Origin of the sequence: Winogradskyella sp. (assembly GCF_045105575.1) — a bacterium.
Classification (GTDB): Bacteria; Bacteroidota; Bacteroidia; order Flavobacteriales; family Flavobacteriaceae; genus Winogradskyella.
In genome coordinates this window covers 1-57,671 of record NZ_JBGCDQ010000023.1, presented here as the reverse complement: position 1 = coordinate 57,671, position 57,671 = coordinate 1, and the positions used below count along the sequence as shown (strand labels likewise).

Annotated in this window: 36 protein-coding genes, 2 tRNA genes and 1 pseudogene (1 of these 39 running past the window's edge); 30 read left to right on the top strand and 9 right to left on the bottom strand. The window is 35.2% G+C overall.

Annotated elements, in window-relative coordinates; all coding sequences use genetic code 11:
- A protein-coding gene (folK, locus tag AB8B52_RS05760; RefSeq protein WP_406026115.1) for a 2-amino-4-hydroxy-6-hydroxymethyldihydropteridine diphosphokinase crosses the window boundary here: on the top strand, positions 1–592 show its 3' portion. 563 nt of this gene lie to the left of the window's left edge; only the last 592 of its 1,155 coding nucleotides appear in the window; the start codon falls outside the window, past its left edge; its stop codon occupies positions 590–592.
- Here the strand turns inward: folK and AB8B52_RS05755 are convergent.
- Both AB8B52_RS05755 and AB8B52_RS05750 read right to left on the bottom strand, forming a co-directional pair.
- Entirely contained in the window at positions 589–1,302 is a 714-nt protein-coding gene (locus AB8B52_RS05755; RefSeq protein WP_406026113.1) for a class I SAM-dependent methyltransferase, read from the bottom strand. The genes folK and AB8B52_RS05755 overlap by 4 nt on opposite strands.
- 84 nt (positions 1,303–1,386) lie before the next feature.
- On the bottom strand, positions 1,387–1,944 hold the full coding sequence (locus tag AB8B52_RS05750) for an RNA methyltransferase (protein WP_406026111.1): 558 nt from the start codon (positions 1,942–1,944) through the stop codon (positions 1,387–1,389).
- Positions 1,945–2,488: 544 nt separating this feature from the next.
- Between AB8B52_RS05750 and mutS the strand changes: the two genes are divergently transcribed.
- From mutS to AB8B52_RS05645, 21 genes are all read left to right on the top strand, one after another.
- On the top strand, positions 2,489–5,101 hold the full coding sequence (mutS, locus tag AB8B52_RS05745) for a DNA mismatch repair protein MutS (RefSeq protein ID WP_406026109.1): 2,613 nt from the start codon (positions 2,489–2,491) through the stop codon (positions 5,099–5,101).
- A gap of 308 nt (positions 5,102–5,409) precedes the next feature.
- Positions 5,410–5,481 (top strand) — tRNA-Gly (locus AB8B52_RS05740).
- Positions 5,482–5,527: 46 nt separating this feature from the next.
- Positions 5,528–5,611, top strand: a tRNA-Leu gene (locus AB8B52_RS05735).
- Between the two features lie 368 nt (positions 5,612–5,979).
- The gene (locus tag AB8B52_RS05730; RefSeq protein WP_406026108.1) at positions 5,980–8,784 is read left to right on the top strand and encodes a triple tyrosine motif-containing protein; all 2,805 of its coding nucleotides are present in this window, start codon (positions 5,980–5,982) and stop codon (positions 8,782–8,784) included.
- A 248-nt stretch (positions 8,785–9,032) separates the two neighbouring features.
- Positions 9,033–12,071 (top strand): SusC/RagA family TonB-linked outer membrane protein, encoded by a 3,039-nt coding sequence (locus AB8B52_RS05725; protein WP_406026106.1) that lies wholly within the window; start codon positions 9,033–9,035, stop codon positions 12,069–12,071.
- Between the two features lie 7 nt (positions 12,072–12,078).
- The gene (locus AB8B52_RS05720) at positions 12,079–13,626 is read left to right on the top strand and encodes a RagB/SusD family nutrient uptake outer membrane protein (protein WP_406026104.1); all 1,548 of its coding nucleotides are present in this window, start codon (positions 12,079–12,081) and stop codon (positions 13,624–13,626) included.
- A 12-nt stretch (positions 13,627–13,638) separates the two neighbouring features.
- Positions 13,639–15,708: a PKD domain-containing protein gene (locus AB8B52_RS05715; protein WP_406026102.1), complete on the top strand. Its 2,070-nt coding sequence runs from the start codon at positions 13,639–13,641 to the stop codon at positions 15,706–15,708.
- Between the two features lie 11 nt (positions 15,709–15,719).
- Positions 15,720–16,634: a PKD domain-containing protein gene (locus tag AB8B52_RS05710; RefSeq protein WP_406026100.1), complete on the top strand. Its 915-nt coding sequence runs from the start codon at positions 15,720–15,722 to the stop codon at positions 16,632–16,634.
- Positions 16,635–16,888: 254 nt separating this feature from the next.
- Positions 16,889–20,068, top strand: a complete 3,180-nt coding sequence (locus tag AB8B52_RS05705) for a glycosidase (protein ID WP_406026098.1) — start codon at positions 16,889–16,891, stop codon at positions 20,066–20,068.
- 12 nt (positions 20,069–20,080) lie between these two features.
- Positions 20,081–22,012, top strand: coding sequence for a glycosyl hydrolase family 16 (locus tag AB8B52_RS05700; RefSeq protein ID WP_406026096.1), 1,932 nt, complete (start codon positions 20,081–20,083; stop codon positions 22,010–22,012).
- Between the two features lie 49 nt (positions 22,013–22,061).
- Positions 22,062–22,937 (top strand): family 16 glycosylhydrolase, encoded by an 876-nt coding sequence (locus tag AB8B52_RS05695; RefSeq protein ID WP_406026094.1) that lies wholly within the window; start codon positions 22,062–22,064, stop codon positions 22,935–22,937.
- A 117-nt stretch (positions 22,938–23,054) separates the two neighbouring features.
- A complete protein-coding gene (locus AB8B52_RS05690) occupies positions 23,055–26,507 on the top strand; it encodes a hypothetical protein (RefSeq protein ID WP_406026092.1) in 3,453 nt (1,150 codons plus the stop codon).
- 109 nt (positions 26,508–26,616) lie between these two features.
- A complete protein-coding gene (locus AB8B52_RS05685) occupies positions 26,617–27,786 on the top strand; it encodes a glycosyl hydrolase family 17 (protein WP_406026090.1) in 1,170 nt (389 codons plus the stop codon).
- Between the two features lie 59 nt (positions 27,787–27,845).
- Positions 27,846–29,138 (top strand): glycosyl hydrolase family 17, encoded by a 1,293-nt coding sequence (locus tag AB8B52_RS05680; RefSeq protein WP_406026088.1) that lies wholly within the window; start codon positions 27,846–27,848, stop codon positions 29,136–29,138.
- Between the two features lie 11 nt (positions 29,139–29,149).
- Positions 29,150–30,643 (top strand): glycoside hydrolase family 30 protein, encoded by a 1,494-nt coding sequence (locus AB8B52_RS05675; protein ID WP_406026087.1) that lies wholly within the window; start codon positions 29,150–29,152, stop codon positions 30,641–30,643.
- A gap of 28 nt (positions 30,644–30,671) precedes the next feature.
- The gene (locus AB8B52_RS05670) at positions 30,672–33,029 is read left to right on the top strand and encodes an MFS transporter (protein WP_406026085.1); all 2,358 of its coding nucleotides are present in this window, start codon (positions 30,672–30,674) and stop codon (positions 33,027–33,029) included.
- A gap of 22 nt (positions 33,030–33,051) precedes the next feature.
- A complete protein-coding gene (locus tag AB8B52_RS05665) occupies positions 33,052–33,966 on the top strand; it encodes a glycosyl hydrolase family 17 protein (protein ID WP_406026083.1) in 915 nt (304 codons plus the stop codon).
- Between the two features lie 126 nt (positions 33,967–34,092).
- Positions 34,093–37,386, top strand: coding sequence for a VCBS repeat-containing protein (locus tag AB8B52_RS05660; RefSeq protein WP_406026081.1), 3,294 nt, complete (start codon positions 34,093–34,095; stop codon positions 37,384–37,386).
- A gap of 209 nt (positions 37,387–37,595) precedes the next feature.
- Positions 37,596–38,936: a T9SS type A sorting domain-containing protein gene (locus AB8B52_RS05655; protein ID WP_406026079.1), complete on the top strand. Its 1,341-nt coding sequence runs from the start codon at positions 37,596–37,598 to the stop codon at positions 38,934–38,936.
- Positions 38,937–39,059: 123 nt separating this feature from the next.
- Positions 39,060–41,180, top strand: a complete 2,121-nt coding sequence (locus AB8B52_RS05650; RefSeq protein ID WP_406026077.1) for a thioredoxin domain-containing protein — start codon at positions 39,060–39,062, stop codon at positions 41,178–41,180.
- A 70-nt stretch (positions 41,181–41,250) separates the two neighbouring features.
- Entirely contained in the window at positions 41,251–42,258 is a 1,008-nt protein-coding gene (locus tag AB8B52_RS05645; protein ID WP_406026075.1) for a LacI family DNA-binding transcriptional regulator, read from the top strand.
- A 109-nt stretch (positions 42,259–42,367) separates the two neighbouring features.
- On the opposite strand, the gene AB8B52_RS05640 is transcribed toward AB8B52_RS05645, so the two are convergent.
- On the bottom strand, positions 42,368–42,880 hold the full coding sequence (locus tag AB8B52_RS05640) for a hypothetical protein (RefSeq protein ID WP_406026073.1): 513 nt from the start codon (positions 42,878–42,880) through the stop codon (positions 42,368–42,370).
- A gap of 216 nt (positions 42,881–43,096) precedes the next feature.
- On the opposite strand from AB8B52_RS05640, the gene AB8B52_RS05635 reads away from it, so the two are divergent.
- Together AB8B52_RS05635 and AB8B52_RS05630 are read left to right on the top strand one after the other, a co-directional pair.
- Positions 43,097–44,419, top strand: coding sequence for a M20/M25/M40 family metallo-hydrolase (locus AB8B52_RS05635; protein ID WP_406026071.1), 1,323 nt, complete (start codon positions 43,097–43,099; stop codon positions 44,417–44,419).
- A 14-nt stretch (positions 44,420–44,433) separates the two neighbouring features.
- Positions 44,434–45,714, top strand: a complete 1,281-nt coding sequence (locus AB8B52_RS05630; RefSeq protein WP_406026069.1) for a T9SS type A sorting domain-containing protein — start codon at positions 44,434–44,436, stop codon at positions 45,712–45,714.
- A gap of 96 nt (positions 45,715–45,810) precedes the next feature.
- Here AB8B52_RS05630 and AB8B52_RS05625 read toward each other — a convergent pair whose 3' ends face one another.
- Complete coding sequence (locus AB8B52_RS05625; RefSeq protein WP_406026067.1) at positions 45,811–47,049, bottom strand: 3-deoxy-D-manno-octulosonic acid transferase; 1,239 nt, start codon at positions 47,047–47,049, stop codon at positions 45,811–45,813.
- Between the two features lie 124 nt (positions 47,050–47,173).
- On the opposite strand from AB8B52_RS05625, the gene AB8B52_RS05620 reads away from it, so the two are divergent.
- The 4 genes and pseudogenes from AB8B52_RS05620 (at position 47,174) to AB8B52_RS05605 (ending at position 51,026) form a co-directional block, all read left to right on the top strand.
- The gene (locus tag AB8B52_RS05620) at positions 47,174–48,334 is read left to right on the top strand and encodes a DegT/DnrJ/EryC1/StrS family aminotransferase (protein ID WP_406026065.1); all 1,161 of its coding nucleotides are present in this window, start codon (positions 47,174–47,176) and stop codon (positions 48,332–48,334) included.
- 4 nt (positions 48,335–48,338) lie between these two features.
- Complete coding sequence (gene galE, locus AB8B52_RS05615; protein ID WP_406026063.1) at positions 48,339–49,358, top strand: UDP-glucose 4-epimerase GalE; 1,020 nt, start codon at positions 48,339–48,341, stop codon at positions 49,356–49,358.
- Between the two features lie 10 nt (positions 49,359–49,368).
- Entirely contained in the window at positions 49,369–50,646 is a 1,278-nt protein-coding gene (locus AB8B52_RS05610) for an amidohydrolase family protein (protein ID WP_406026061.1), read from the top strand.
- Positions 50,647–50,835: 189 nt separating this feature from the next.
- Positions 50,836–51,026, top strand: a pseudogene (locus tag AB8B52_RS05605) (hypothetical protein).
- A gap of 4 nt (positions 51,027–51,030) precedes the next feature.
- Here the strand turns inward: AB8B52_RS05605 and lspA are convergent.
- The 3 genes from lspA to AB8B52_RS05590 form a co-directional block, all read right to left on the bottom strand.
- Positions 51,031–51,528 carry a signal peptidase II gene (gene lspA, locus AB8B52_RS05600; RefSeq protein WP_406026059.1) on the bottom strand — a complete coding sequence of 166 codons (498 nt, stop codon included), beginning with the start codon at positions 51,526–51,528 and terminating at the stop codon, positions 51,031–51,033.
- Between the two features lie 10 nt (positions 51,529–51,538).
- Complete coding sequence (gene fabD, locus AB8B52_RS05595) at positions 51,539–52,432, bottom strand: ACP S-malonyltransferase (protein WP_406026058.1); 894 nt, start codon at positions 52,430–52,432, stop codon at positions 51,539–51,541.
- Between the two features lie 177 nt (positions 52,433–52,609).
- Positions 52,610–54,166, bottom strand: a complete 1,557-nt coding sequence (locus AB8B52_RS05590; protein ID WP_406026056.1) for an NAD(P)/FAD-dependent oxidoreductase — start codon at positions 54,164–54,166, stop codon at positions 52,610–52,612.
- Between the two features lie 157 nt (positions 54,167–54,323).
- Between AB8B52_RS05590 and AB8B52_RS05585 the strand changes: the two genes are divergently transcribed.
- Positions 54,324–55,328, top strand: coding sequence for an App1 family protein (locus AB8B52_RS05585; protein ID WP_406026054.1), 1,005 nt, complete (start codon positions 54,324–54,326; stop codon positions 55,326–55,328).
- Positions 55,329–55,362: 34 nt separating this feature from the next.
- On the opposite strand, the gene AB8B52_RS05580 is transcribed toward AB8B52_RS05585, so the two are convergent.
- Positions 55,363–56,199, bottom strand: a complete 837-nt coding sequence (locus AB8B52_RS05580; RefSeq protein WP_406026052.1) for a phosphatase PAP2 family protein — start codon at positions 56,197–56,199, stop codon at positions 55,363–55,365.
- Between the two features lie 14 nt (positions 56,200–56,213).
- Positions 56,214–56,828, bottom strand: a complete 615-nt coding sequence (locus AB8B52_RS05575; RefSeq protein WP_406026125.1) for a deoxynucleoside kinase — start codon at positions 56,826–56,828, stop codon at positions 56,214–56,216.
- Positions 56,829–56,989: 161 nt separating this feature from the next.
- Between AB8B52_RS05575 and AB8B52_RS05570 the strand changes: the two genes are divergently transcribed.
- Positions 56,990–57,671: MATE family efflux transporter (locus AB8B52_RS05570; protein WP_406026050.1), on the top strand; the 682-nt coding region annotated here is incomplete at its 3' end.

The window sequence follows — 57,671 nt, the reverse complement described above, 5'->3', positions numbered from 1 at the left end:
TAATTATATGGCTATTGAAGGTAATATTGGTGCTGGAAAAACAAGTTTAGCCAATAAAATTGCCGAAGATTTTAATGCCAAATTAATTTTAGAGCGTTTCGCAGATAATGCGTTTTTACCAAAGTTTTATAAAGAACCTGCGCGATATGCCTTTACCTTAGAAATGTCATTTTTAGCAGACCGTTACCAACAAATTAGTGACGATTTATCGCAACTCGATTTGTTTAAAGATTTTATCGTCAGTGATTATGACGTCAATAAATCGCTCATATTTTCTAAAGTGACCTTGCCAGAAGATGAATTCCGTTTGTACCGAAAACTATTCTATCAAGTCTATAAAGATATAGCGAAGCCAGATTTATACGTGTATCTCTACCAAAACACAGAACGCTTACAAGCCAATATAAAAAAACGCGGACGTAACTACGAAAAGGAAATCAAAGATGATTATTTAGAAAAAATCAATTCTGGTTATCTTGAATTTTTAAAAGGTCAACCCGAAATGAATGTTAAGATTATTGATGTCTCAGATAAAGATTTTGTTAAGAATCGGGAAGATTATTTGTGGTTGTTGGGTGAGATTAATAATTAGTTAGCACTTTTTTTCAATGCATCTAGCTTTGTGTTCCTTTGTGACTGCTTTGTGTCGCTTTGTGGAATAACTTCATATAGTACGGTTTGAATCCGACCTTTGTTTTTACTTAAAATAGCATCATTCAAAACTTTTTCTTTTTCAATTTTCAAATTAAAAGGCGCTTCCAGCAAATCCACACCACTATGGTGTTTTAGCCGAATCCCTTGACCAGAAATAATATCTTTATTAGGAATAAATTTCCCTAATGGAATGTGTTCTGTAAGAATCACATATTTATAACCAGTCAGTTTTTTAACGATATCTCGAATTTCAGCATTAGATAAATGTTGAAGGATTTGTCTTAATATAATACAATCGGCTTTAGGAAGTTCGTCCTTTGCAATATCCAAACAATGAAACTCGAGGTGGTCGTCTTGAAAAAGTGTTTTATTTCTTTCAATTAAACTATCTACAATATCTACAGCAATATAGCGACTCGTATATTCAGTAAGCTTTTTACCAATATTAAAATCACCACAACCCAAATCACAGACCGATAGTGAATTATCGTGTGAGCTTAAAAAATCAATAACAGCATCTAAATAAGGTTTTACAATTTCTGAATCATGAGAACCTTCACCAGAATAAAAATCGAATGCTTTTCCGCCCCAAAGATGCATATCATAAATCTGAGTCATTGCATCTTTTGTTGGCCAAGGTGTTTTCATTAATTTAAAGTTCAGAGTTCAGAGTTCGATGTTTTGGGTTCAAAGTTCAGGTTTCATAAAGAGGAGTCAGAATAGGAAACATTTCTAAGCCTTCCCTCTGGGAAGGTTTGGATGGGCTTTTAGTTTACTAAACACATCCCAAACCACAACACCACAACTCACCGAAATATTCAACGAATGTTTTGTGCCATATTGAGGAATTTCAATCACAACATCACTAGCATCAACCACATCTTGAGCTACACCTTTAACTTCGTTGCCAAAAACAAACGCATAGGTTGTTTTCGGTTGCGGCTTAAAATCGTTGAGCATGGTTGCTTCCTCTGCTTGTTCAATAGCGCAGATTTTTACGTTTTCAGATTTTAGTTTTTCAATAATGTCTAAGGTGTTTTCAGCATATTCCCAATCGACAGTTTCTGTGCTTCCCAAAGCGGTTTTTCTAATATCGTTATGAGGTGGTTGTGCTGTAATGCCGCAGAGGTAAATTTTCTCGATTAAAAAGGCATCACTCGTTCTAAAAACCGAACCAATATTGTTTAAACTTCTAATATTATCAAGAATTATAATGATAGGTGTTTTTTCAGCAGCTTTAAATTCTGAAATTTCTAATCTATCTAATTCTTCGTTTTTTAGTTTACGCATTTTTTATTGTTTGGAGACCTCACAGGTTTTCAAAACCTGTGAGGTCTTGTTTTGCTTATCAACTGCAGTTTACCAAGAATCAAGGGTTCATTTTTTAAAAGTAATGATTTCTTCTTCAAATTCCATTTCCAGATTTGCTTGGCCTTGTATTCGTAACAGATTTCTTAATACTTGTGACTTCGACTTTGTTCAGATACCCAAATTCGTGAATCTTTAACCAGCAAGATTTTAAGTTGGATTCAGATTCTCTAATTTCATGAAAAACACCCCTAAAGTCCCCTCAAGGGGACAATCCTCAAAATAAACTCAGTTACATTACTTCTTTGAATCAAGGGTTTATTTTTTAAAAGTAATAATTTCAACTTCAACTTCCATTTCTAGACCTGCGAGGTTTTTAAAACCTGCGAGGTCGAGTAACTTTATCAACACCTGTAAATAACTTCTAGTTCTTGAGCTTCAATAAACCTCAAAATATAAGTAATTTAGCAAACTTGCAAGTCTGAAAATACACAGCGCAAAAATAGAATTTAAAACCACATTTCCATTGGCTAAAGCGGCAAAAAAAGTAACACCATTAATGAAACAATATAACGCCATCAAGGTAAAATATCCTGATGCCTTATTATTGTTTAGAGTTGGTGATTTCTACGAAACTTTTGGAAGCGATGCCGTAAAAGCCTCTAAAATTCTGGATATTATTTTAACCAAACGAGGTGCTGGTAGCGATAGTGAAACGGAATTGGCAGGTTTTCCGCACCACTCTTTAAATACGTATTTGCCAAAATTAGTGAGAGCAGGTGAGCGTGTTGCCATTTGCGACCAGTTGGAAGACCCAAAAGAAACCAAAACCATTGTAAAACGAGGCGTAACAGAATTAGTAACGCCTGGTGTGGCATTTAATGATGATATTCTGCATTCTAAATCCAATAATTTTTTATGTGCGGTTTATTTTGAAAAGCAACGCATTGGTGTGTCGTTTTTAGATATTTCTACAGGTGAGTTTTTAACCTCTCAAGGCAATGCTGAGTATATTGATAAGTTACTTCAAAATTTTAGTCCAAGTGAAGTCCTAGTGTCTAAAAAAAGCAGAAAGTCATTTACGGAAACCTTCGGAAATGATTTTCATACGTTTTATTTGGAAGATTGGACATTTCAAGCCGATTATGCACACGAAATCTTAACGAAGCATTTCAATACAAAGACCTTAAAAGGTTTCGGAATAGAAGATTTGTACGAAGGCATCATCGCTTCAGGTGTTGTGCTTCATTACTTAAGTGAAACAAGACACAATAAGTTAGAGCATATTGCTACAATTTCGAGAATTGCCACAGATGATTATGTGTGGATGGATAAATTCACCATTAGAAATCTAGAGCTTTATAATTCTACCAATGCCAATGCAGTCACACTGATTAATGTGATTGACAAAACCATTTCAGCAATGGGAGGTCGCATGCTAAAACGTTGGTTAGCTTTACCACTAAAGCATGCGGAAAAAATAAAACAGCGTCATGAAGTGGTAAAGTATTTGTTGGAAAACGAAACCGTACTTCAAAACATACAAAGTCAAATAAAGCATATTGGAGATATAGAGCGTCTCATTTCAAAAATTGCAACGGTTAAAGTCAGTCCGCGAGAAGTCATTCAGCTTAAAAATTCATTAGACGCCATTGTGCCTATTAAATCCATTGCTGAAACCTGCGAAAATGAAGCTTTGAAAATACTAGGCGATAATCTACATCGTTGCGATTTACTGCGAGAAAAAATTAAGGAAACCTTAAACGAAGAAGCGCCTGTTAATGTTTTAAAAGGCAGTACGATTGCAGTTGGTTTTTCAGAAGAATTAGATGAATTGAGAGGTTTGTCGCAATCTGGAAAAACCTATTTAGATAATATGCTGAAGCGCGAGAGCGAGCGTACAGGCATCACTTCGTTAAAGATTGCATCAAATAATGTTTTTGGCTATTATATTGAAGTTAGAAATTTACATAAAGATAAAGTCCCAGAAGAATGGATTCGTAAGCAAACCTTAGTAAATGCAGAGCGTTACATTTCAGAAGAGCTGAAAGAATACGAAGCCAAAATTTTAGGTGCCGAAGAACGCATCTTAGCCATTGAACAACAATTATTTGCAGAATTAATTCAGTGGATGCATCAGTTTATTGTTTCGGTGCAGCAAAATGCACAGTTGATTGGGCAATTAGATTGTTTGTGTGGCTTTGCAAGTTTGGCAAAAGCAAATAAATATACCTATCCGCAAATTGATGATAGTTTCGATTTAGAAATAAAAGATGGTCGTCATCCCGTCATAGAAAAACAACTACCCATAGGTGAACCTTACATTGCCAACGATTTATTTTTAGATAGAGAATCGCAGCAAATCATAATGATTACAGGTCCAAACATGTCTGGTAAGTCTGCTATTTTAAGGCAAACGGCTTTGATTGTGCTATTGGCTCAAATAGGTAGTTTTGTGCCAGCAGGTGAGGCTAGAATTGGTTTGGTAGATAAGATTTTTACAAGAGTAGGTGCAAGTGATAATATTTCAATGGGCGAATCTACGTTTATGGTAGAAATGAATGAAACGGCTTCTATTCTAAATAATATTTCAGACAGAAGTTTGGTCTTGTTAGATGAAATAGGAAGAGGAACAAGTACCTATGATGGTATTTCCATTGCTTGGGCCATCAGTGAGTATTTACATGAACATCCGTCGAAACCAAAAACACTCTTTGCTACGCATTATCATGAGTTGAATGAAATGACAGAAACCTTCCCTCGAATTAAAAACTTTAATGTAGCGGTTAAAGAATTAAAGGACAATGTGCTTTTTGTTCGAAAATTAGTTGAAGGCGGAAGTGAGCATAGTTTTGGGATTCACGTGGCTAAAATGGCAGGAATGCCACAACAAGTGATTCGACGCGCGAATAAAATTTTGTCTAAATTAGAGAAATCACATTCCAGCGACGAACTAACAGATAAGGTAAAAAGCTTGAAAGACGATTTGCAATTAAGCTTTTTCAATTTAGATGATCCATTATTAATAGAGATAAAAGACGAAATACTGCATACAGATATTGACACGTTAACACCAGTTGAAGCCTTAATGAAACTTAATGAGATTAAGCGAATGCTGATAAAGAAAAAGCAAGCTTAAATAGATTTATGCTACTTGATAAAAGACCGCTGCGCTGCTAGAATTAAGAATTTAGACATAACTCTCACTAATTGACTATCGTAATTAAATTCATTAGTCTTTTTTTATGGTGGATCGTTTAAAAAAATAAGAATTCTTAATTTCAAACCTCTGATAATTCAATAAAATCAGCACTTTAAACACGTTCATCATAGTTTTGTCAGACACCAATAAAATAAAATAAATTTATTTTCGAAAAAGGCTTTGGATTTATAAGAAATATCATAAATTTGCAACCGCTTTGAAAGCGAAAAGTTCTTTAAAAAACTGCGAAAGTAGCTCAGGGGTAGAGCATCACCTTGCCAAGGTGGAGGTCGTGGGTTCAAATCCCATCTTTCGCTCTATTTATATTAAAATACCAATTTGATTACAGTCTGTAATCAAGATGCTGAAGTGGTGGAATTGGTAGACACGTTGGACTTAAAATCCAATGTCCATTAGGACGTACGGGTTCAAGTCCCGTCTTCAGTACAGATGAAAAGCCGAAAACGAAAGTTTTCGGCTTTTTTGTTTTAAAAACATACGTAAAGTGAGCTTTCAACATATTTTTAAAAGAAAAATGGAATCAATACTTCTAATTGGTTGTTCTAATTTTATAAGATCATTTTAAATGGTATAAGGTCTATAAATAATTGCATTATTTATCTGTATTTATAATTTGGTTTTTACCACTACAGTTGGTTTTTAAACACAATTCTTACTATACAATTTAAATTAGAACCACTACAAAGAGCTCTAAATCCTTTTATTTATTTATCTTACAGCCTTAATGTAACAAGTCAAGTACGTTCCATGTTTTGGTACTTTAGAAGTTGACTTTAAAAAAAAATTCATACGACATGAATTCTATAAACAAGATGTTTGGTGTATTAACATTGTTGGTGGGACTATTATGTTACGGACAAGAAATTCCTCCAATTCAAATCTTTACACCTCAAGATTATGGTGCTGAAGATCAGAACTGGGCAATATCTCAATCCAATAATAATTTTATATATGTTGCTAATAGTAAAGGTCTATTAGAATATAATGGTGCGTCTTGGCAGCTTTATAATTCGCCCAATGAAGGAATTTTAAGATCTGTAAAGGTGGTAGGAGAAAAAATTTATTCTGGCGGTTACATGGATTTTGGTTATTGGACTAGGACCAGTCAAGGGAGTTTGGCCTACACATCATTAAGTGATACCGCAAATATTTCAATCAAGGAAGATGAAGAATTTTGGGGAATTATAAACATTGAAGGCTACATTCTTTTTCAATCTTTTGAGCATATATATATCTACAATACTACAGACGATAGTTTTGGAATCATCAATTCAGAGTCTCGTATCAATAAGATGTTTCAAGTGGATGAAACGATCTATTTTCAAAAAAAGGATGAAGGTGTCTTTAGAATTGAAAATGGGAAGCAAACATTTATTCTTTCAGCATTAGATCTTGATAATAATGAACTGGTTAATATTTTTAGTGATGATTCGGGTCTTTTGCTACAAACTAAAGAACAAGGTTTCTATAGTTTTGATGGTAGAAAAGTAGAAAGATGGAATTTAAATTCTGAGGGTCAGTTGTCTGATTTAAGTATTTATAGTAGCATTCGATTAAGAGATGGTAGTTTTCTTTTGGGTACAATCGCCAACGGTATTATTCAAATGGACAATGAAGGGAATGAGCTTTTAAAGATAGACCAGGCTTGTGGACTGAGCAACAATACAGTGCTTTCTGTAATGGAAGACAATTATGGTAATATTTGGTTAGGTTTAGATAATGGTATCAATGTTATTAATTTAAACTCACCTTACAGAGTGTATACCGATAAACAAGGTATGTTGGGTACGGTTTACACTGCGGCAAAAACGGAAGAGCATCTTTATTTGGGAACGAATCAAGGTTTGTTTTATAAAGCGCTACAATCAAACGATAAATTTAAGTTTATTGAAGGTACTAAGGGTCAGGTTTGGAGTTTGTCCTTAGTGAAAGGAGTTTTATTTTGTGGACATGATAAAGGGACATTTGTAATTAATAAAGCAAGTGCCGAAAAGATATCAAGCCAAATTGGAACATGGTCAGTTAAGGAAATCGATGGTGATCCAGATATCTTAATTCAAGGAAATTATAAAGGTTTAATCGTTTTAGAAAAGGTAGATGATAGTTGGCGTTATCGCAATAAAATAGAAGGGTTTGATATTTCCGCAAGATATTTTGAGTCTGTTGGATCAAATGAATTTCTTGTCAGTCACGAGCATAAAGGGGTTTATAAAGTTAGAATAGATGAAGAGTTTAAAAAAGTCATTAATTATACGAAACTACCAATAAATGACGGTATAAAATCTGGCATGGTGAAATCTAATAATTCGGTGCTATATACCTTTAAGGAAGGGGTTTATCGATATAATGTTGATAATGAAATGTTTAAAAAAGACACCTTATTAAGTGAATTATTTAGTGGATCTAAATATATTTCAGGGAAACTGTTTAACGATTTAGAAGGGAATAAACTTTGGGGATTTTCAGAAAAGGAGATCATTTACATTGAGCCGGGAAAATTATCCAGTGAGCCAAAGATTAATGTGATAGCGATGTCAAGTGAATTACGTAAAAGTAAATCTGCGTACGAGAATATCCTTTATTTAGAAAATGATAATTATCTAATTGGTACCACTGAAGGTTATTTAATTGTGGATTTGAATAAGCTAGAAAATAAAGCTTTAAACATACACTTAACAAGGATTGACTATGGTAGTCGTTCAAACGATTTAAAACCACTAGATTTAAATGGTGAAAATGAATTTGGTAATAAAGTTAATAATATTAGATTTAAATATAGTGTAACTAATTATAGTAAGCTTTCTACGTCTAAGTTTCAATACAAGCTAAATGGTTTTTATGACAATTGGAGTAATTGGTCATCAAATCCAGAAGTATTCTTTAAAAATTTACCACATGGAGAGTACACTTTTGAGGCGAGAGCATTAACTGACGGAATTCTTTCAACTAATATAGTATCGCATAAGTTTACGATTGACAAGCCTTGGTATTTGAAACCTTTAGCTATAGTGAGTTATGTGCTTCTTGCGCTACTGTTTATTTATGTGTTATATCATTTTAATAAAAGGCACTATAAAAGAGAACAACAAAAATTAATTGAAAACAAGGAAAGGCAGTTAGAACTTGAGCAACTAGAAAACCAACGTCAGGTGATACAGTTCAAAAATCAAAATCTACAATTAGATATTGAAAATAAGAATAGAGAATTGGGCATGGCGACCATGAATTTGGTGAAACGAAATGAATTGTTAAATAGTATAAAAGAAGAATTGTCTAAAAGTAAATCGCTTTCAGATGTTACTAAAGTGGTTAAACTTATAAATTCTAACCTAAATAATACTAACGATTGGGAATTATTTGAGGAAGCATTTAACAATGTGGATAAGGATTTTATGAAGAAAATTAAAACCCTTCATCCTTCGATCACGCCAAATGATTTAAGGTTATGTGCTTATTTAAGATTAAATCTATCCTCTAAAGAGATAGCTCCATTACTTAATATTTCGCATAAAAGTGTCGAGGTGAAGCGATATCGATTGCGTAAAAAAATGGAATTAGACCATGATCAGAGTTTATCCAACTACATCATAGAGATATAGTAGCGTTACAAATTTAATTTTAACCACAACATTACCTATACAAGTGTATTGATTTAGTAAAAATTTTAAGAATATTTTTCTCTGTTAAGTTCTTGTTAAATTTACGAAATCATTAAAATACTGCGATTTTCCCTAAGAAATTAACACATTAACGCCTCAATTTTAATAAATGTATATTTTTTGTTTGGTAGTTTTTTGAAGTAATGAGTCATATCTTTTTTTAACTTGCAGTAACTAAGCAACTAATTATGAAAATAAAATTTTTAATGCTCTTTACCTTTCTAGTATCAATGATCGGTTATGGGCAAAATGTCAACATTACAGGTTTGGTCACAGAAGCTTCTTCAGGTCAGCCGCTCCCTGGTGTTAATGTGCTTCTGAAAAACACAACAAGAGGAACTATTACAGATTTTGATGGTAATTTCACTTTAAATGATGTACCCGTAAATTCTGTTATTGTTGTTTCTTATTTGGGTTTTGTGACACAAGAAGTTACTATCATCAACAATGACGCTTTAACTATTGCCCTGCAAGAAGATGCAGAATCGTTAAACGAAGTTGTCGTTATTGGTTATGGTACACAGACAAAAAAGGAAATTACAGGTGCTGTCTCCATAGTATCTAACGAAACCATAGAAAAGTTAAAGCCAACACGTATAGAACAAGCTTTGCAAGGGCAAGTTGCTGGTGTTAATATTACATCGACTTCTGGTGCTCCTGGTGCTGGGTTAACCATTAATATTAGAGGAGTTTCAACTAACGGAGATTCTAGACCATTAATTTTAGTAGATGGTAATGTCATAGAGGATCTAAGCGTCATCAATCCAAATGACATTGAAACGATTAATGTATTAAAAGATGCTACAGCTGGTATTTACGGTGTAAGGGCTGCAAATGGAGTTATTTTAATCACTACAAAAACGGGTAGAAAAAATATGCCATTAACCATTGAAATTAATTCCTATGGTGGTGTGCAACAAACCACAAGAGAAATTCCTGTTTTAAACAGCACGGAGTATGCATTATTGCTTAATGAGGCCTCAGCTGCTAATGGTGAAACACTCCCATTTCCAAATGTATCTGGTCTAGGTCAGGGTACAGATTGGCAAAATCAGATATTTCAAGATGCGCCAATATTTAGTAATGCCATTAATCTTAAAGGTGGAACAGAAAAAGCGACTTATGCTTTCGGAACATCCTTTTTTACGCAAGACGGTATTGTTGGGGGAAACAGTTCAAATTTTTCACGTTTATCTCAAAGCGCTAACTACAGCAGAGATTTTACGGATAATTTAAAGTTTAACGCAGGTGTTATTTGGAATCATACCAACAGAAGACGTTTAAACGAAGGTGGCATCGGTTCAGTATTATTTAATGCTTTAAACATGGCACCAACTATTGGTGTTACAGATGCAAATGGTGCATTTACTTTAGCTGAAGGTTTAGGTAATGAAGTTATCAATCCACTTGCACAAATTGCTAATACTTACGATAGAGGACAAGTGGATAGAATAAGCGGTAATGCAGGTTTAGGATATACATTTTTAAATAATTTTACGGCACAAGTCAATTATCAATTTAATTATGCACAAGAAAAAATAGATATCTTCAGACCTGAAGCATTTTATGGAAGCGGAAAAGTTTTTAACGTAGATGAAGGTAGAAGTGAAGTTTTTGATGGTATAAATGTATACAAGGATTATACCTTTGATGCCTTTTTAAAGTATGAAAATACGTTTAATGATGATCACAATCTCAGTGTTTTATTAGGAACCTCAGTTTTTCAAACACAAGGAATTTCCAGAGGTTTTCGTGGTTTTAATATTCCTGGAAATTATGTCGGAAATGCTAACATTGATCAAGCAGAGTCTGTTGAAAACATAAATATAGAAAGAGGATACGATGCAAGATTTTTAGATCGTTTACTTTCTTATTTTACAAGGGTTCAATATGATTACAAAGGAAAGTATCTGCTTTCAGCAGTTATAAGACGTGACGGTTCTAGTAAATTCGGTCCTGAAAATAGATTTGGAATTTTTCCTTCTGTCTCAGGTGGTTGGATTGCTAGTGAAGAATCCTTCTTAGAAGATAACAAATTCTTAGATTTTTTAAAAGTTAGAGGATCTTATGGTATATTAGGAAATGATCGAATTCCTAGCAATCAGTTTGTTTCTGTTTTAGATGCAGAAGGTACCTATGTGTTTAATGATACTAGAGTTTTTGGTATTGCGCCTAGTGCACTAGCAAACCCTGGAATAAAATGGGAAACGCAAATCACATATAATTTTGGACTAGATGCGCGTTTTCTAAATAATAAAGTTGATCTTACGGTAGATTATTTTAATCGTAGAACGGAAGACCTTTTGGTGGCGCCACCAACGTCTGGTATTTTAGGACCTAACGCTCCAGGGGCATTACCACCAACCATTAATGCAGGTATTGTTGAAAATAGTGGTCTAGAGTTGGCTATTGGTTATTCTGAAAACCTGTCTGATGATTTTAGCTTTAGTATTCGCTATAATGTCACAACCATTCAAAATGAAGTCATTTCGGTAAGTGCCGAAGAAGGATTTGTAGAAGGAGGTGCTTTTGGAATAGGTCAAGATCCACCATCTCGTATGGAAGCAGGTCAACCAATCGGTTATTTTAGAGGGTTTCAAACAGCTGGAATTTTTCAAAACCAAGCGCAAGTTAACAGTTTGCCAACAATTAACGATAACGTTCAGCCGGGTGATTTAATTTTTGTAGACGTTAACGGTGATGGTATTATTGACGATGAGGATAGAACTAATATTGGTGATGCTTTGCCAGATGCTACAATGGGACTAAATTTATCGTTTGATTATAAAAATTGGGATTTTGCAGCATATGCATTTGCTTCTATAGGAAATGATATTGTAAGAAACTATGAGCGTAATCAGCCGTTAACAAATAGATCGGTGGCATTCTTAGATCGTTGGACGGGAGAAGGTACAAGTAATACAACACCAAGGGTTACAACAGGAGCTAATTCTAATGGTTTATTTTCAGACTTTTTTGTAGAAGATGGCTCTTTTGTAAGGCTTCAAAATGTACAGCTGGGTTATTCATTGTCTGAGGATGCAGTTGAAAATATGGGTATAAGTCAACTTCGTTTATATTTGTCTGCAAGTAATTTATTTACTTTAACAGAGTATACAGGTTACGATCCTACAACAACTTCTGGTGATCCAATTGGTGGTGGTATCGATTATGGATTCTATCCTAACCCAAGAACATTTTTATTAGGAATCAACTTAAAATTTTAACAACGACATGAAAAACTTAAAACTAATATATCTATTTTTTGCATTATGTGTGGTGATTTCATGTAGTGACGATTTTGTAGATGTTGAACCGTTTGATGAAAACTCAGAGAATTTCTTTAATTCCGAAGAAGATTATCAAAGAGCGTTAACAGGAGCTTACGATTTATTACAAGCAACATATCTTAATGTAATGCTGGGCGAAATAGCATCAGATAATACGTTGTCTGGTGGTGAAAGTGCAGTTGATGTTCCTGGAATTCAGGAAATTGATGATATGGTGCATACGCCATTAAATGCGCAACTGCGAGATATTTGGGGCTGGATGTATGCTGGTGTTAATCGTTCTAACTATATTATGGAATTTCAAGATAAAACTGATTTTCCTGGTAAAGAAGGCGTTTTAGCTCAGGCAAGATTTCTACGCGCTTATTATTATTTCGAATTGGTGAAATGGTTTGGTGATGTGCCTTTTGCAGTAGATCGCAGACTTCAGTTTGGTGATCAGTTTTCAATTCCAAGAACACCAAAAGCAGAGATTTATGCACAAATGGAACTAGATTTAATTTACGCAGCAGATAATTTACCATATGTGCAGTCGCAAACGGGTCGTGTTACTAAAGGTGCTGCTGAAGCTTTGCTAGGAAAAGTGTATTTGTACCAAGATAAATTTACAGAAGCTGCTACGGTTTTGGAGAATTTAATAGCGATGGGTCCGCATGACTTAGTTGCGGATTATAGTACACTATTCGAAAACGATAACGAAAATAACATCGAATCCGTGTTTGAAGTACAATATACGGATGAAGAAGGAGCAGGCTTTGGATGTTTACAATGTAGTGAAGGAAATGTAGCCGTGGGTTTTAACGGCATACGCAACTATTCTGCAGATCCAAATTCTCCAGGTGATATATTTGAATCAGGATTTAGCTTTAATGTGCCAACGCAAGAGGTGGTAGATGAATTTGAAGAAGGGGATAATAGATTAGGAACCGCCATCTTAGACATCGTAGCATGGCAAGAGCTAACCGGAATAACGTATGCCATCGGATTTGAACACACAGGGTATTTCAATAGAAAGTATATTTCAAGAAAAGGAGATTTAAATACAGGTGATGCGAATCTTACAAATCCAAATAATTATAGAGCGATTAGATTTGCCGATGTTCTTTTAATGGCTGCTGAAGCTTTAAATAGAGGCGGTATAAGTGATGCAAGAGCACAAATGTATTTAAATAGAGTAAGAGAACGTGCTTTCGGTAATGCTGATAACAATGTTACGGCTACAGGAACAGCGTTAACAGATGCTATTTACCACGAAAGACGAGTGGAGTTGGTTGGTGAAGGGCATCGTTTCTTCGATTTAGTAAGAACAGGTCGTGCAAAAACCGAAATCGAAAATAATAATGGGATGGACTTTATTGTAAATATGGCAGGTGAAACCGTTCGTGTTCATGATTCCCGAACTTTTGAAGTAGGCAAGCACGAAGTATTCCCAATTCCATTAATTGAAATTCAATTAGCAGGTAATCAATGGGAACAAAATCCAGGATATTAAAAAAAAAGAGCAATGAAAAATATTAAATTAATTTTAGCAAGCTTTCTTCTCATAGCATTTATCGGATGTGAAGAGGATGAGCGAGACATTGAGTTTATTAATAATGCACAAGCACCAAGTGAAGTACTGCTTCAGTTGAGAACAACCCAAGATAATTCGGGATTAGTAACAATGACACCAACAGCGGTTGGCGCAACGACGTTCGAAATATTTTTTGATAACACAACAGAAGAATCTGCAGTCTTAGCCGCTGGCGAAAGTATCGACAATATTTATGCTGAAGGGATTTATACAGTGAGGACTGTGGCAACCTCAGTTAATGGACTAACCACAGAGATAGAACAAGAATTGGTAGTGTCTTTTGAAGCACCACAAAATTTGGTGGTTACGATAGAAAATGATCCTGCAATTTCAAAACAAGTCAATGTATCTGCTACTGCAGATTTTGCTATGAGCTATGACGTATTTTTTGGTGAAGCCGGAATAGACACTCCATTAAGTGCTAACATTGGTGAAAGTCTCTCTTATACTTATGCAGAAGCAGGAACTTACACAATCACCGTTGTAGCCATGGGTTCTGCCATCGAAACCACTACATTTATTGAAGAGAACTTTGAGGTTACTGAAATTTTAGCTCCAATAATTTCGGCAGCAACACCACCAGCCAGAGCAGATGGAGATGTTATTTCAATATTTAGTGATGCTTACACAGATGTTGATGGGACTGATTTTTTTCCAAACTGGGGACAGCAAACGCTTTATACCGCATTTGATTTAAACGGTGACGCCATGATTCAATATAGTAACCTTAATTATCAAGGTATAAATATTGGAGAATCTGTAGATGCTTCAACTATGGAAACATTACATATAGATATTTGGACACCAGATGCAACTTCAATAGATGTTTTCCCTTTACCAAATGGTATTCAACCTGCTGATGAAAGATTTGTAACATTAACGTTAGTGCCGAATGAATGGAATAGTTTTGATATTTCTTTAGAAGACTTTACCAGCCAAGGTCTTTCTTTAGATGATATATTACAGTTTAAGTTTGTCGGTTCAGGAACCGTTTTTATAGATAATTTATATTTTCATAGACCACCAACAGGACCATCACCTGTTGCCGGAACTTGGAGAATGGCTTCAGAAGCTGGTTCGTTAGGAGTTGGTCCTGCAATTGGCGATACACAATGGTTTGCCTGCGATGACGCTTGCGTTGCAGCAAGAGCTTGTTATTTTGATGATTTATATGTGTTCGGTGCAGATGGTTCTTTTAACAATATTTTAGGTGCCGAAACATGGATCGAAGGATGGCAAGGTGGATCAGACAACTGTGGTGCTCCGGTTGCTCCTTATGATGGCACTGCTACAGCTACTTATGATTTTGATTTAGACTCTGGTCAACTTATTATAGATGGAGTCGGTGCATACATTGGATTACCTAAAGCGAATAATCAAGGTGAATTACCGAATGTCGCGGTTCCGAGTTCTATAACTTACAGTGCGACATTAAGCGATAGTAATAACGTTTTGAATGTTGTTGTAGAATCTGGTACAGGTGTATTTTGGCAATATAAACTAGTTAGAGAAGCGGCTACGTCACCCTTAGAAGGTACATGGTCCATGGCTCAAGAAGCTGGTTCCTTAGGTGTCGGGCCAGCGATTGGTGACACACAATGGTTTGCATGTGATGATGCTTGTGTCGCTGCAAGAGCATGTTATTTCGATGATACCTATGTGTTTGGTGCAGACGGCTCTTTTACTAATGTGCTTGGATCTGAATCTTGGATAGAAGGATGGCAAGGTGGTTCTGATGCTTGTGGAGCACCAGTTGCTCCTTACGATGGCACGGCCATTGCCAATTTTATATATGATGATGTTGCAGGAACGCTAACGATTAATGGCTCAGGTGCATATTTAGGAATCCCAAAGGCAAATAACCAAGGAGAATTACCTAATGTGGCAGTACCCGATGAAATAATCTATAATATTACACTATCGGAAAATGATACGGTCATGAATGTGGTTGTAGAATCTGGTACAGGTGTATTTTGGCAATATAAACTCGTTAAGAATTAAAATAGAAATAAATGAAAAATTCTAATAAAATATTATTAAAGGTTATGGTATTGTTTTTGGTTGTGTTTAGCTGCCAAGACGATGATATTACCTTTGGTGAAATTACAGCACCTTCAAATATTCAAGTAGAAGTTGATATCGTTGGCGCTGATGCAGATAATCCTAATGGTGATGGTAGTGGTGTGGTAAATTTTACAGCATCTGCAGATAACGCCATTTCTTATCAATTTGTTTTTAATGGAAGTGTGTCTTCTGCACCAGCAGGAATGCGAACGTACAGTTTTTCAAATTTAGGTTTAAATACATATTCCTTAACAGTCGTTGCTTTCGGAACTGGTGGTGCGTCTTCAAGTAAAATTATTGAGGTAGAAGTACTCTCTACTTACGAGCCTCCTGCTGATTTGATTACGATGCTTACCAGTGATAGCTCAAGAACATGGAGAATTAAAAGTGAACAAGGTGGTCACTTTGGTTTAGGAGCAATTGGTGGTGATATTAATGGATTTTTTAGTGCTCCACCAGAAGATAAAGCTGGAGTGGGTATGTATGATGATCGCTACATTTTTAATATAGATGGAACATTTACGCATATCACGGATAACACAAATGATGATCCAGATGTAGATATATCGGGTACAGTTTTTGGTCGCGAAAATTTAATTGATGAATTAAATGGTTCTGGCTCTGGTTCGCCAAATGGCGCAGATATAGAAAATTACCCTTACGATGATTATGCAGCGCAATGGTTCCTTACAGGTCCGGGTGGTGTTGAAACATTGAACCTTACAGGAATAGGTTTTTTAGGGTATTATATAGGTGGAGATCATACTTACAAAATAGATGTACGTTCTGCTAATGAAATGACGGTAAGATCAACAGATGGAAATGGAGAATTTGACTGGGGCTTTATATTAATAGCAGACTAAAATATTAAAATACAAATTATTAGAATGATTAGGCTTAACTGTATTGAAAAATAGTGTTAAGCCTTTCCTTTTTTAGGGCTTATTATTCCTCTAGATATAGCGAAATTACAACGAATAAACTGTAGTGTATGATTTTTGTATAGGTGCTTTTTATGAGTATTTATGATATTTAAGACTAAATTGACCCTCAAACTAAAATTCAACAATTTAGAATCGTAAAGAAAGAATTAATTATTTTTAAAAAAAATAAGATTATGAGAAACAATTTTTTGAGGTTAATATTCCTATTGGCTCTGATTCCAGCGTTTTGTCAAGCTGATAAAGTATCAGTTTTAAATTCTGCTGATGGAATGCGATTAATAGTGAATGGTGAAGCACTCATGATAAATGGTATGAATTGGGGTTATGTTCCAATTGGCACTAATTATTCCTATAGTCTATGGAATCAGTCAGATGATATTATTAAGGCTGCATTAGATGATGAGATGAGCTTATTAAAAAATATGGGTGTAAACGCCATTAGGCAGTATACAGGGATTCAGCCTAAGTGGATAACTTACATCTATGAAAATTATGGTATATACACCATGCTTAATCATTCTTTTGGTCGATATGGATTAACTTTAAATGGTGCATGGACACCTGTTACAGATTATAGAGATAAGCAAACACAAGAGTTACTAATATCTGAGGTAACAGAATTAGCAGAGACTTACAAAGATACACCAGGCTTATTATTATTTTTATTAGGGAATGAGAATAATTATGGTCTTTTTTGGGCAGGTGCAGAAACGGAAGACTTTCCGGATGAAGAAGAACAAAAACAAGAAGTAGGCGAAAAAAGAGGACGACCTATGTATAAACTTATGAACGATGCTGCAATTAAAATAAAGTCAATAGATGCTTCTCACCCTGTTGCCATATGTAATGGTGACGTATTGTTTATAGATATTGTAGCTGAAGAATGTAAAGATATTGATATTTATGGTACAAATATGTATCGTGGTAAATCATTTGGCGATGCATTTAAAGTTGTAAAAGACAAGTTAAATATACCCATTATGTTTACTGAATTTGGTTCAGATGCATTTAATGCACTAACGAATCAAGAAGATCAAAAGATGCAGGCTTTTTTTATGACAGAAAATTGGAAGGATATTTATCAAAATGCTGCTGGTTTGGGTAAAGTAGGAAATTCTATCGGTGGTTTCACTTTTCAATGGAGTGATGGTTGGTGGAAAGTAGGTCAAACAAAAGATTTGGATATTCATAATAATGATGCAACTTGGTCTAATGGAGGTTACTATCTAGATACAGAGAACGGAAGCAATAATATGAACGAAGAGTGGTTCGGCGTTTGTGCAAAAGGACCTAGAAATGAAAGAGGTCTTCATACTTTATATCCTCGTGCAGCATATTATTCTTTAAAAGAAGCACATACTTTAAATCCTTATGAAGAAGGAGTTAATGCCGCGTTTGTTGAAAATCACTTTGCCAACATCAATTTAATGGATGCTGTGCTAAGAGCAAGAGGAGATAAAGCAGCCTTAGGAGGTAGTGATTCTCAAAAACTAAGAATTAGTCAATTAACAGCAAAATTTACTACATTTAACACAGGAGGTAGCCTTATAACAACACCAGATAATCCAGATCCAAACGGTGATGCATTTCCCAATCAATTAGGTTTTGATCACATGCAATCTTATTTTGTTGGTATTGAAGGAAACCCAGCACCTAACATGAGGGCTAATGTTAATTTTAATGTTATCGGTAAAGTTGCTGAAAATCCAATAGATGAAATTTTCTATGAAAATAGAGCAAGACCAGTAGTGTCGTTAGATGCTAATAATCAGCAAGTCATAGTTAACGATATAAATCGGGTCAATGTTTATAATGCAGAATTTGAATGGAATGCGAAAGATTTTGATCTAAGAGGATTTTACCGAACTGGACATTATCATTGGGGCTACGAAGGTGATTTCTTTGGTCTATATCCTGAAGCAAATTATGGACCTAATTTAGACATTTATGGTGGTGAAATTTTAGGAATAGAAGTTGATGGAAAAGGGGTTGCAGAAGGTCTTAAAGCAGCCTTTGGTCCTCAACTGTGGTGGGGAGCTAATCCAACGGCTTTATTAAAGTACAGTCATACATTTGCTAAATTTGACGTAACTGGTATCTACCATAGAGATCTTCAAACTGAAATAATCTTAGATGACACTGGACGTCGTGTCTTAGATATTAATCAAGTACGAAGTGGAATTATTCCTGCATTCCCAACAGAAAGAGCTACAGTTGTTATAGAAAGAGATCTTGGTAAATTTGGATTTACATTTGGTGCTATCTGGGCAGGTAGTCCATTGAATGGAAGCTCCTTTCAAGATGTTACAGGTGGTCCAGGGAACTACTCCGTGTTTGAAGATAAAGTTACATCTGATGATAATTGGGGAGGTAAAGCTAAGATTACATATCAAGGGGGAAGACTTAATTGGTATGCTCAAGGTGGAATATCAGGTTTAGTTGCTGGAGGTGGAGCTGACCAAACTCAAACGTTTACAGGTTGGAAATTAAAAGATAATGGTAGTGGTAATCAATCTAATTTTTTAACAGGTTTTACCTATAGTGTTGGTGACTTTCAATTTGCACCTAACTTTTTATGGCAAAAGCCATTGGTAGATGCAATGCCAGATGGTATCGATGCACCAGGAAGACTGAGAAATGTTATTGATGATCCGTTTGCGGTTAGAGGAAATAGACAGACAACGGCTGGTGAAATGTTAATAACCTTTGACCCAACTCCAGGAACATGGATGTATGAGTGGGATAATGACCGTGCTGAAGATGCTAAGTTTGCTATGAATCTTGGCTTTGTTTATCGTCATCTGCCAACAACAATGGATGCGCATATTGGTTTCTTGGCTAATCGTCAGTTCTTTGCTTTTCCAGATGCAGTACCAGCTGAAGATTTATGGGAGATTCACTCGCGTATGGTTTCAAAGATTTCTCCAGACTTAGGTTTAATTGGTAATTTCTACTATGGAAACGGACAAGCCAATGGTGATTCAGACCGTTTAATTAAAAGATTTGGTGGTGACATTAGAATGATTTATAATAAAATGAAGGTTGAAACACATGTTAAAGTAAATGACTGGGGACCTTTCGATTATCATAGAGATTTTAACCTAACATTTCCATTGCAATTAATGTTAGATGTCTCAACTTCCTTAGGTAAGCCAGATTGGTTTATATTACCTGGTACTACGGTTGGTATAAGAGGAACTTGGAGATCACTAAATGAGTTTTCACCTAGATTTAGTCCTAATGTTATTCCTCCAAATACGTTTCCTGCAATACCTGTTTTAAGCCCTGTAGGATTTCCTGATGGATCCGAATGGGAAATTAGGACTTATATTCATATCAATATTGGAAAATAAAAAAAGCGAAAAATGAAAAATAAAAGACTAATGAATTTAAGAAAGGCATTCGTGTTAGGTTTGGTTTTAACCATGACATTAGGATGTGAAAGAGAGCTTACAGATGCGGCGGTACCTGCTTCATTTTCAAAAGTTGGGGAAGTTTTTACCGATGATTTTATTGGCATGGGTACTGACTTTTACAAACCTTTTGCTGGTTCTAAATTTGAGGCATTTTCAGTAGACGACCAAGAGGGTTATGAAAGTGCAGCATCTTATCGTGTAGATGTACCTAATGCTGATGACCCTAACGGTAATTATGCAGGGGCGATCTTAAGAATTGACGGTGCTGGTAGAGATTTAACCGACTTTGATGCCTTAACCTTTTGGGCTAAAGCTTCTCAAGGAGTCTCTGTTGGGGAAATTGGTTTTGGCCAAGATTTCTTTGAGAATAAATATTTAGTTACTGCGCGTGACTTTAGTATTAGTACAGCTTGGACTAAATACGTAATTCCTATTCCTGATGCATCAAAATTGACAGAAGAGCTAGGTGTTTTTTGGTATTCAATGGGTACTCAAGGGACAGGTGGTGCTGGATATACAGTTTGGTTTGATGAAATTAAATTTGAAAAATTAGACAATATTGCACAACCTCGACCAGCTATTGTTGACGGTGAAGACATTGTTACGGATACATTTACTGGCGTAGCCGCTCAGTTAACAGGGTTAACACAGACGTTCAATTTGGGCTCAGGTTTTGATAGAACAGTAGAAGCAGCACCAAGTTATTTTGAATTTACATCTTCTAATCCAGATGTAGCACCAGTCAGTGAATCTGGTCTTATCAACGTTAATGGTGCCGGTATGTCAGTTATAACTGCATCCTTAGCCGGTGTAGATGCCGCAGGATCATTAACTGTGAATTCTTTAGGTGATTTTCAATTACCAGAGCCTCCTACCAGAAATCCAAGTGATGTTATCGCAATATATAGTGATGCATATCAAGCAGTGCCAGTTGATTTTTTTAATGGATTTTGGCAACCTTTTCAAACTACGCTTTCTGCAGATTTTGTAGTTAACGGAGATAACATCTTAAATTATACTGATTTTAACTTTGTAGGTAATCAATTTGCTAATCCAACAGTCGATGCCACTGATCACGGTAATTTACATGTCAATATGTATATTCCTGGTGAAGTACCTGCGAATTTTGACTTTCTAATTTCAGTTGTGAATTTTGGGGCTGACCAAGTTGATGGTGGTGGTGATGATACTAGACAACAACTTTTCATCAATTCATCTCAGGTTGTAGCTAATCAATGGATGACATTTGAGTTTCCATTAACAGGTTTAGCAGACAGAAGTAGCCTAGGGCTTATTATTTACGAAAATATAAATTTTGCAACGTTGAGGAACTTCTATTTAGATAATATTTATTTTTATCGCGACCCTGTGGTTGTGGTTGGTCCAACGACCGCGCCAGACGCTCCAACGGAGGATGAAGTAACTAATAGTGTAATTTCTGTGTTTAGTGATGCTTATACGGATGTTGCTAATGATGGTCTTAACAATTTTGATAGTGGTTCAATTTTATCCGTAGACACATTTGCTTCAAATGAGGTGTTAAGTTATAGTAATTTAGATTTTACTGGGCTAGAATTTCTTGGGCCTAATATTATTGATGCGTCAGCAACAACAACGCTGCATTTAGATGTGTGGTCTCCAGATGCTAATGAGCTTAAAATTAAGTTAGTTGATTTCGGAGCAGACGGATCTTTTGGCGGAGGAGATGATACCGAACATGAAGTTAATTTAGGTGTAACAGCTACCGATCAATGGATTTCTTACGACCTTAACTTGTCTGACTTTACTGGTCTTTTAAATAGAGATAACTTAGCACAGATAATTTTGGTGAATGCACCAGCAGGAACACTTTTTGTAGATAATATATATTTTTATAATTAATAAGAATCAGAAAAGAGCATAAGCAATGAATGATAAAAATCAAAATAAAATGAAAGCAACTTCTCTTAAAGAAAAGTTGTTTATTCTAAAAAAATCTAACTTGTACTTATCTATTAGTTTTCTTTTAGTGTCCACTTTGTTAGTTGTTTTTAGTTGTAATCCAGACGAAACACAAGAAGTAACAACCTTAAATAATTTAATTCTCGCTCAAGAGTTTAATGTAGATGGCGCACCAGATCCTACGGTTTGGGGTTATGACCTTGGTAATGGATCAGAAGTTGGATTACCTGGATGGGGAAATAATGAATTACAATATTATACGGACAGACCAGAAAACGTCATTGTAGAAGACGGCATGTTAGTATTAACTGCTCGTGAAGAATCATTTCAAGGAGCATCTTATACGTCTGCAAGATTAGTTACAAGAGATTTATTCGAAACCAAATACGGCCGTTTTGAAATGAGAGCAAAGCTACCTTGGGGAAAAGGACTTTGGCCAGCATTTTGGCTTTTAGGTAACGACTGTGATACCAATACATGGCCACAATGTGGTGAAATAGATGTTATGGAATTGGCAGGTTCAAAACCAACCAAAATAAGTGGAGCGATTCATGGTCCTGGTTATTCTGCTGGAAATGCGCTACTCAAGGAATACGATTTAGTAAATGACCGCTTCGATACAGGGTTTCATATCTTCGGAGTAGAATGGGGTCCAGGTTATGTTAACTTTTATGTAGATAACGTATTGTATAATCAAATTACTCCAGAAGATATGCCAGAAGGTGGTACATGGGTTTTAGATGATGACAGAGAATATTATATGCTTATAAATGTTGCTGTAGGTGGTGCTTTTGATGGTCCTCCAAATAGTGCAACCGTATTTCCACAAAAAATGTATGTGGACTATGTGCGTGTATATAACTAACAAATAAAAATTTTATTAAATAAAAGGTCGAGACTATGTGTTCGACCTTTTTTAAGCATATCTAAAGTTTACTTTAGTACAGTTTAAAATATTTACCAATAAGCTTATCGACCAAAGATGACAAAGAATACGAATAACGAAGCACTAAATAGTAATGTAACATTAGAACAAGTTCACATTGAAAACGAATCTTATTTCAAGATCACTAACAATGATGAAATGCGTCCATTTTTTATGAGTATCGTAAGTGATTCAAATCACTGGATGTTTATATCGAGTAATGGCGGATTAACCGCAGGACGAAAAAATTCTGAAAATGCTATATTTCCATATTATACAGATGACAAGATTACAGAATCTGCTGAAATTACTGGGAGCAAATCCATATTTAGAGTTAAACAAAATGATAAAATACACATTTGGGAACCGTTTTCTTTAAGATATGATGGGTTACAGCATACCACGAGAAATCTCTATAAAAACACCTACGGAAACAAGGTGATTTTTGAAGAGGTGAATCACGATTTACAATTAGCCTTCAGATATCAGTGGAATTCTAGTAATGAATTTGGCTTTGTTAAAAAATCGAAGCTTATAAATAATGGTAATGCTACTATAGCGATTGAAGTTTTAGATGGCATTCAAAATATTATCCCTTCTGGTGTTGGTTCAGATTTACAAAACCGAGCGAGTAATTTGGTGGATGCTTATAAGAAGAGTGAACTAGAAAAAGATTCAGGTCTCGGTATTTTTGCATTAAGTGCAATTATCGTTGATAAAGCAGAACCTAGTGAAGCCTTAAAAGCAAATGTTGTTTGGTCTTTAGGATTAGATAACCCTAAGTACCTGTTGTCTTCGATACAATTAAAAAACTTTAGACGGGGACAAGACATTCAGGAAGAAATCGATGTAAAAGCTGAAAAAGGAGCTTATTTTTTAAATACAACCCTTCAACTTAAAGCAAATGCATCTAAAGAATGGATGATTGTTACCAATGTAAATTACGATCATGCAGCAATAGCAAGTATTTCTCATAAAATACAAAATGAGAAAAACCTTGAAACTTTAGTGAATCAAAACATAGAAAAAGGCACACAAAACTTAATTAATTTAAACGCCTCTTCTGATGGATTACAGTTAACGGCCGATACCTCTAAAGATACTCGTCATTTCGCAAATACCTTATTCAATATTATGCGTGGTGGTATTTTTGATGAAAATTATCAAATCGAGAAATGGGATTTTAGCAATTATTTATCTAGAGCCAATAAGAAAGTTTACGCTAAAGCGGGTGCCGTTTTAAATAGTTTGCCAGACGTTTTTACCATTGCTAATTTAAAAGAAATCGCACACCAAAGTGATGATAAAAACTTTAAGAGGTTGTGTTTAGAGTACATGCCATTAAAATTTAGCCGTCGTCATGGAGATCCAAGTCGCCCGTGGAATAAGTTTTCAATTAACACACGTAGCGAAATTGACGGTTCTAAAATCTTAGATTACGAGGGTAACTGGAGAGATATCTTTCAAAACTGGGAAGCATTGGCACATTCATATCCTGAGTTTATTGAGAGCATGATTCACAAGTTCTTAAACGCAACCACTTTTGATGGTTACAATCCCTACAGAGTCACAAAAGGTGGATTCGATTGGGAAGCCATTGAACCAGACGATCCTTGGTCTTACATTGGGTATTGGGGAGATCACCAAATCATCTATTTATTAAAGTTTTTAGAGTTTATTGAAGATCATAAACCTGGTAAATTAGCAAGTTATTTTAATGATGACTTGTTTGTTTATGCCAACGTACCTTACAAAATAAAGAGCTATCAAGACACACTTAATAATCCAAAAGACACCATTGACTTTGATTTACCTCTAGATGAAAAAATTAGAGAAGAACGAGAACGTTTAGGTGCTGATGGAGCTTTGCTAAGAGACGAAAATTCGTTTATCTGTAAAGTTAACTTTATTGAAAAAATATTAGCCACAGTATTGGCAAAAGTATCTAATTTCATTCCAGAAGCAGGTATTTGGTTAAATACACAGCGACCTGAGTGGAACGATGCCAATAATGCGCTAGTAGGAAACGGAGTCTCTATGGTTACGCTTTATTACTTACGTCGTTTCTTAAGCTTCTTCCAAGAAGTCGTTAACAAAGCCGAAATTAATCATACTGAAATTTCAGAAGAACTATTAGTGTTTTTCAATGGAGTGGTGAAAACCTTAGAGACTAATAAATCTGTGCTATCTGGCAAAGTTTCAGATGTTGATAGAAAAACGATTTTAGATGGTTTAGGAACCGCTGGTAGTGATTTTAGAACCACAGTATACGACAACGCATTTACAGGTAAAAAAGCAAAAATTTCTTTAGAGCATTTACAAGACTTTGTAAGCGTAACGTTAAAATATATAGATCATACCATTGATGCTAATAAGCGCGACGATAATATGTATCATGCATATAATCTTATGACTATTAATGGAGATGACGAAGTGTCGGTGTCCTATTTATCGGAAATGTTAGAAGGACAAGTTGCAGCCTTAAGTTCAGGTTACATCTCTTCAAAAGCATGTTTAGAATTGTTAGATGGTCTTAAGAGTAGTGCGCTATTTAGAGCAGATCAATACAGTTATATATTATATCCAAACAAAGAATTATCGCGTTTTGTTGAAAAGAATACCATTCCGAAATCAGCAGTTAAAAATTCTGAATTACTATCACAGTTAGTCAAAGATGGTAACACGCAAATCATAGTAAAAGCGGTTGATGGGGATTGTCATTTCAATGGAAGTTTTAATAATGCCAATAGCCTAAAAGACGTTTTAACGGTTTTAGAAGATTCTAAATATGGCGATCTTGTTAAAAAGGAAAGAAGCCTGTTGCTAAAAACTTTCGAAGGTGTATTTAACCATAAAGCATTTACAGGACGTTCTGGTACCTTCTTTGGTTATGAAGGATTAGGTTCTATATATTGGCACATGGTATCTAAACTGCTTTTGGCAGTGCAAGAATGTTGCATCAAAGCCATTAGAGATAATGAAAGTGACGAAGTTGTAGGACGCTTATTAGAGCACTATTACGAAATAAACGAAGGTATTGGTGTGCATAAATCTCCATCATTGTATGGAGCATTTCCAACAGATCCGTATTCGCATACACCAGGCGGAAAAGGTGCACAACAACCAGGTATGACAGGTCAGGTAAAAGAGGATATCTTAAGTAGATTTGGTGAATTAGGTATTTATGTCGAAGATGGTAAATTATACTACGATGCGCGCATGATGCGAAGAGAAGAATTTTTAACCGAAGCCAAAACATTTAATTACGTCAACGTTAAAGGTGAAAAAGCGCAGATTGAACTCACCAAAGGAGAACTTGCTTTTACGTATTGCCAAGTTCCAACAGTGTATAAAATTTCAGATAAAAATGGAATCGAAGTAAAACATAATGGTATTTCAACAATGTTTCCAGGCTTAACTTTAGATGAAACGCTGAGTGAATCTGTATTTAAAAGATTAGGTGAGATTACAGAAATTAGAGTGCATATTAAGCAAGACGATTTAAAATAAAAGTTGAATACGCATAACTATAGATTCAGAATAAAAACAAAAGTTATTTACGATATAAGATGTTGAATTAGCAAAAAAGCGAAAGCTTTTAAGCTAAAAATTAAAACAAGTGAAGGCTAAAGATATATTAGGAAATCCAGATTATTTAGCAATTTCGTATGGAGGTTACAGAGCAAAAACGCGAAGTATTCAGCCTTCGATTACGGAGCTAAAAAATGATTTAAAAATCTTATTTGCCATGGGCATTAGGATTATTAGAACCTATAATGTTCAAGAACCATTACCGCATGCATCAAATATTTTAGAAGCTATCAGTGAACTTAAACGCGAAGATTCAAATTTCGAAATGTATGTGATGCTCGGTATTTGGATAGATTGTCTCAATGCTTGGACGGATCAAATGCCAAATCACGAGGAGGAAAGTTTAGATAATCCTAATGAGATAAACAGAGCTGTGGCTTTAGCTAATAAGTATCCAGACATTGTAAAAGTGTTGGCTGTCGGAAACGAGGCTATGGTAAAGTGGGCAACAAGCTATTACGTTCAGCCACATGTGATATTGAAATGGGTAAATCACCTTCAAAATTTAAAGAAGAACAATCAATTACCTAAAGATCTTTGGGTGACCAGTTCAGATGATTTTGCATCTTGGGGAGGCGGAGATCCGTTGTATCACGTTAAAGATTTAGAAGATATAATTAAAGCGGTAGATTATATTTCGGTGCACAGCTATCCTTATCATAACACACATTACAATCCAGAATTTTGGGGAATTCCTCAAGAGGAGAGTTCACTTTCAGAAATTGAAAAGATTGATAATGCTATGAAACGTGCAGTTGAATTTTCTAAAAATCAATATAAACGCACTGTAGATTATATGAAAAGCCTTGGTGTTGATAAACCAGTGCATATAGGTGAAACAGGTTGGGCAAGTGTATCTAACGGATTTTATGGCGATAAAGGTTCTAAGGCAACGGATGAATACAAGCAAGGTGTGTATTATAAATTAATGCGCGATTGGACCAACAGTGAAGGTATTACATGCTTTTATTTTGAAGCCTTTAACGAAAAATGGAAAGATGCGCACAATCCTGAAGGTTCAGAAAATCATTTTGGCTTATTCAAGATTAATGGAGAAGCCAAATATCCAATATGGGATTTAGTAGATAAAGGTGTTTTTGAAGGCTTAAAAAGAAACGGAAATTTAATTACAAAAACATACAACGGAAAAAAAGAAGATTTAATGCCGCATGTTTTAGTACCACCAATGAAACATTAGATAAGGATTGAGTTGGTTGTTATAAAATTAAGAATTTGTAGAATTAATAAAGTGAAATCATGAAATTGAGTAACTCTATTTTTGTAATTGCAATGCTATCAGTAGTCATGTGGTCTTGTAATCAGAATTCAAAATCGAAAAAGGTAACAGAAGTCAAGAAGAAAATGACAGCAAAAGAGATTTTAGGCAATCCTAATTATTTAGCCATGTCTTATGGTGGTTATAGAGATGTAGACCATGATGTAGAGCCTACTATTGAAGAGTTAAAAGAAGATATGAAGCTCTTGTCTGCAATGGGAGTTGGAATTCTTCGTACGTATAAATTACATTTACCACATGCTTCTAACGTTGTAAAAGCTATTTCAGAATTAAAAAAAGAGGACGAAAATTTTGAAATGTACGTCATGCTTGGCGTTTGGATAAATTGTAAAGATGCATTTTCAGATCAAGTACCAGATCACACACAAGGCAATGAAAGTAATGCAAAGGAAATTGAAATGGCTGTTGCTTTGGCTGCTGAATTTCCAGATATTGTGAAAGTAATCGCTGTCGGAAATGAAGCCATGGTGACTTGGCAGGCGCAATATTTTGTGCAACCACATATCATTTTAAAATGGGTGAATTATTTACAAGATTTAAAAAAGTCAGGAAAATTACCTGAAGATTTATGGATTACTAGCTCAGATAATTTTGCATCTTGGGGAGGTGGAGACGAAAGTTATCACAATGACGATCTAAATAAACTAATTATTGCTGTAGATTTTATCTCTATGCATACCTACCCAATGCACGATACACATTACAATCCTGCGTTTTGGGGAGTGCGTGATAATGAAGTAGGATTAAGCGATATTGAAAAAATTGATGCGGCTATGGACCGTTCGTTAGAATATGCCAAATCACAATACAACAGTGTTTCTAAGTATATGAAAAGCATTGGTGCTAATAAACCTATTCATATCGGTGAAACTGGCTGGGCAACTGTATCTAATAGTTTTTATGGGCCTAACGGTTCTAAAGCTACAGATGAATATAAAGAAGGTAAATACCATGAGTTAATTAGAGATTGGACCAATAAAAATAACATCGCTTGTTTTTACTTTTCAGGTTTTGACGAACCGTGGAAAGATGCAAACAATCCTCAAGGCTCAGAAAATCACTTTGGACTATTTACAGTTGAAGGATATGCAAAATACGCCTTATGGAATGCGGTTGATAAAGGAATTTTTAAAGGCTTAACTAGAAATGGTAAACCAATTACAAAAACATATAGCGGAGATAAAGATGCTTTAATGAAGGATGTTTTAGTGCCTCCAACCGAAGCAGAAATAGCAGCCAAAAAATCGAATTAATAAATAAATACATGAAAATAAATACGTCTATTCTATGCGTTCTTTTTGTAATCATGCTAATAAGTTGTAACCAAAAAGAAGAAAAATTGAAAGTTGAAGTTTACGAGACATCAGCAAGTGGTAATAAACTAACAAGGATTATTGAGTTTACAACAGTAGATTCAGCTTCAATCGTTACATTATTGCCTGAAGAAAAACACCAAACCATAACAGGTTTTGGAGGTTCATTTACAGAGGCATCAGCGTCGTTACTAAATAGACTTGGTAAAGAAAACCGTACCAAGATTATTGAAGCCTATTTTGGAGAAAGCGGAGCAAAATACTCCTTAACAAGAACTCACATGAATTCTTGTGATTTTTCACTGACTAATTATTCTTACGCACCAGTTGAAGGAGATAAAACCTTAGAGCACTTCTCGATTGATGAAGATCGTGATGATATTATTCCTATGATTAAAGAAGCCATGGAAGTTTCGCAAGACGGCTTTAAAATAATCAGCTCACCATGGACAGCACCACCTTGGATGAAAGACAATAAAGATTGGAGAGGTGGAAAATTATTGCCAGAATATAATGATACTTGGGCTTTGTTTTTTTCTAAATATGTTGATGCATATAAAGCTAAAGGTGTTGATATTTGGGGTTTTACTGTAGAAAATGAACCTTTGGGTAACGATAAAAATTGGGAAAGTATGCATTTCACACCAGATGAAATGACCAATTTTGTTATGAATCATTTAGGTCCAAAATTAGAAGCTGATGGCAAAGGCGATATAAAAATTTTAGGCTACGATCAAAACCGAGAGCATTTAAAAGAATGGGTAGATTCTCAATACAAAAATGAGGCAACTTCAAAATATTTTGATGGTACAGCAGTTCACTGGTACGCGAGTACATTCGATTATTTTCCAGAAGAATTACAATACGCGCACAATAAAGCACCAGAAAAATACCTAATTCAAACAGAAGCTTGCGTAGATTCCGAAATCCCTAAATGGCAAGATGATGCTTGGTATTGGAAAAAAGAGGCTACAGATTGGGGCTGGGATTGGGCACCAGAAAAAGATAAGCATCTACATCCTAAATATGCACCAGTAAATAGATATGCTAGAGATATTATTGGCTGTCTAAATAATTGGGTAGATGGTTGGGTCGATTGGAATATGGTATTAGATAGACAAGGCGGACCAAATTGGTTTAAAAATTGGTGTGTTGCACCAATCATTGTAGATCCAGATGCAGATGAGGTGTATTTAACACCATTGTATTATACCATGTCTCATTTTAGTAAGTATATTAGACCCGAAGCTAAAGTAATAGGTGTAAATAAAACAGATGATGACTTAATGGTAACTGCGGCGCAAAATCCGGATGGATCTATTGCTGTGGTTATGTTTAATGAAGGATACACACCAAAGAATTTTACTTTAAATTTAAACGATAAATTTATAAGCCTTAATATTAACGCACAAGCGATACAAACCATCGTGATTCCGCAATCATAATTTAACTAACTAAAAAACGAAAATTAATATGTCTAAATCCACAAATAAAGTTCCTATGGGTCAGAAAGTGGCCTTTGGTTTGGGAATGTTAGCTAATCAAATGTTCCCAGCTGCATTAGGGATATTTATGGTGGTTTTAATTCAAAATCTCGGTTTTCCTACTTGGGCATATTCTGTTCTATTTTTTCTGCCTCGTGTATTCGATTCAATTACAGATCCAATTATGGGTTTTATTTCAGATAACACAAAATCAAAATGGGGAAGACGACGCCATTATGTATTTCTTGGAGCCGTTATTATGGGTGTTTCTTACATACTCATGTGGCAACTTTATAAAGATAGTGGCTTAGAATATAACTTTATTTATTTTTTATTGTGGTCGTTAGTGTTTTACTTAGGCCTGACAATTTTTAGTGTCCCTTACGTAGCTATGGGCTATGAGATGAGTGACGATTTTCATGAGCGCACAAATATTATGGCCGTTGCGCAATGGATTGGGCAATGGGCTTGGGTGATTGCACCTTGGTTTTGGGTCATTATGTACGACGAAAGTTGGTTTCCATCAGCGGAAGAAGCGGTAAGAGAATTAGCCATTTGGGTCGGACTTGTTTGCATGCTTTTAGCCATGGTACCTGCATTTTTTATAAAAAGTGAATCAACTTTAAATGAAGATTATGCACCTTTAAATTTAAAGACTATTGGTAGCAGCTTAAAAGAGATTTTAAAAGGGTTTAAAGAAGCCTTCCGAATTGAGCAATTTAGAAAATTATGTATTTCAACATTTTTCATTTTTAACGCCTTTAATACTGTAGCAGGTTTTTCGTTTTTCATTATTGTATATTATTTGTTTAATGGAGTTACAGGTGAAGAGGGTTCTTGGATTTGGCCAACGCTTTTTGGCAGTGTAGGTGCATTAGTAACTACATTTTTAGTAATACCTATAGTGGCTAAAATGTCTAAATCACTAGGAAAAAAGAAAGCGTTTATCGTTTCTCAGAGTATTTCAATTATAGGCTATATTCTATTATGGTTTTTGTTTATTCCTGGTAAACCTTATATCGTGTTATTTGCATTGCCATTTTTCTCTTTTGGCATAGGTGCCTTATTTACTTTAATGATGTCAATGACAGCAGACGTCTGTGATTTGGATGAACTGAACTTTGGACAACGACGCGAAGGCATTTTCGGAGCTATTTATTGGTGGATGGTTAAATTTGGTTTTGCCATTGCTGGTGGACTAAGTGGACTGATAATGCTTGCTGTAGGTTTTGATCCAGATTTACCAGTGCAACCCGATGGTGCTGTAACAGGTTTGCGTATTTTCTTTTCTGCATTTCCAATTATTGGTACATTAATCGCTATTTACGTGATGAAAGATTATGACTTAACAGAAGAACGTGCCTTAGAAATTAGTGCTGAGTTAGAAAAACGTAAAACTAAAATTAAAACCAAAGAAATATCCTCAGCTTATGGCTCAGGGAATTTAATTTCTGTTTTAGATGGTGATTTTAAGTTGAGTGCTTACCAAGGTCTAGATCTTAGTAATAAAAGTATAGAAGAGCTTAAAGCGTTATTCAATAAAAAACTCAATGAAGGTTTATGTGGTCTCTGTTTTAGTCCTTATGTTGAAGGGCAAGACACTGGAGATATTTTGCAAGAAAGTCAAATTAGAAGACGTATGGATGTCATTTCTCCATTCACCAAAGCGATACGTTCTTTCTCCTGTACTGAAGGTAATGAGCTCATTCCAAAAGTGGCTTTTGATAAGGGTTTAAAATCTATTGCAGGTGCATGGATTAGTGAAGATAAAGCACGTAACGAAGAAGAAATAGAAGCATTAATTGCATTAGCAAAAACAGGTGTCATAAATGTGGCAGCAGTTGGTAACGAGGTCTTACTTCGTGGCGATGTTACGGAATACGAATTAATAGTCTATATCAACAGAGTAAAACAAGCCTTATCTGGTTTTGATGTTGCCGTTGGCTATGTTGATACCTATTACGAATATTATAAACGACCAAATTTAGTGGATGCTGTCGATATTATTTTAGCCAATTGTTATCCATTCTGGGAAGGTTTTAGTGTAGAAGATGCATTACAACATCTAAGAGAAATGCATGCCATTACGGTTACTGTAGCAAAAGGTAAAAAAGTAGTCATTGCAGAGACAGGTTGGCCAAGTCAAGGTGCCGCCAATGAAGATGCACATCCATCTAAAATTAATGCCATGAAATACTTTATACAATCGCAAGAATGGGCAGACCATGCCGAAGTTGAGATTTTCCACTTTTCATCGTTTGACGAGTCTTGGAAAGTGCGTGTCGAAGGAGAATTAGGCGCACGATGGGGAATTTGGGATAAAGATGAGAATTTGAAATATAATTAATAAACCACCAAACCAATATACCATGTCATACAGAGAGGAATCCTATTACAAACCTAAAGCCTACAGCCAAATTACAACACATGGTCTTGACGCTTCTAAGCATTCATTTGAAGAATTAAAAAATATTTGGCGTCAAACCATAAACGATGAATTTCATGGCATATGTTTTAGTATGTATGAAGATGGCCAAGAGCCAGGTGATGATATCAGCTTTGAACAAGTTGAGCGTCGTATTAAAAAATTGAAGCCTCATGTTAAAGCAGTGCGTTCATTTTCATGTATAGAAGGAAACGAGCACGTTCCTGTTGCGGCAAAAAAGCATGGCTTAACAACCTTGGTTGGTGCTTGGTTAAGTGATGATAAAGACGCTAACGAAGAAGAAATTGAAGGCTTAATAGCACTCGCCAAAGCTGGTAATGTTGATGTTGCAGCTGTAGGTAATGAAGTTTTATACCGAAATGATTTGTCTTTGGAAGACTTATTAGGCTATATAAAACGTGTTAAAGAAGCGCTTAAAGGTTTAAATATTCCTGTGGGTTATGTGGATGCGTATTATGAATTTTCGCGTCATCCAGAACTAGTAGAACATTCAGATATCATTTTAGCCAACCTTTATCCATATTGGGAGGGTTGTCCAATCGATTATGCATTGGGTCATATGCAAGCCATGTACGGTCAAGTGGTGGATGCCGCTCAAGGCAAACCTATAATTATTACTGAAACAGGTTGGCCAAGTGAAGGTGGTGGTCTTAAAGGAGCATTTGCATCGCCTGAGTCAGCAATGAAATATTTTATAGACACCATCAATTGGACCAAACAAAATGACATACCAATTTTTTATTTCTCTTCATTTGATGAGTCATGGAAAACAGGTGATGAAGGAGATGTAGGTGCTTATTGGGGACTTTGGGATAAACACGAAAATTTGAAGTTCTAAAACTTAAATACAACCGTATCATATAATTTAATACCCATGGCTGCAAGTTGTGGGTTTTTGATTGTTAAAGTGTAAACACTTGTTTTTATAAATTGGTATCTTTATAATTCTAATTTTGAAATTAAAATGAAAAAAATAAATTTTCAGATGATAGCAATTGCTGCTATTTCTTTTTGTTTGTTTACATGCAACGATTCACCAGAGCGAAATCTGTTTCCAGAAGAATTGGTTGGTGGGTTTAATTTATTGCCTTCTGAAAAAACAGGTATAGACTTTAGTAATACGATTAATGAATCTACTTATTTCAATCATTATTATTACAGTCAAATTTATGTAGGTTCAGGTGTGGCAATCGGAGATATAAATAACGATGGTTTGCCAGATGTATTTTTTGGGGGCAATCAAGTAGCAGACCGATTATACTTAAATAAAGGCAATTTTGAATTTGAAAATATCACCAAAAAATCGAAGACAGCCATTAATTCTGGTTGGACTTGGGGAGTGACTATGGCAGATGTTAATGCTGATGGCTATTTAGATATCTATGTCAGTAGAAATGGCTATTCAGAAAAAACTGAAGACCGAAGAAATCAACTTTATATTAATAACCAAGATTTAACCTTTACAGAATCTGCCATTCAATATGGTTTGGCAGATGTGGGTTTTTCCACACAAGCTGTGTTTTTTGATATGGATAACGATGGTGATTTAGACATGTATCAAGTCAATCAAATTGCAGATAAAAAATTACTATTAATTAATAAAATTCCACAAGAACAATTCAAATTCTTTAAAGACCGATTGTACAGAAATGACAATGGTAGATACAAAGATGTGTCAAAAGAAGCTGGCATATCACAAGATATGGCTTATGGCTTAAGTGTTAATGCATCAGATTTTAATGGAGATGGATTTGTAGATTTATATGTTTCCAACGATTATAATGAGCCTGATATAATGTATTATAACAATGGTGACGGTTCATTTCAAAATGTGACTAAAGAAAAGTTAAAGCATATTTCACAGTACAGTATGGGTTCAGATACTGGTGATATTAATAACGATGGTCTCATTGATTTAATTACTACAGATATGACACCTGAAGATCACTACAGATCTAAAATGAACATGGCCTCCATGAACTCTAAAGTCTTTACGGATTTAGTGGAAACAACGGCTAGTTATCAATATATGACGAATACATTACAAATTAATTCAGGCTTAGGTGTGTTTTCTGATATAGCTAACCTTGCTGGTATTTCAAATACAGATTGGAGCTGGGCGAGCTTACTTGTAGATTTAGATAATGATGGTTGGAAAGATATTTTAATTTCTAACGGTATTAAAAAAGACATCGATAACAATGACGCAAGACGTTTAGTTACAGAATTAAGTGAAAGTACAACTGCGGAGGAATTATTTGAATTTAGTGTAAATACGCCATCTGTTGCAGTTTCTAATTATGTGTTTAGAAACAAGGGTAATCTCGAGTTCGAAAAAGTAACTAAAGATTGGGGTTTTGATATACCAAGTTTTTCTAATGGTATGGCTTATGGTGATTTAGATAATGATGGTGATTTAGACATTGTAACCAATAATATTGATGCTGAGGCGTTTGTCTTTGAAAATAAAGCCACTGGAAATTTCTTAAAAATAAATGTTGAAGGTGCTGGAAAAAATAAATTCGGTATTGGAGCAAAGGCGATTATTTATAACAACGGAAAAACACAAGTCGTAGAAAATTCTGTGACACGAGGGTTTTTATCTTCGGTGGCACATGGGATGTTATTTGGTCTAGGAAAAGATATTGAAGTAGAAAAAGTAGAGGTTGTTTGGCCCGATGGAAAGGTGAATCAATTTAAAAATGTAACCGCAAATCATGTGCTTGTAGCAAAATATAGTGATGCTATTAAGATTGATGTATCAACAGATAATACCTCGTTATTTTTAACACAATTAAAACCAACGGAACTTGGGATAGATTTTGTACACAAAGAAAATAAATTCGATGAGTTTACAGAAGAAATTTTATTACCTCATAATATAGCTCAAAACGGACCATTTACGGCCATAGCAGATATTAACGGAGATGGTTTAGAAGACTTTTTTATTGGTGGAGCAGTTGGGCAAAGTGGTAAATTGTATGTGCAAAATACAGATGGAACTTTCTCTAAAAGTATATCGCAACCGTGGGAGCTTCATAAAGCTTCTGAGGATTTAGGATGCCTATTTATAGATGTTGATGGAGATAATGATAAAGATTTGTATATCGCAAGTGGTGGTAGCGAATATCAAAGGGGTAGAAAAGAATTAAAAGACAGGCTATATATCAATGACGGATTTGGCAATTTTAAAATAAATGAAGACGCTTTGCCTTCAATCTATCAAAGTTCGCAATGTGTAAAAGCCTCAGATATTGATAATGATGGAGATTTAGATTTATTTGTAGGTACAAGACTAATTTCAGGAAAATATCCGCATCCAGCAACGAGTTATATATTGCTAAATGAAAATGGAAAATTTAAAAAAGCAGCTCAAGCTAATGCGCCTGCATTAGTAAATTTGGGTATGGTTACGGATGCTGTTTTTACAGACATCGATAACGATAACGACGAAGATTTAATGATTGTAGGCGAGTGGATGGAAATTGTGATTTTAGAAAATGATGAAGGTAAATTTGAGGACACCTCCAGCAGTTATGGTTTAAAAGGTACTCGCGGAATTTGGTGGTCTATTACAGCAAGCGATTTAGATGGCGATGGTGATGACGATTATATTGTAGGTAATCTTGGTAAAAACAATAAATTTAAAGCCACTAAAGAACATCCTTTTAAAGTCTATGCCAATGATTTTGATGATAATGGTACTAACGATATCGTTTTTGCTAAGTTTTATAAAAATGACTATGTACCAATGCGTGGTAGAGAATGTACAAGTCAACAAATGCCTTATGTAGCTGAAAAATTTGAGGATTATCACAGTTTTGCATCGTCTAAATTGATTGACATCCTTCCGGAAGATAAAGTGGATGAAGCAACGGTCTATGACATTGAGAGTTTTGAAAGTATCATTCTAATTAATGAAAATGGTCAGCTTAGCATAAAAAGATTACCTAATGAGGCGCAAGTAGCACCTATTAAATCAAGTTTAGTATTAGATATTAATCAGGATGGAAATCTAGATATTATAACGGTCGGAAATCATTATGGTGTTGAGGTTGAAACCACGCGTTATGATGCTGGGTTTGGAGCAGTACTTTTAGGTGATGGTCATAATAACTTTAGTTTTGTTTCACCTAAAAAAAGTGGTTTTTATATACCTGAGGATAGTCGAAGTATAAATAAAATCAATACCAGAAATAACAATTTCATTTTTGTCACAAATAATAATTCTACACCTACACTTTTTATAGAAAAATAGTAATTTAAGTATTGTATTGTGGCTATTTGTAAATACATGGTTCATATACTGTATTTAATTACTTGTAAAACAACAGTTTAAATTATTATTTGAGCCTTGATTTAGTTCTTTTATTTGGTAATGTATGGTTTTTGTATAGGTGTATTATTATGAGATTGCTTGAAGAGTTGCGATATTTAACAACAATAAACAATAAACTAATAAAAATTATGAAAAAAATTACATTTTTAATGATTCTTTTGATTTCGTCATTAGGATATGCACAAGTAACCGTGGTTCAAGATTTCGAGGCAGGCGGTATTGATGGAGGCTTCGGTAATGGCGTCTCTGCAGGTATAGTTGCAGATCCGGCTTCGGGTGGAACAAATGGTATGGTTGCACAGATTATAGCTGGTGCAGGTGGTAATATTTGGCAAGGTGCTAATGTTACATTATCTGAACCTGTAGATTTAACACAAGCGTCGCCATCAGATAGAACTATGGAAATAGATGTTTATTCTGATTCTACAACTCCTATTTCTATGTTAGTAAGAGTTATTGGTACTGTAAATAATGAAGCTTCTGCTGTTGTTACACACCCAGGTGGTGGTGTTTGGGCAACCTTAACGGCGACATTTGATACTTCTTTAGAAGGAAAACCAATTGCTGATGGTATTTACACGGCTTTCGTTGTTTTTCCAAATTGGGATACCACTACGTCTAATTTTATAGATCCAGCAATAGCGAGAACAGTGTTTTTCGATAATGTCGCTGGTATCCCAGCAACAGTAGCTCCCGATCCAGAACCTGCAACTGCAGCGCCTAGCCAACCAGCTAGATCTCCAGAGAATGTAAGGTCTATATTTAGTAGTGCTTATACTGATATCGCTGTCGATACTTTTGATACAACGTGGTGTCCAGCTACAACTACAGAGGTTATGATCGAAGGTGTGCCAACAAAGAAGATTACTGGTTTAGGTTGTGAGGGTGTTGAATTTATAACAGGACGATTTGATGCTACTGGTTTCGGTTTCTTCCACATGGATATTTGGACAGACTCAGATACTATGGATAAGAGTTTTAATTTTAAATTTTCAGATTGGCAAGGTGGTGCTGCTGAAGCAGGTGCTTTAGAATATTCAGCTACTAATGCAAATATTCTTCCTGCAACTAATCCAGGAACTTGGATTTCTATAGATTTACCGCTATCAGCATTTACAACAATTAACGGTGTAGATGGTAGTGATTTAGTGCAATTTGTTATTACTTCAGATTTAGGTACTGTGTATTATGATAACTTATATTTACACAATAACAACTTAAGTACTGACGACTTTGCAACAACAAATTTCAAAGTATATCCAAATCCAACAAGAAACAACTGGAATATTGAGAGTAATTCAACAATTACTTCTGTATCGGTATTTGATGTTTTAGGGAAGCGTGTTTCTGCTTTAACGCCTAATGCAAACAATGTTGAGATTAGCACAGCGAATATCAAATCTGGTATTTATTTTGCAAGAATTGAAGGAGTTAACGGTTCTAAAACAGTTAAACTTATTAAAGAATAAGATTAATAGCAACATTTTAGAATTACCAAAAAGCGTGTTTATTATAAATTATAAACACGCTTTTTTTTATTAGTAATATTGAGATGCTTATTTTTAGATTTAAATTAGAGGTGAATCAGAGTGATGTTAAAAAAGATTATTTATTTCATATTAATTTTTATGGTTGTTGTTAGCTGTTCTAAAAGCAAAAGTTCTGCAACACACGGTAAGGAATCACCTAAGTCTAACGATTTAATCAATGAAACCAGTCCTTATTTGTTGCAACATGCTTACAATCCTGTCGACTGGAAAGCATGGAATGATACATCTTTAAATCAAGCCAAAGAAGAAAACAAATTGATTGTGATTTCGGTAGGGTATTCGGCTTGTCATTGGTGCCATGTTATGGAGGAGGAGAGCTTTCAAAATGATTCTGTGGCAAAATTGATGAATGAAAACTTTATTAATATTAAGGTAGACAGAGAGGAACGACCAGACATAGACCAAATATATATGAATGCCGTTCAGCTAATGACCGGAAGCGGAGGTTGGCCTCTAAACTGTATTACACTGCCAGATGGAAGGCCAGTGTTTGGAGGAACCTATTTCAGTAAGAAACAATGGACAAAAATTCTTGAAGATATGTCCCGTTTGTATAAAAATGATCCTGATAAAGTGATTGCTTACGCTGAAGATCTTACTGAAGGATTAAAGCGTTCAGATTTGATTGTCGTCAATAAAGAACGGATTCCTTTTAATAAAACACAATTTAAACCGATTGTCAATCAATTAAAAAATACATTAGATTTTAAAAACGGTGGACAAAAAAATGCACCTAAGTTTCCAATGCCGACTAATTTGAATTTTTTATTGAGGTATGGTTTTCAGAATAATGATAAAGAGTTGCAAGAATTTGTAATGACCAGTTTGTGTAAAATGGCAAACGGAGGCATTTACGATCAAATAGGTGGTGGATTTTCGCGCTATTCGGTAGATCAAAAATGGCATGTACCACATTTTGAAAAAATGCTTTATGATAATGCACAGTTGGTTAGCTTATATTCAAAAGCATATCAGCTTACCAAAAATGACAATTTTAAAACTATTGTAACGGAAACACTTCGTTTTATAGACAAAGATTTAACACACGCAGAAGGTGGTTTTTATTCATCAATAGATGCTGTGAGTAAAAATGAGGAAGGGAAACAAGAAGAAGGTGTTTTTTACACATGGAGTAAAGAAGAGCTTCAAAATGCATTAGGAGAGGACTTCGATCTGTTTCAAACCTATTATAATATTAATACTATCGGAAAGTGGGAAAATAATCAATATATTCTCTACAAAACACAAACGGACGAAGAATTTGTAAAAGATAATGACCTTAGTTTAGCAGATTTAAATGTGAAAATCGAATTTTGGAAGTCAACTTTATATCAAATAAGAAGTCTTAGAAAACAACCACGAACAGATGATAAAATATTAACTTCTTGGAACGCACTCATGCTAAAGGCTTATGTCGATGCATACCGTGTTTTTGGAGAACAAAGCTATTTAGATAAGGCTATAAAAAATGCCGTGTTTATAAAAAAGAATCAAATGAAGCCAGATGGTGCTTTATTTCGAAATTATAAAGATGGAGAATCTACAATTGAAGGATTTTCAGAAGATTATGCCCATACTATTGCGGCTTACATAGAGCTGTATCAGGCGACATTCAACGAAGAATGGCTAACTACAGCCAAGTTATTAATGGATCATGCTATAACACATTTCCTCGATGATAAAACAAGTATGTTTTACTTTACAAATCATAAGGCTTCAAATTTAATAGTGAGAAAAACCGAAGTTTTAGATAATGTAATACCATCGTCAAATTCGGTTTTAGCAGAGAGCTTGTTCAAACTTGGTCATTATTATTCAAATAAAACGTATAGTGATCTTGCGAAGCAAATGCTTAGTAATGTAAATTCTGATATAGAAAAGACGCCTTCAGGATATACAAATTGGTTGGTATTATATCTCAACTATTCAAATCCATTTTATGAGGTGGCAATATCAGGATCTAATGCAAAAGATAAATTAAAAGAATTAGACCAAAGTTTTGTGCCAAATGCATTAATTTCAGGGGCTCAAAATGACAGTGATTTACCACTGTTAAAGAACAAGTTTATTGATGGTGACACCTATATTTATGTCTGCGTTAACGGTACATGTAAAATGCCAGTTATAGACACTAAAAAAGCTTTAGAGCAAATTTTAAAATAATGCCAAAAGTGATACTATATTTTGAAAACTGTATTTGTAAATAGTTTATCTATTTTAAATTAAAAGGATTATGACAACACTTAAAGAATTAGCTGCGCTTTTAAATATATCGGTTTCTACGGTTTCAAAGGCCTTAAATGATAGTCATGAAATAAGTGAGAAAACGAGAATTAGAGTTAAGGAGCTCGCAACAAAACTGAATTATAAACCCAATAGAATCGCACAGCAGTTAAAGACGAATAAATCGCGAACTATTGGAGTCATTTTACCTACAGTTACCAATCCGTTTTTTGCAGAAGTGCTCCATGGTATTGAAATGACAGCCAACAGCAGCGGTTATGATATCATTGTATGCTTGTCTAACGAAACGCTACATAAAGAAAAGCGGAGTTTAGAGTTACTTTCTAATGGTAGTGTCGACGGTTTTATTATGGCAGTAGCAAGAGAGGGTCAAGTTAAAAATCAAACGGACCATATAAAAGATATTATTAAAAGTAAGCTACCCGTTTTAATGTTTGATAGGGTTGTAAATGATATTGCTTGTAATAAAGTAATTGTAGATGACTTTCAGTCCGTATACGAAGCAACAGAACATTTAATTATAAACGATAAACGGAAGCGAATTTTACTGGTAAGTAATATTGAAGAACTGAGCGTCGGTAAATTAAGAATTGAAGGCTATACAAAAGCCTTAGAAGATCATAATTTGAAACCTGAAATTTTAAAATTAGACCATGCGGTAGATCTAGATATTGAAAAGAAAATTTATAACTATTTAAAAACCAATAGTGCTATTGACGCTATACTTTCTATAGATCATATTACGGGAATTGTGGCGATTAATATGGCTAAAAAACTGGGTAAAGAAATCCCTAAAGATATTTCTGTGGTTGGTTTTGGTTATGAGCATACGCAACTTATATCTAGTCCAAAAATCTCAATCATCCATCAAAAAGCACATAAGATTGGTGAAATATCAACTAAATTATTAATAGACGCTATTAAAAATGAAGATTTAGAGTTAGAAACAATTATTGTACCTAGCGAACTTAAATTGAGTGACTCGTCTAAAGTATAACAGGAGTATAATGTCTATCGAAAATGGATTAATTTATGTAATAATAAAAGTACGAAACAAAAAAAAGCCTGATTTTCATCAGGCTTCCTTATAGTTTGGGTAGAAGAGATTACATCCCTTTAACTTTGTTTGCAGCTTTATTTACTGCATCACTACCTGCTTCTTTTGTTTTGTCTACGGCATTTTTAGCAGCATCCTTCACATTATCAACTGCATTACCTGCAGCATCTTTTGCACTGTTTACAGCGTTACCAGCTGCGTCTTTTACACCGTCAACTGCGTTTCCAGCAGCATCTTTAGCGCTATCTACAGCGTTACCTGCAGCGTCAACTGCATTACCAGCGGCATCTTTTACTCCATCAACTGCGTTACCTGCAGCGTCTTTTACGCCTTCAACTGCGTTTCCAGCAGCATCAACAGCGCCTTCAGCGGCATCATTCACAGCATTAGCAGCACTGTCAACAGCATCACCAGCAGCGTCAGCAGCTCCTTCTATAGCGTCTCCTGCAGCATTTGAAGCTCCTTCAACAGCATCATTAGCTTTATCAGCAGTTTCTCTACATGACGTAAATGACAATCCTAATACAGCAACTAGTGCTAAACTTAATACAACTCTTTTCATTTTAATAGTTTTAGTGTTAATTTTTGTTAATATGCGAAAATAATGATTTCAGCGAATTATCAATACAATTTATCGATTTATTCGATCTATCTCTATAGTAGATACGTTTATACCAAGCGATTTGGACTTTATTTTTATGTTTTTTTTGATTTTCAAATACATTTAATCTAAAGAATGCATATATCTTTATCAAAAATCACTCTAGTATTAACAATTATGAACGCATTAGCATCCACTTTTAAAAACATGGCTTGTCTTTCAGTGTTATGTTTTTCACTTTTTAGTTTCACTCAAAATAATAGCAAAGAACGAAAAATTGTAAAGGCTGTTGATCGTTATGCCGAGAACGCAATTGAATTGATAAAGAAATCAGTCAATATGAATAGTGGTACTATGAATTTTGACGGTGTAAAGGAAGTCGGAAGCTTATTTAAAGGCGAATTAGATAAACTAGGTTTTAAAACAGAACTCACTAATGGTGACGCTTACGGTAGAGCAGGCCACTTAATAGCCACAAGAAAAGGAAAGAAAGGGCCTGAGTTTTTAATGATAGGCCATTTAGATACCGTTTTTGAATTAGAAAGTCCACTTCAAGAGTATACTATGGAGAACGATTCTATAATGAAAGGTCCTGGTGTTGCAGATATGAAAGGCGGAGATGTGATTATAATTTTAGCAATGCAGGCCTTAAAAGAAGCAGGTCTTTTAGATGAGATGTCTATAGAAATTGTAATGACAGGAGACGAAGAAAAAAGTGGCAGCCCATTAGAGTTATCAAAAAAAGATTTAATTGATGCCGCAAAACGAGCGGATATTGCCTTGGGTTTTGAAAATGGAGATAACAATCCAAAGACTATAGTAGTTGCAAGACGAGGTTCAACGGATTGGGAATTGAAAGTTAAGGGTAATCCTGCGCATTCTTCTCAAATCTTTACTGAAGACATCGGTACAGGTGCCATTTATGAAACTTCTCGCATTTTAAATGAATTTTACGTACAACTTGCTAAAGAAAAAGATTTAACCTTCAATCCAGGGTTTATTATTGGCGGAACATCCTTAAATGAGAATGCTAATGGCACAGGAGGGACTGCATTCGGAAAAACAAATGTAGTAGCACAACAGGCATTGGTTCGTGGAGATTTAAGAGCGGTTTCGTTAGAGCAATTAACAAAAGCGAAAGCAACAATGCAAAACATCGTATCTCAGAATTATCCTAAAACTGAAGCCGAGCTCGTATTTTCATCAGGAGGTTATCCACCGTTGTCATTAACCGAAGGGAATACCAAATTATTAGGTTATTTTAATACCGTGAGTGAAGATTTAGGTTTCGGATCCGTAACAGCGGTTAATCCAAGAAATGCAGGAGCTGCTGATATTTCATTCACCTCAGGTTATGTAGATATGGCCATAGATGGCTTGGGTCTTACAGGTGGAGGCGGAGATCATACCATCTATGAATCAGGAAATCTGAACACAGTTGCGACACAAGCAAAAATAACCGCAGTTTTAATGTACCGATTAGTGCATTCAAAATTTTAAACATAAAGAAAGTTATGAAAAAAATTACTGTTTTATGTTTATTAAACCTACACATCAGTTTTGCTCAAAACTATACGGAATATCAAACAGGAAGCACTACAGACGTCACTACAAATCACCAATCTGGAGTTTGTTTAATGGGAGGTGCTTCAGAACAAGAGGATGCTATGATCTGGTTTTTAAATAAAGCCGATGGAGGCGATGTGGTGGTATTAAGAGCATCAGGAAGTGACGGTTATAACGACTATTTTTTCTCTGATTTAGAAGTGAGTATCAACTCAGTAACGACATTTGTATTTAATAATGAAGCAGGAGCTATTGACCCTTATGTATTGGATAAAGTGGCAAATGCCGAAGCAATTTGGTTTGCAGGAGGCGATCAATACGATTATGTCAGTTATTTTAAGGACAATGCCATGGAAGACGCCTTAAATACATTTGTAAACGTAAAGCAAGGTGTTATTGGAGGTACAAGTGCAGGATTGGCTATTTTAGGCGGTTCCTATTTTTCTGCGCAGAACGGAACTGTGACTAATGCGGAAGCTTTAAATAATCCTTACAGTCCAAAAGTCGCTTTAGGTTATAATGATTTCTTAAATATTCCTTATTTAAATAATGTCATTACAGATTCACACTACGATGATCCAGATCGTAGAGCAAGGCACAGTGTTTTTTTAGCTAGAATAGCCACAGATAATACAACCCTATCTTTCGGAATTGCCTGTAATGAATACACAGCAGTTTGCGTGGAACCAGATGGCAAGGCCTATGTTTATGGCGAATATCCAGTTTATGATGAATTTGCCTATTTCTTAAAAGCTAATTGTACCACAGATTTTGATCCAGAAAACTGTTCAGCAGGAAATCCATTAACCTGGAATAGAGGAGGCGAAGCCATTAAGGTATATAAAGTGCCTGGCACGGAAAGCGGAGTCAACTTTTTTGATTTATCTGACTGGGAAACAGGAAGTGGTGGCGAATGGAAAAATTGGTCGATTGATGATGGAGATTTTACAGCAGTTTCAGGCATTAATCCAGAATGTGCTTCTTTATCTATTCTAGAAGTACAATTAGCACAAATAAGTATTCACCCGAATCCTTTTGTAGATACAATTACAATTGAATCTGAAAAAGAAATTGAATCCATTCAACTTACAGATATCCTTGGAAAAACAATTCCTGTAAAATTGAAATCTGATAGCACTGCAGACCTGTCTTCACTTACATCTGGTGTTTATTTTTTAAGCTTGAAGCGTAATTTGGTTACTCAATTTTTTAGGATTGTAAAGAAATAGTGAGTTCGAATTTGGGTTCTACTAAAATTAAAATCACAAAATCTGTTTCATTCGTGAAATTCGTGTCAAAAAATAACAAGCTATTCTCAAATAAAACTAGTTATTCAAATATTCCATAATATGAAGAACAGCTCCTTTATGACTTTCAATATAGGACTTGGTAATCCTTCCTTGATTTTTCCGAAGCATTTCATCCGTAATTAGCGCGTTCAAAGTGGAGGTAAAAGCTTCAGAAGTCGCAATGCTCGTCACTCCTCCTAAACCAATAAGCGCTTTAGCTTCAGGGAATTTATCATAATTTTTACCAATCAGTATCGGAATTCCAAAAACGGCTGGTTCTAAAATATTATGTAAACCTGTAGTGCCAGCACCTCCGCCAACATAGGCGATATCTGCATAACTATAAACTTTACTCAAATAACCAATAGTGTCTAAAATGAAAACTTTATAATCTTTTAAATTAGTAGAATCATTTAATTTCGAATAACAAATCGTTTTTGCCTTTAATTGTGTTTTAAGCGAAGCGATATAACTTGATTTTATATCATGTGGTGCAAGTACAAATTTTAAATCTGAATGATGATGGTTATTTATAAAATCGAGATATAATTTATCGTCATCTGGCCAGGAACTTCCAAAAACGATGCATCGTTTGTCGTCTTTAAAAGCTTCAATAAAATCAACGACATTTTCAACTTTTAGCTGATTAGAAACCCGATCAAACCTGGTGTCACCTGAAACAGAAACGGAATTATAATTAAGACTTTCCAGTAATACTTTAGAATTTTCATCTTGCGTAAAAATATGCTCAAATCCAAATAAAGCAGATTTGAGATAAGAACCATACCATTTAAAAAAGGCTTGATCTTTCCTGAAAACCGCAGAAATTAAAACTGCTTTTAATTGTCGTTTTTTTAGTTCATGTAAAAAATGAGGCCAGATATCGTACTTTACAAAAAGGGTGTAATTTGGATGCACAAGGTCTAAAAAGTGTTTGGCATTTGCTGAGGTATCAAGCGGTAAATACACTACGACATCTGCAATTTCAGTATTTTTTCTAACCTCATAACCAGAGGGTGAAAAAAACGATAACACCACTTTATAATCGGGATGCTTCGCTTTTAAAGTTTCAAAAACAGGCAAGCCTTGTTCATATTCACCCAAAGATGCACAATGAAACCAAAAGGTTTTATCGTTGCGTTGAATCGCATTTTCAAGTTTTAAAAAGGAGGCTTTTCTACCATCAACTCCTTGTTTCAACTTCGAATTGAATAAAGCAGCTACTTTAATAATACAACTAGCAATGTAAATTCCTATGGAATAGAGTCCTTTCAAAAATAATTATTTACGCTAAAATACATTTCTTTCAATTAATTTCATTGGCTCAGCCATTACAATTTTGTATTTTCGCTAGTAGAATTATAGGTCATTATTTACACCTTAAAATGTAGTCTTCAGAATGAAAAAAATACAAATGGTTGACCTTCAGAGTCAATATGCAAAAATAAAAGACGTTGTAGATCCTTCAATTGCTGAGGTGATGGACAGTGCCGCATTTATAAATGGTCCTAAAGTACATCAATTTCAAAAAAATCTTGAAGATTACTTAGGTGTTAAGCACGTTATTCCTTGTGCCAACGGAACGGACGCCTTACAAATTGCCATGATGGGCTTGGAATTGCAACCAGGTGACGAAGTCATTACCGCAGATTTTACATTCGCAGCAACCGTTGAGGTGATTGCCTTATTGCAGTTAACACCTGTTTTAGTAGATGTAGATCCTGTGACGTTTAATATCGATGTTGAGGCGATTAAAAAAGCCATCACACCAAAAACTAAAGCCATTGTACCAGTGCATTTATTTGGTTTAGCTGCAAATATGGATGCCATTATGGATTTGGCAAAGGAGCACGATTTGTATGTTATTGAAGATAACGCACAAGGTATTGGAGCAGATTACACCCATCAAGACGGTTCTAAAACGAAAACAGGAGCGATAGGTCATGCCGCTTCAACCTCATTTTTTCCATCTAAAAATTTAGGATGCTACGGAGATGGTGGAGCGATTTTTACAAATGATGATGCTTTGGCGCATCGCATCAGAGGTATCGTAAATCATGGTATGTATGAACGTTATCATCATGATGTCGTGGGAGTCAATTCGCGATTAGATTCAATACAAGCTGCTGTTTTAGATGCTAAATTACCACATCTAAATACCTATAATAATACAAGAAGAGATACAGCAAGAAAGTACAATGCGGCTTTCAAAAATCATCCAAACATAACCACGCCAAGTGGTTTAAGTGAGTGTGAGGGTATATGCGATACTTGCGATTGCCACGTGTTTCATCAGTACACACTTAACATTAAGGGAGTGAGTAGAGATGCGTTGGTAGCGCATTTACAACAGCACAATATTCCATGTGGAGTGTATTATCCAATTCCGTTGCACAGACAAAAAGCGTATGTTGACGAGCGTTATAATGAAGCAGATTTCCCTGTGACTAATGACTTAATTAAATCGGTAATTTCATTACCAATGCATACGGAGCTCGATGATGAACAGATTGATGTCATTACAAGTACCGTTTTAAATTTTATAGATACAAATAAGTAAAGAAATGAAGATTTTAGTAACAGGAGGCTTAGGCTTTATTGGGTCGCATACCGTTGTGGAATTACAAAACGAAGGTTTTGAAGTCGTGATTATAGACGATTTATCCAATTCGTCAGTTGAAGTTTTGGAAGGTATTACTGCGATTACCAATAACAAACCACATTTTGAAGAGTTAGATTTAAAAGTAAAAACAGACGTGCAAGATTTTTTTAAACGTCATAATGATATTGTTGGTGTTATCCATTTTGCAGCAAGTAAAGCGGTTGGTGAAAGTGTAAATCAACCTTTAAAGTATTATGAGAATAATATCACAACTTTGGTATATATGCTTCAAGAATTGAGTGGCTTATCTAAAAAGAACTTTATTTTTAGTTCGTCTTGTACGGTTTATGGCCAAGCGGACGAGTTGCCTATTACCGAAAATGCACCTGTAAAACCAGCGGAATCTCCTTATGGAAACACCAAGCAGATTGGTGAAGAAATTATAAGAGACACTTGTAAAGTACATAAAGATATTAATGCGATTGCCTTGCGTTATTTTAATCCTATTGGAGCGCATCCTTCAACCGCAATTGGTGAATTACCCATTGGAGTACCTCAAAATTTAGTGCCATTTATTACGCAAACAGGTATGGGTATGCGAGAGCAGTTGTCTGTTTTTGGTGGAGACTATGAGACCTCCGATGGTACTTGTGTTAGAGATTATATTCATGTGGTAGATTTGGCGAAAGCACATGTGGTTGCTTTACAACGTTTGATTCAAGAAAAAAATGATTCAAATTTTGAATTTTTCAATTTAGGAACAGGAAAAGGAAGTACAGTTCTAGAAGCTATTCAATCTTTTGAACGTGTCTCAGGAAAAGCCTTAAATTATAAGATTGTTGATCGTCGTGAAGGCGATATTACAGCAGCCTATGCAGAAACCTCTAAAGCGAATAATGTATTAGGTTGGAAAACTGAATTGACGTTAGATGATGCTATGGATGCAGCATGGAAGTGGGAACAAAAAATTAGAAATACATAAACATTTGCGCATGAAAACTTTACTTAGAATTTTAATAGTGCTCTGCGCAATGTCACTTTCCGCGCAAAACACCTATCTGTATTGCGGGAAGTTAATAGACACAGAGTCTGGTGAAGTTCTTAAAGAAAAAACGATTATAGTATCTGGAAATAAAATCATATCAGTTGAAAATGGATACATAAAGCCAAAGAATTCTGAGGATGTAACTATAGATCTAAAATCTAAAACGGTTATGCCTGGTTTAATAGATATGCATGTTCATATTGAAGGAGAAACCAATCCAAAATCCTATTTAGAAGATTACACCCTAAACGATGCTGATGTGGCTTTTAATTCAGTGAACTATGCTAAAGTAACTTTAATGAGTGGTTTTACTACAGTTAGAGATTTAGGTGGTTCTGGTGTAAATGTCGCCTTGAGAAATGCCATAAATGCTGGTAAAATTGTTGGCCCAAGAATTTTTACAGCAGAGAAAGCATTGGCAACAACAGGTGGGCACGCTGATCCAACCAATGGTGCAAAACGAAGTATCATGGGAAACCCTGGTCCAAAAGAAGGTGTGGTTAATGGAGTGGAGGATGCTAAAAAAGCAGTACGACAACGCTATAAAAATGGTGCAGATTTAATTAAAATTACAGCGACAGGAGGAGTTTTAAGTGTCGCCAAAAGTGGACAAAACCCTCAATTTACAGTTGAAGAAATAAAAGCAATATGCGAAACTGCAAAAGATTATGGATTTCATGTTGCAGCTCATGCTCATGGAGATGAAGGGATGCAACGTGCTATTTTGGGCGGTGTCAAAACCATAGAGCATGGTACATTAATGAGTGCTGCAACTATGGACTTGATGAAAAAATATGATGTCTATCTAGTACCAACTATAACCGCTGGAAAGTTTGTTTCTGAAAAGGCTAAAATCCCTAATTATTATCCAGATATCATAGTACCAAAGGCGTTAGATATTGGTCCGAAAATCCAAGATATGTTTGGTAGAGCATATAAAGCTGGAGTTGGAATTGCTTTTGGAACTGATGCAGCTGTTTTTTATCATGGCGATAATGGTAAAGAATTTGCTTATATGGTTGAAGCTGGTATGCCTGAAATGGAAACTATCCAAAGTGCAACAATAACGAATGCTATGTTGTTAAAAATGGAAAATGAAATTGGACAAATTAAAGCTAATTATATAGCAGATATCATTGCTGTAAATGACGATCCTACAAAAACCATTTCTACAATGGAAAACGTCACTTTCGTGATGAAAAACGGTATTATTTATAAGAAATAGTTCGTTTTTGATGTTTTTTCAATTATTGAATGTGTAATTACGACTTAAAATGAGTGCGAATCTGTTAAAGGTTGTAACGTCACATTTTCAATTTGATAAAACGAAGTACAATAAAGTGTCTTTTAACGTTGATTTCTTCGGTTTAGTCGATGTTTTTTGTTAATTTATATGGAATGATAATTGAAAGACATGAAATTGATAAGTATTAAAAGAGAGACCAAAATAGAAGGTCGCTTCACAAAAAAATGGGTGTGTTATTAACTGATGTCACATATATTAAAAAACAGTTTTTAAGTATACCTTACAAAACACTTCACAAATACAGAGAAACTTATTACGGTGAAGTTAAAGATTGCGACGATTGCAAATTGGCGCGTTAAGTTTTTAAACTGAAACTTTTTCTTTTTTCTTGCCGTTTAAAATGCCACTGAATAATAACATAATCATTCCAGTGGTTACAGACATATCCGCAATATTAAAGATCCCTGTTTTAAAAACACCACCAAGATTTATAAAGAAAAAGTCAGTGACTTGCCCAAAAACAATACGGTCAAAGACATTGGCAATACCTCCACCTGCAATACAACAAAAGGCGATAAGACTTAAGCGGTCTAATTCTTTAGTTGTTATGATGTAATAAATCACATAGCCTAATACAAGCGTTGGTAGTATCAATAAAAATATTAATCTTAAATTGGGATTCATATCGCTTCCCATACCTAAAAATGCTCCTTTGTTTTCTACCCAAATAAGCTGAAAGTAACTCCCTATAACATCTATTTCTTCTCTAAAGATTAAGGTGTTACGCACAATGACCTTTGAGATTTGGTCAATCGCAATATTAAAAATAATAAGCAGTGTAATAAAAAGTGTTCTATTCAAAACAGTAGGTTTAAGCGTTAGTTTCAAAAGTAGCCGAAGTTGTTTCAGCGTCTCTATGTATTTTCTTTACTAAGCCTTGTAAAACTTTTCCAGGACCAACTTCTGTAAAATGTGCAGCTCCATCTGCAATCATTTGTTGTACGGATTGTGTCCAACGCACAGGAGCCGTTAGTTGTAATATTAAATTCGCTTTAATTTCGTTTTCATCAGTAACAGCAGAAGCGGTTACATTCTGATATATTGGGCAATTTGGTTGACTAAACGTTGTATTTTCAATGGCAGCGGCTAGTTCTTCGCGAGCAGGTTCCATTAAAGGTGAATGAAACGCTCCACCAACTGGTAATACCAAAGCACGTCTTGCACCAGCATCTTTTAGAGCTTCGCAAGCTTTGTTAATCGCTTCAACATCTCCAGAAATTACCAATTGACCTGGGCAATTATAGTTTGCCGCGACAACCACACCTTCAATTGTTTTACAAACGTTTTCTACAATTTCATCTTCTAGTCCTAAAACGGCAGCCATGGTACTTGGTTGTAATTCACAGGCCTTTTGCATGGCTTGGGCACGTTGCGACACTAAACGAAGGCCATCTTCAAAGGTTAACGCTCCAGCAGCGACTAACGCTGAGAACTCACCAAGCGAATGACCAGCAACCATGTCTGGTTTAAAACTATCTCCAAGGGTTTTTGCTAAAATAACCGAATGTAAAAAGATAGCAGGTTGGGTCACCTTGGTTTCTTTTAAATCTTCGGCAGAACCTTCAAACATAATGTCTGTAATATGAAAGCCTAAAATATCATTAGCTTTTTCAAAAAGTTCTTGTGCTAAAGGAGAGTTTTCGTAAAGGTCTAATCCCATTCCTGAGAATTGAGCACCTTGACCTGGAAATATGTATGCGTTCATTTGTTTCAAATTTGAGTTGCAAAAATAGGAATAATATCGCAATCAGTTTACAGTATTCAGTCACAGTTTGCAGCTACAGACCTAGAAACTGTATTGTATGATTACCATAGTTACACCAAATTTAGATTAAGTGTTATTTATTAAATCATTTATGTAAACTGAGACTGCAAATGGAAATTACTGAGAGCAAGCCGCCTCAGCACAACGCTCACCATCCATGGCCGCTGAAACAATACCACCAGCATAACCACCACCTTCTCCACAAGGAAACAAGTTAGAGATTTCAGGATGTTCCAAAGTTTCGGTTCTCGGAATATTTACAGGAGAAGACGTTCTAGATTCCACACCAATAATATTGGCTTCTTCCGTATAATAACCTTTCATTTTGTCGCCAAAAGCCTTAAACCCTTTCCGTAGTGAACCTCCAATGATTTTTGGTAATAAGGAATGTAAAGGTGAAGAATTTAAGCCTGGTTGATAAGAGGTTTCATTTAAGCTAGAGGACAGTTTGCCTTCAACAAAATCTGTGAGTCGTTGTGCAGGTGCTGTTTGGGTTCTGCCACCAGCTGTAAATGCCAAACGCTCTAAATCTTTTTGATATTCTAGTGCTTTTAAAGCTCCAAAATGTTCGTATTTATGCAAGTCTTTATCTGCGTTGATTTCTGTGACAATACCAGAATTGGCAAATTTATTATTTCGTTTGGATGGCGACATCCCATTCACTACCACTTCACCATTAGTCGTCGCAGCTGGTACAATAAAACCACCAGGACACATACAGAATGAATACACACCTCTATCATTTACCTGTTGCACCAAACTGTAAGAAGCTGCTGGTAATAAGTCGTCGCGCTGCTCACCTTTGCAGTGGTATTGAATGCCATCAATCAATTCTTGCGGATGTTCTACACGCACTCCCATCGCAAACGATTTGGCTTCTAGTTTCACTTTTTTATCATTCAATAAATAAAAAATATCTCTTGCAGAATGGCCTGTGGCTAAAATGACCTTGTCCACATTAAGTTCGTCACCATTGTGAAGCTGAAGGGCAACTATGTTTTTGTTTTTTACGGTAAAGTCGGTAACACGCGTTTCAAAATGTACTTCACCACCATATTTTATAATATTTTCTCTAATATTCTGAACGACTTTTGGTAATTTATTAGTGCCAATATGCGGATGTGCATCTACTAAAATTTGGTCAGTAGCTCCGTGATAAACTAAATTTTCAAAAATTCTACGGACATCTCCACGTTTTAAACTCCTCGTGTAGAGTTTTCCATCACTATAGGTGCCAGCGCCACCTTCACCAAAGCAGTAATTTGAATCTTCGTGGACAAAATGGTCTTGATTAATGGCTTTTAAATCTCTACGTCGGTCGCGTACATTTTTACCACGTTCTAAAACAATAGGTTTAAAACCGAGTTCTATACAGCGCAATGCAGCCCACATTCCTGCTGGTCCAAAGCCAATAATGTGAATAGGTTTTGCCTGCGAAACGTCTTTATAATCGAAGGTGTAATCTGAAGATTCAGGTACAGGCTCATTAATATAAACCTCTACCTTATAATTTAGCATAATGCGATATTTACGTGCATCAATCGATTTTCTAAGCACTTTAATTCCAGCAATTTCTGAAGGTTTCATGCCCAAATCATAAGCTGCTTTGTTTAGCAATCCATCAGGTTGTCGTTCTTCGTGCAAATTAATACGTAGTTGCAATGCTTTTATCATAGCACAAAATTAATTATAATTCTGACGTCATTAGCTCAAACACCATAAAGATTAAAGGTCTTATGTCTGAGATTGGTTTATATTTCGATTTAATGACATTTGTTTTTTCAATAGAAATAGAATTTACTATCTTGAAAATTCAAAAAATTCAATTCAATTGAGCTGGTTCAAAAAAGACCCTTTACAAATAATAGCGTTTCAGAGTTATGGCACCACCTCTCATTTTTTTGCGAGAGGAAGAGCGCTCGAAGATGAGTCTATTGATTTAGAAGCGAAGTTTTTCTGGCAACTACTATTCAATTCATGGAAACGTTTTGAAACAGATGAAATTAAACACACCATATTAGATTTAAAATTACCGAATGATAAACTTTTAGAAACCACCACAGACGGAAATGGTTATTTTAAAGTAGAAGCCAATCTTAAGGATTTAGAAGCTTCAACCGATGATGACGGTTGGTTGCGTTTTCAATTAGCGTATCGCGATGCACATAAAGGACATGTTATTCAGAATAATAATCAGTTTTTTGGTGAATTATTAATTCCATCGACTAAGGCAGATTTTGGTGTAATTAGCGATATTGACGATACTATTTTACATACAGGAGTAGTCTCTTTATTAAAATGGAGGTTGATTTATAATTCAATTTTTAAAAATACGAAGAGTAGAATTCCGCTTGAAGGATCTGCGGACTTTTATCATAAATTGCATCGTGGTGCTTCGGGCAAAAATGCAAACCCGATATTTTACGTGAGTCATAGTCCTTGGAATTTGTACTGTTATTTAGAACTTTTTTTAAAACGGAATGATTTTCCGAAAGGACCAATTTTACTGCGAAGTTTTAGTGATTTGTTCAGAAAGAAACCACAAGATGAAAAACCACAAAAGCAAAAAGAAATTGTAAACTTACTTAACACGTATCCTGATTTGTCTTTTATATTAATTGGCGATAGTGGTGAACACGATCCTGATATTTATATGGAAATTGCTGAAAAATTTCCAGACCGCATTGCTGCTATTTATTTAAGGAGCGTAAAGCACAAAAAGAAAATGCTGCGTGTAAATAGTCTCTTAGAAGATTACAAAACGACGATGGTTCTCATGGTGGAAAGTAGTGCTGAAGCTATTGAGCATGCTAGAGCACACGGTTTTATTGCTTAAAAATATGTTTAGGGTTTATGAGGTTTAGCTTAATCTAAAAGGTTCCAACCACTCCAAAAGTACCAGCTCCCATTCTCAACTGCCAAGAGATTTGTTTCGGTTTCTCAAATTCGTAACGTTTGGTACGTTTCATAAAGTTATCGATACCGTCTACCACAATTACGCTAAATGCCATTCCAAATCCTATATCGCTAAGCCAGTGTGCATTTTTCCAAAGTCGAGAAATTGGTGCAATTGAACCAACGGCATAAATGCCTGCTTTGGCCCAAAAATTATCGAATTGCTTGGCTATAGCATGTGCCATGGTGAATGATAAAATAGAATGTCCAGACGGAAAAGAATGAAATCCTGGTGTGCCTCTAAATGGTTCAAACGTATCACGATTTCCATCCGTTGGACGTGCTCTACCGACTGCAGTTTTTAAGACCGTTTGTGCGAATCCAGAAGCGACCGATGAAGAAATAATTAAAACACCTGTATATCTTATTTTTTCGTTTTTTGTAAGCAGTCCAAAGCCATAAATCCCAGCGGATACCATAAAGAAATTTTGAGGACTGCCAAAATACCATCCAAAGTCTTTTAAAATTTGCGGTGCATTTTTGCCTTGCTTAGAAAAATAACTTTGGGCTTGGTTATCGGCTAAATATAATAAACCACTACCTGCAACTAAACCTCCTGCTGTTATAAAGTCATTTTTTTTCCATCGAAGCGGTTGGGTATATGCGTTACCAACACCTTTAAGAATGGATCCTCCATCATATTTTAAATCATTCCAAATAGTACTTGTCTTTAAAGAATCGGTCTGTGACTGCGAACTAAAAGTGCCTATGAATACTACTGTGATTAAAAGATGTTTTATGTTGAATTGCAAGATGTTTTTAGATTTTAAAATAACCCATTAATCTGAGCATCAATCTTATTGATAATACCACCAAGGTCCTCTGGGTTGGCAACAAAATCGAGATGATCAACATCTATAATTAATAAAGGTCCTTTTTCATAGGTAGAAATCCAGGCTTCGTAACGTTCGTTAAGACGACTTAAATAATCAATGCTAATGGTGTTTTCGTAATCACGCCCACGTTTATGAATCTGACTTACTAAATTAGGAATAGAACTGCGTAAATAAATTAATAAATCGGGTCCTTTTACAAAGGATTCCATAAGTTGAAATAAAGATGAATAATTTTCAAAATCGCGATTGGTCATTAAGCCCATGGCGTGCAAGTTGGGTGCAAAGATATGCGCATCTTCATAAATCGTTCTGTCTTGAATTACCGTTTTGTCATTGCTTTTTATCTCCTGAATTTGTGTAAAACGACTATTCAAATAAAATATCTGAAGGTTAAATGACCATCGCTGCATGTCTTCGTAAAAATCATTCAAATATGGATTGTTTTCTACATCCTCAAAATGAGTATCCCATTTATAGTGCTTTGCTAATAAATTAGTAAGGGTAGTTTTTCCTGCTCCAATATTTCCCGATACTGCTATATGCATAGAATCAATTAGTTTTTTTCGTTTGTCGAAAATAGCAAAAATACTCCTTACCAAGAAATATAATTGTGTGTAATGTGTATATATGGGTTTAAAATCCGACTCGTTTTTCATTCTCATTCTCAAACAATTGAATCCGACTTATTAAGTGGTATCTTTGCATCGTGAATTCAGCCAAAATTTCATTCAAAGAGATTCGTATTTTAGCCATACCCGCAATTTTCGCAGGTATTGCCGAGCCAATTATTGGTTTGGTAGATACCGCTGTGATAGGAAATTTGGGCGATAACTCGGAGGTTTCGCAAGCGGCTGTGGGTCTTGGTGCGGCATTTTACACGCTGCTTTTGTGGTGTTTGTCTCAAATCAGAACCTCTATTTCTTCGATAGTTTCGAAGTATTTGGGAGCAGAAAAATTGGAGGATATAAAATCTCTCGTTCCACAAACTATTCTTTTTGGAGCTATGCTCGGAGTGATAATTGGAGGGATTTCTTTCATTTTTGCTAAGACCATTTTTTTAGATTTTTATGGAGTCCATCCTGCCGATAGGGAATTGCTCGCCAAGTCAATCGATTATTTTAATATTCGTATTATCGGGTTGCCAGTTTCCATGATCGTTTACACGGTTTTTGGGGTTTTTAGAGGAATGCAAAATACAGTGTGGATCATGCAAGCCAGTATTTTTGGTGCTGTGATTAATGTGATTTTAGATTATATTTTAGTTTTCGGAATTGGAGATTTTCAGCCCAACATGGGAATCGAAGGAGTGGCATGGGCGAGTGTTTTTGCACAATTTACCATGTTGATTATCATCACGATAACTGTAAAAAGAAAAACTGAATTTTATT

Excerpts from the sequence above, each read along its gene's own strand:
- AB8B52_RS05755 (WP_406026113.1), bottom strand. The coding sequence starts at position 1,302 with ATGAAAACACCTTGGCCAACAAAAGATGCAATGACTCAGATTTATGAT.
- AB8B52_RS05750 (WP_406026111.1), bottom strand. The coding sequence starts at position 1,944 with ATGCGTAAACTAAAAAACGAAGAATTAGATAGATTAGAAATTTCAGAA.
- AB8B52_RS05730 (WP_406026108.1), top strand. The coding sequence starts at position 5,980 with ATGAATTCTATAAACAAGATGTTTGGTGTATTAACATTGTTGGTGGGA.
- AB8B52_RS05725 (WP_406026106.1), top strand. The coding sequence starts at position 9,033 with ATGAAAATAAAATTTTTAATGCTCTTTACCTTTCTAGTATCAATGATC.
- AB8B52_RS05720 (WP_406026104.1), top strand. The coding sequence starts at position 12,079 with ATGAAAAACTTAAAACTAATATATCTATTTTTTGCATTATGTGTGGTG.
- AB8B52_RS05715 (WP_406026102.1), top strand. The coding sequence starts at position 13,639 with ATGAAAAATATTAAATTAATTTTAGCAAGCTTTCTTCTCATAGCATTT.
- AB8B52_RS05710 (WP_406026100.1), top strand. The coding sequence starts at position 15,720 with ATGAAAAATTCTAATAAAATATTATTAAAGGTTATGGTATTGTTTTTG.
- AB8B52_RS05705 (WP_406026098.1), top strand. The coding sequence starts at position 16,889 with ATGAGAAACAATTTTTTGAGGTTAATATTCCTATTGGCTCTGATTCCA.
- AB8B52_RS05700 (WP_406026096.1), top strand. The coding sequence starts at position 20,081 with ATGAAAAATAAAAGACTAATGAATTTAAGAAAGGCATTCGTGTTAGGT.
- AB8B52_RS05695 (WP_406026094.1), top strand. The coding sequence starts at position 22,062 with ATGAAAGCAACTTCTCTTAAAGAAAAGTTGTTTATTCTAAAAAAATCT.
- AB8B52_RS05690 (WP_406026092.1), top strand. The coding sequence starts at position 23,055 with ATGACAAAGAATACGAATAACGAAGCACTAAATAGTAATGTAACATTA.
- AB8B52_RS05680 (WP_406026088.1), top strand. The coding sequence starts at position 27,846 with ATGAAATTGAGTAACTCTATTTTTGTAATTGCAATGCTATCAGTAGTC.
- AB8B52_RS05675 (WP_406026087.1), top strand. The coding sequence starts at position 29,150 with ATGAAAATAAATACGTCTATTCTATGCGTTCTTTTTGTAATCATGCTA.
- AB8B52_RS05670 (WP_406026085.1), top strand. The coding sequence starts at position 30,672 with ATGTCTAAATCCACAAATAAAGTTCCTATGGGTCAGAAAGTGGCCTTT.
- AB8B52_RS05665 (WP_406026083.1), top strand. The coding sequence starts at position 33,052 with ATGTCATACAGAGAGGAATCCTATTACAAACCTAAAGCCTACAGCCAA.
- AB8B52_RS05660 (WP_406026081.1), top strand. The coding sequence starts at position 34,093 with ATGAAAAAAATAAATTTTCAGATGATAGCAATTGCTGCTATTTCTTTT.
- AB8B52_RS05655 (WP_406026079.1), top strand. The coding sequence starts at position 37,596 with ATGAAAAAAATTACATTTTTAATGATTCTTTTGATTTCGTCATTAGGA.
- AB8B52_RS05650 (WP_406026077.1), top strand. The coding sequence starts at position 39,060 with ATGTTAAAAAAGATTATTTATTTCATATTAATTTTTATGGTTGTTGTT.
- AB8B52_RS05645 (WP_406026075.1), top strand. The coding sequence starts at position 41,251 with ATGACAACACTTAAAGAATTAGCTGCGCTTTTAAATATATCGGTTTCT.
- AB8B52_RS05640 (WP_406026073.1), bottom strand. The coding sequence starts at position 42,880 with ATGAAAAGAGTTGTATTAAGTTTAGCACTAGTTGCTGTATTAGGATTG.
- AB8B52_RS05635 (WP_406026071.1), top strand. The coding sequence starts at position 43,097 with ATGAACGCATTAGCATCCACTTTTAAAAACATGGCTTGTCTTTCAGTG.
- AB8B52_RS05630 (WP_406026069.1), top strand. The coding sequence starts at position 44,434 with ATGAAAAAAATTACTGTTTTATGTTTATTAAACCTACACATCAGTTTT.
- AB8B52_RS05620 (WP_406026065.1), top strand. The coding sequence starts at position 47,174 with ATGAAAAAAATACAAATGGTTGACCTTCAGAGTCAATATGCAAAAATA.
- galE (WP_406026063.1), top strand. The coding sequence starts at position 48,339 with ATGAAGATTTTAGTAACAGGAGGCTTAGGCTTTATTGGGTCGCATACC.
- AB8B52_RS05610 (WP_406026061.1), top strand. The coding sequence starts at position 49,369 with ATGAAAACTTTACTTAGAATTTTAATAGTGCTCTGCGCAATGTCACTT.
- fabD (WP_406026058.1), bottom strand. The coding sequence starts at position 52,432 with ATGAACGCATACATATTTCCAGGTCAAGGTGCTCAATTCTCAGGAATG.
- AB8B52_RS05590 (WP_406026056.1), bottom strand. The coding sequence starts at position 54,166 with ATGATAAAAGCATTGCAACTACGTATTAATTTGCACGAAGAACGACAA.
- AB8B52_RS05575 (WP_406026125.1), bottom strand. The coding sequence starts at position 56,828 with ATGCATATAGCAGTATCGGGAAATATTGGAGCAGGAAAAACTACCCTT.